Raw genomic sequence first — 51,726 nt, 5'->3', positions numbered from 1 at the left:
AAAGTAAACGAAAAATGCAAGGTTCGTTTTACTCCACATATGATGAGACACTTTTTTGCCACACAAGGACAGATAGCTGGCGTACCCGTTGAGCACATGGCGGCAGCGCTTGGTCATTCTACAAATTATATGACGAATAAATACACACATATCAAGGATGAAGTTGTTAGTAGCGTTACAGAAACGTTCATGCGCAGTATCAAATAATCCCCGACCTACTCCCCGACCAAATATTACTTTTAGTGATTTTTATTGCTTTTTTGGACAAAATAAAAAATCTAAAACGCTCTAATATCAACGTTTTAGGATAACGTGATTGCGTATAAATTTTAAAACATTATAATAGCACTATAGAAAATAAGTAATTAAATGAAAGACAGGAAATGATTATGAAGAGATTCCAAGCCTTTAAAGAAACCTTATCAGCTGAAAGCCTAAAAGCCATCTATGATGAAACCCGCCTTGAAATCGCCAACGACGAGCGTGAGGGAACCGAGGCATTTTCTGCAGCCCTTGCGACACAAATGGCAATCAATCTTATTGAAAAATACCATGAGTGGCTCCATGAAGACCGTCAGTAAATCGAAAAATGGGTTCACTGTCACTCTGCAAAATCCCTATAAGGACCTGACAGTCAAAGAACTTTTGGAAGAAAAATTACACATCCCTCGAAAAACGAGGCATTGGTTACGCACCAAGAAACACGTTTTAGTTAACGGAGAGAGGATTAATTGGCAAAGCCTTGTCAAAAAAGGAGATCAGATTGATCTATCCTTTGATGATGAGGATTATCCCAATAAAACTATCATAATGGGACAAGCAGATCAGGTTGATTGTCTCTATGATGATGACCATTTAATCATTGTCAACAAGCCCGAAGGTATGAAGACCCATGGCAATGAGCCGACAGAACTGGCACTATTGAATCATGTCTCAGCTTATGCTGGGCGCACCTGTTACGTGGTGCATCGTTTAGACATGGAGACTAGCGGAGTTATTCTTTTTGCAAAAACACCTTTTATCCTGCCGATACTTAACCATCTGTTAGAAAAACGTGAGATTCGTAGGGACTATTGGGCTTTGGTTCAGGGAACATTTTCCGCTAAGGAAATGATTTATCGTGATCCCATTGGTCGCCATCGCCATGACCGCAGACAACGTACGGTTGATCCGAAAAACGGTCAAAGGGCTCTGACAAGAGTTAAACCTTTGAAACAGTTTGGTGAGAGGGCTTGCTTAGTGAATTGTTGTCTTGAGACAGGACGCACCCATCAGATCAGGGTGCATTTGGCACATCATGGACACCCTTTGCTCGGTGATCCGCTTTATGCCAAGGGTAAGAAAGAATGTAGCCGTCTGATGCTCCATGCGCACCAATTACAATTTGTACATCCCTTAACTCAACAAACCATTTGTATCAAAGCTACCTCAGATAGTTTTGAAAAAGCATTAAACCAAATAAAGGCCAAGGGGCAATGATCATTTTCCCTTAGCCTTTTTGATTTATCAAATAAATGAATTGCCTAACTCGGACGATCGGGATTCAACCAAGGGCAAATCTCGCTTTCTGACTGGTGTTTTATTGTTTGGTTAAGGTCATGCCCACCATAGGTTTGCTATAGTCAAATGCACTATTTGAAGCCGCCTGCCAAACAATCGGACTAGCCGTATTGCCATTTACCCGAAATCCATAGGCATACTTGACATTAACACCGCCTAGTCCAGCCCCTGGTATCAAAGCACCTATATCGCTACTTGGGTCTGGTGTATAAAGGAAAAGACCATTCCCTTTCTCTTGAACCTTAGTGATTTTAGCCGTTTTCGTTTCATTCGCGCGCCTACCATCTTTAAAATCAAACTTCGTGGTAATAGTACCATCTTTCGCCAAAGTCATACTAACCGAAAAAGCCTCCTTTTGTCCCGTCCATGTTCCTAGTAAGCTTTCTGGAAAAATCGAGGGCCCTTTGACGTGATTTGTTTCATTAGTAACAGTAATGTTTTTAGATCCCGTCTGACTAACTAGATAATGGGCACCAACCTTTTTTAAGGTCATTTTTCCGGTCAATTCTTGACGGATATAGCCCGAAGTTTGTTTGGCAGGGTCTGTTGATTTATCGTAGACAAACTCATAGATCGCTGAAAAATCTAAGAGATAAGATGTCTTGCCAATCTGTGTCATCTTATTTAGGAGAATCGAAGGAATATTCAGACTAGTGGCTTTTCGGGTATCCGTTTGGAATTTTGACTTAATGGATTCTTTCAGCCCCTTGTAAAAATCATTGTTAGCACCCGCTTCAAAAACATTTCCTAAAGTTGTAGAATCCTGACCAGTGTTTAAAAAGCCCATCAATTGATCAAATGCGGACACCAATAGCTGCCCTGCTTTTTCCTCATTTAAAAGGTTACTCACCATAATCTCTAAGTTGGAGCCTTCTGCTACTTCTACTAGAGGATGTTTGCTTGACTTTAGATCGCCATCTGGGAATGTTTTTTTGATATAGGCTTGTGCTGTATCGGTTACTGGGTAATGATCAACTTGGAATTTCCCCTCTCTTAGCGTACCGACACGGTTTTCGTCAAAATAGAGTTCGCCTTCTTTAACATTACTTGTCACTGAAAAATTCTTAAAAGTAACACTTAAATCAAGAACGCTATGCGTCCCATCAAAAGTTTTTTTTACATTAATTTTACGCTCATTATGGTAACCATTAATACTAGCAGTATAGTCTGCGGTGGGTAACCTCTCAAGCTTAACTGAAAAATCTTCCGAATTAGAGACAGTGACTTTTTTATCATTTAAAAGGACGTCTACATTAGGGACATTTGTCCTTATGGTCAATGCCATTGGTTTAATCGCAATCCGGTAGTCAGGAAAAATCCAAAAACGGCGGCCAACTGACTTAACATAAACAGCACTGTCACTGTTTGCTGCCTTGAGATCTTGTCGTTTAATTGCTAAATCACTCTTAGAAAACCTCGTAAAATTAGTGTATTTTGCATCATCATTGGTCATTTGTTCGTTAGTATCCGCCCAGACGAGGTACTCCTTGATATTCTCAAAAACGCTGCCTGATGGTGCCGCCCTGGCTTGAAGGTAGGCATTTATCCGATTCCCTTTTGAATAATGAAAGGCACCAAAAATCAGAAATAATAGGACTAGGCTTCCAAAAATGGTCATCGTAATTTTAAAGCGTCTGTTATGAAAAAGGTTTGCTATCATGGTCTCTTTTCTTTCTATTTCTATGCATTTTCCATTATACCACAAAATGCAAAAGCTTTTTAAAACCATAAAGTTTTGACTTGTCTATCTAAAAGCGGCTTTTTCGATGTTGACATCTAATATAGCTTCTTTGAAATTCCTTGTGAATTCTCGCAATATTTAGATAACTAACAATTTTTAACTGCTCAAGAAAAGGCTTGAATTTTAAAAAGAGCCGTTTTATAATGTTTTTGAAAGCGTTATCAAAATCAAGGAGGTTTCGCATGAAAAACAAAAAGATGACTCTCGGACTCTTGAGCGTTCTAACTGCATTTTTATTCCAAACTGTTAGTTACGCTTGTACTGGTTTTATCATTGGTAAAGACTTAACAACGGATGGTTCAATCATTTACGGTCGAACAGAAGATCTTGAACCAAACCATAATAAAACATTTGTGGTTAGACCTGCCAAGGACAATAAAGCTGGAGACATGTGGAAAGATCAGGCAAACGGCTTTGAGTATCCCCTTCCTGCACATTCTTACAAATATACGGCTGTCCCTGATGTCACTCCAAAAGATGGGGTTTATGATGAAGCAGGATTTAACGAGCACGGAGTGTCCATGTCTGCAACCGTTTCAGCTTCAGCCAATGATGCCATCAAAAAAATCGACCCTTACGTTAAAAATGGCTTAGCTGAATCATCTATGACCAGTGTTATTTTACCAAGTGTCAAAACAGCCCGTGAAGGGATTGAATTGATTGCCAAAATCGTTACCGAAAAAGGAGCGGCTGAAGGCAATATTGTCACACTAGCTGATAAAGACGGTCTTTGGTATATGGAAATTCTCTCTGGTCACCAATATGTTGCCATTAAATTCCCAAATGATAAGTTTGCTGTTTTTCCAAATACCTTCTATCTAGGTCACGTTAATTTGAACGATAAGGAAAATACGATTGCATCAGCTGATGTAGAAAAGGTTGCTAAAAAAGCCAAATCCTACACAGAAGTAAACGGTAAATTCCATATTGCTCAATCTTACAATCCACCACTGAGTGATGCCAATCGCTCACGCTCCTTCTCAGGTATCAAGTCTCTTGACCCAGATTCAAAAGTTACTTATAAAGATAAAAACTACGAATTGCTTCAAAGTACTGACAAGAAATTTAGCTTGGCAGATGCCATGGCATTACAACGTAATCGTTTTGAAGGACTTAATCTCAAACCACTTGACCAAATGGAATTAGATGGTAAAGGCAAGCCAAAATCAAAAAAAGCGGTTAAAGGCTATGCCTATCCAATTTCCAACCCAAACGTTATGGAAGCTCATATTTTCCAACTGAAAAAAGAAATCCCTTCTGAACTAGGGGGCGGTGTTATATGGCTTTCTGTCGGTAGCCCTCGCAATGCACCTTATTTACCATACCTCGGCAATATCAGTAAAACCTATGACGCCTACCAAGAAAAAAGCACTAAATACAATAGTAAATCTTGGTATTGGACAGTTTCTCGTATTAACGATCTTGTAGCTGCTAACCCGAAACAGTTTGGTACCAAGGTCATTGATGAGATAAAACGCTTGGAAAAAACATGGATGTCTGAGCAAGATAAAACCAATAAGGAACTTAGCCAACTCGTTCAAACAAATCCCGTTGCTGCTCAAGAAAAAGCAGACGCACTCTCCATGGCTCGAGCAGAAAAAACCTTTAAACGCTTGAAAGCTATTGAAGCAAAACTTGTTAAGGAAAGCCCTAAAACCAAAAAAACAAGCAAAAAATGAGGACCACATAATCAACTGAATCACATTTAGTCTATTTAAGCCTAAAGGAAATCAGAGAAAGCACCAAGAGCAAGTCTAAACCCGTTTTTGGCTACCATTGTTAAAACATGATGGTTACAACAAAAATGCTTTTCTTCCCCTTTAGCAAAATTTGCTCTAATAAACTCCCATCAGTAACAAGCACCTAAAGCAAATGTATTCTCTATCTTATTTTCTAATCATCAAAAATAAGATCTCGCATTAGCGAGACCTTATTTAGTAGGAGGGGATGAATAAGTTATAGCCGGAACTAGATGATAAAAGCCAAAAAGCAATTACCATATCAAACTAAAAAACTTACTCTATCTAGGATTGTCTCCAGTATAACTAAAAAGACTTAAATAAAACTTAATCCAATAACTCTTCTTTTTTGGAATTGTATCTGCTAAACTAATCAGGGAGGAAAAACAGATGGAATCAATCAAAAATTGGGTCAATATTTGTGTTAAAGATGGGGAACAGATTCTTCTCCTTGATCGTCAACATGATAACTTCTCTGGCTGGATTCAGCCCGGTGGTAAGGTAGAGATTTCCGAATCTTTTTTTGAAGCAGCAGTGCGAGAATTAAAAGAAGAAACAGGCTTAACTGCGTTAAATCTAAAATTAAAAGGCATTTCTGGTTTCACCAATCCTGATAAACCAGAACGCTATGTTTACTACGATTTTCTCTGCGAAGCTTTTGAGGGAGAATTATTGACAGACTCTCGTGAAGGCTTACCAAAATGGCATGCCATCAGTGAGTTAGATTGTCTGGATATGCAAGAAGATATTAGGCAACGACTACCACTTTATTGGCGTAAGGGATCCTTTGAGCGCATCCATCACTGGTCAGAAAGTGAAAAACGTGTCATTAAAACCGTTACCCATTTATATGATTAAGATTTATTTAAGGAAGATGGCATATACTATCCTCATCCTAAACTTTTTCTTTTTCATAAATCTCGTATTTCCTACAATAAGCCATCCTTCGACAAGTTTAAAGGATAATCTCTTATTTCTAGGAACGCCTTAAAAAGGTAGTCTTGCCATTGGTCAAGACTACCTTTTTTAGTTATTTTGAGTCAACGCATACTCAACCAAACCAGTCTGAATACACTCGCTGCACGTCTAAGTTTGACAATTAAAGCTTAGAAACCACCCATCATCCCTGGATCCATTCCTGCTGGCATTGCAGGTGCTGATGATGTTAGTTCTGGTTTGTTAGCAACAACGGCTTCGGTTGTTAAGATAAGACTAGCCACAGAAGCAGCATTTTGAAGAGCTGAACGTGTTACCTTAACAGGATCAATGATTCCTGTAGCAATCATATCCACCCATTCACCAGTTGCCGCATTAAAGCCTATGCCAGTAGGATTATTTTTTAATTTATCAATAATCACTGACCCTTCATAACCAGCATTGAGAGCAATTTGACGCACAGGTTCTTCTAAAGCACGTAAAACAATATTACGACCAGTAGCATCATCACCCTCAAGATCAAGAGCTGCCACTTTTTCAATAACTGCTGTAAGTGCTGTTCCACCACCAGCAACAATCCCTTCTTCAACCGCCGCACGCGTTGCATTTAAGGCATCTTCAATGCGCAGCTTCATTTCTTTAAGAGCTGTTTCAGTTGCTGCACCAACCTTAATGACAGCTACACCACCTGCCAATTTAGCAAGACGTTCTTGTAGTTTCTCACGATCAAATTCAGAAGTTGTTGTGTCAAGTTGTGACTTAATCAAATTCACACGGCTTGAAATCGCTTCTGAATGTCCTGCACCCTCAACGATAACAGTACTGTCTTTATCAACGGTAACTTTAGCTGCTTGACCAAGAGCTGCCATTGTTGCATCTTTCAATTCAAGACCAAGGTCTTCAGTAATGACAGTACCACCTGTCAAGATCGCAATATCTTCAAGCATGGCCTTACGACGATCACCAAATCCTGGCGCTTTTACAGCAACAACGTTAAAGGTACCACGAATTTTATTCAAAACAAGGGTAGGCAACGCTTCACCATCAACGTCATCTGCAATCATCAACAATGGACGATTGGTCTTGAGAACCTCCTCAAGCAATGGCAAAATCTCTTGGATATTTGAAATCTTTTTATCGGTAATCAAGATAAATGGGTTTTCTAAATCAGCCACCATTTTCTCATTGTCTGTTACCATGTATTGCGATAAGTAACCACGGTCAAATTGCATACCTTCAACGACTTCAAGTTCTGTTTCCATACCACGTGACTCTTCGATAGTAATCACACCATCATTGCCAACACGTTCCATAGCTTCAGAGATATACTCACCAACTTTTTCAGAACGAGATGACACCGCAGCAACTTGAGCAATAGCTTCTTTGCCAGAAACAGGTTGTGCAATATCCTTTAGAGCTTCCACTGCTGTAGCGGTTGCTTTTTCAATTCCTCGACGAATCCCAATTGGGTTAGCTCCTGCAGTGACATTTTTGAGACCTTCGCGAACTATAGCCTGAGTCAAGACCGTTGCTGTTGTTGTACCGTCACCAGCAATATCATTGGTTTTAGAAGCAACTTCCGATACCAATTTTGCACCCATATTCTCAAAATGATCTTCTAATTCAATTTCTTTTGCAATGGTAACCCCATCATTTGTAATTAAGGGGGAGCCAAACGCTTTTTCAAGAACAACATTGCGACCTTTAGGACCAAGCGTTACTTTAACAGTGTCTGCCAATATATCAACACCGCGCACCATAGCTGCACGAGCATCTGCTGAAAATTTAATCTCTTTACTCATTATTATGCTACCAAACCCACCTGTAATATTAAAAGCCTTCTGCGTGAGACTAGCCACTAGAAAAACACTCTATTTTAATAATGACAAGACGGGTTTCCCTTTCTAATATTTTTTACTCTACAATCGCTAAGATATCTGCTTCACGAAGAATGACGAAAGTTTCGTCATCATCTTTAACCTCTAAGCCGGCACCAGCTTCAACTAAAACCTTGTCACCAACAGTTACATTTGGCGACACGATGTCTCCTGTAAGTGTACGAATACCTGTTTCACTGACAGCTACAACGGTCCCTAGTTGAGTCGTTTCTTTGTGATTAGCTGCTAAAACAAATCCACCAACGGTTTGTTCTTTTTCAGCTTCAAATTTCAAGACCACACGGTCTCCCAAAGGTTTTAACATAAACACTACCTCCAATAAATAACATTTAAAGTAACATTTAGCACTCAAATACACCGAGTGCTAACTCTGGTTACTATTTTATCACTTGGTCAAAAATAGTCAAGAAAAAGAGTCTATTTTTTTAAATAAACTCTTTAACAAACAATCACAATAGGTCGATTTAAAACACACAAATCTTAAGCAATATGAAAACTTAATTTACCATGAGAAACTCCAATTTTCAAGGTATGACCACTTGTTAAGTCACCTGACAGAATAAGCTCTGATAACTTGTCCTCTACTTCTGTTTGCAAGGTACGACGCAACGGGCGAGCCCCCATCTCCACATCATAGCCAGCTTCGGCTAGCTGTTTTAGAGCTAGAGGTTGGAATTTGAGGGTAATACCTTTCTCCGCAAGAGTAGCCACCAATGGCTGCACCATAATTTTCACCACTTCTCGCATGTTCTCTTGGGTCAGACTATGAAAGACAACTTTTTCATCAATCCGGTTAATAAATTCAGGACGATAGGTCTTTTTCAATTCTTCTAAAATACGTTTTTCCATGGCTTGATGATCATGGTTGATACCTTTGACACCAAAACCAACCGTCTTATCGTCACGCAGGGCTGTTGCCCCAAGGTTGCTGGTCATGATAATAATGGTGTTTGAAAAATCAACTTTACGACCACGACTGTCTGTTAGCATTCCATCATCAAGCACTTGAAGAAGCACATTGAAAATATCCGGATGGGCTTTTTCAACCTCATCAAAAAGGAGGACAGAATAAGGCTTATTTCTCACTTTTTCTGTTAACTCGCCACCCTCATCATAACCGACATAGCCTGGAGGAGCACCATTGAGACGAGAGACCGCAAATTTTTCCATGTATTCTGACATGTCAAAACGAATCAGAGCTGAATCATCATCAAAAAGAACTTCTGCCAATGCTTTGGCTAATTCTGTTTTACCAACACCAGTTGGTCCAAGAAACATGAAAGAACCAATTGGACGCTTACCTGTCCGAATTCCTGACTGATTACGGCGAATTGCTCTTGAAATAGCTGAAACAGCGTTCTCTTGCCCAATCACGCGCCTATGCAATTCTTTTTCTAAATTGAGGTATTTTTTACTATCTGTCTGACTCAATTTTTCTAGCGGAATACCTGACAGTTTGCTCAAAGTTGCCATAATATCCGTTTCGGTCACCGGTGTTGGTTTTCTCATTTGCCCCTTGCTTTCTTTCGCTAAAAGACGTGAGACTTTTTTCGTATCACCATCAAGAAGTGCCTGATCTAAAGGTGTTATCGTTTCTGGATTGGATTTTTTAATCATACTTTGAACCCTAGCACTGGCTTCATCTAATAAATCAATAGCTGAATCGGGTAGATGTTTACTGGTTAAATAGCGGTGTGCCATTTTGACAGTAGTCTGAACAACTTGATCCGAAATAATAACATTATGGTAAGCCTCATAAGAAGTTTTCAAACCTTGTAAGATCTGGTAAGCATCTTCTACATTTGGTTCTTCGATTAACACTTTAGCAAAGCGACGAGAAAGGGCAGCATCTTTTTCAATGTGTTTTTGGTATTCTTCTTGGGTTGTTGCTCCCACCATGTGGAGAGTACCGCGTGACAAGGCAGGTTTTAAAATATTAGCCGCATCTAGCGTGCTATCAATACCACTACCTGACCCCATAATGGTATGCAACTCATCAACAAAGAGAATGATCTTCCCATCAGCTTCGATATCATCAATAATTTGGTTCATGCGCTCTTCAAAATCACCACGAAAACGAGTCCCTGCAACCACACTCATCATGTCTAGTTCCAAAACACGCATCTCTCGAAGTTCGTAAGGAATGGCTCCATTCACAATACGCTGAGCAAGCCCATAAGCAAGAGCTGTTTTACCGACCCCTGCGTCCCCTACCAAAACAGGATTATTCTTGGTCTTACGGCTAAGTACCTGAACCATACGCGACACTTCTTTTTCACGACCAATGACTGGCTCTAAAAGCCCCTGTTTTGCCATTTCTGTCAAATCTCTCGTGAAATCTGACAGATCTCCAGCTGTACTTGGTGGCTTCATCATGTCTGAAAAAGTTCCTTGTGTTTTGATTTTTTTAGGTTTACGCAAGTCATGAATTGCCTTAATGGTTTCCTTACTGTAACCTGCATGTACCTCAATAACCTTCCGTAAATCAGCGAGACGAAGATCCCCCTTACCTGTATCTTTAATCTTGTAACCTGCCATCTCCAATAGACGGCTAGCCATAATATCTGGATTAAGCAAAATAGCAAAAAGCACATGCTCCGAACCAACTTCCGGAGCTTTTGTAACCTGACGAATAGCTTCTGCAAAGGTTAATAGTTCTGTTAACGTTTTCGATTGTGGTTTAAAGTCAACATCAGATCGTTGGTCCTTCGGACTTTTTCCCATCGCTAAAATAGCCGCAGCTTCATATTCCTCCACTGCGATTTTTGCCTCAAACTCACTTAATACCAAGTTTGCCAAAGAATGGTCGACAGCTGCCATAGCTAATAAAATATGCCATGTTTCTAGATGACCACTATCAAAGCGAGCAGCTTGAAATTGTGCCTGCTGAAAAATCTCTTGCATCTTTAATGAATAAGTCGTCATTAATTGCTTCCCTTTCTATCAATTCGTTGTAATAAACGGTAAAGCATGCGCGCACGAATGGTTGGTCCATTAGGTCCCAACACATCATCAGTCGCCATGGCTAAAATAATATTTCCCTCACGCTCTGTCAGTAAGTGTTCATCAAACAGTAATTGAACCGAATCTGTAAATACTTGTTCATTAAGGTGTTCACCAATAGATGCCATTAAATTACCAATCAGATGGTGCTTGTCTGAAAAATGTACCTTGGCAATGCGAATATAGCCTCCACCACCACGCTTGCTTTCCACCTCATAGCCTCTACTTTCTGTAAAGCGGGTTTTAATCACATAGTTAATCTGGCTTGGAACGACTTGAAAAGAGTCTGCTAGCATTGAACGCTTAATTTCTGCAATCCCTGATTGTGCTAATAATTCTTTGATGTATTCTTCAATGCTGTCTGAAGTATTTTTTGTTGGCATGCAGTCACTCCTTTACTCATGAACCCTCTTCAGTTTTTTAGTTTGATTAAATCAAGCATTTTGACTAAAACTGACTATTATTATAACAAATAAAAGACCTTAAAAGCAAATCTTAATCATTAAAAACTTCTCTGCACCTAAAAAGGCAGACACCAATCAAAGCGCCTACCTTTACCTCATGTTATCTCATTAAGATAATTTAGTGATATTGACTGCTTGAGGGCCACGTTGACCTTCTTCGACATCAAATGCCACTTTTTGACCTTCTTCCAATGACTTAAAACCATCAGATTGAATTGCTGAAAAATGCGCAAAAACGTCTTGACCGTTTTCAGTTGAAATAAAACCAAAACCTTTTTCAGCGTTAAACCATTTAACTGTACCTTGTGCCATGTGCATCTCCTTCCTTTCTGTAAAAATTGTAAAAATAGAGAGAAATAAAGATGTTAAAACACAAATACTAACTCATAAACTAATTTACTTGCTTAGTGTAACACGATTTGAAAGCCCTGTCAATCTTAAATATGAAAAGGTTGATCTGGTCTTTTGCTTTTTCGCTGTCCAATCATCCGATAAATCATGACCACTCGTCTAGCGGGCGGTTTATTTGTTTCGCATCTACGGAGCGAAACGGACTGAAAGTCACATAGCAAAAAAGCCTGTTTTTACAGGCTTTTCATTCGGTTTATTCAGGTACTAAAAGGCGGTAGACGGATTTGAACCGACGATCAAGCTTTTGCAGAGCCATGCCTTACCACTTGGCTATACCGCCACGACACAGATTATTTTACCTTAATTCAAGGTATCCGTCAAGATATATTTACAGAACGATTTTTACTTAACCACACACCTTTAATAGCCAATAAAGCTATATTTTGACCCATTTTCTATTTAGAATTAGAGATAAAAACAAAACCTTCTGATAATCTGAGCAGTAATGATGTCTCACTCAGAAAGTAGCTGAATTTTTAAATGTACTTAAAAAGCGATAAAAGAAGCTCGCTGAAAATGATTTAATTAAATTAAATTTTTTGAATACAACATTTGAGTGAAACTCCGGCATTACTATCTTTAGAGGTTATTTAGAATAGTTTTAATTAATAGAATTTATTTCATCACTGAATTGTCAGAAAACAACAGGAAAATCCTAGTAAAATCAAGGCTTTCCGAGTGGACATAATTTTGTATTTCTTTTATAATACAGGTGTAAAAACTTAAATAAGGAGGACAATTACATGTCTTTAATCGGAAAAGAAATAGCTGAATTTTCAGCCAACGCTTATCATAACGGTAAATTTATCAAGGTAACCAGTGAAGATGTCAAAGGAAAATGGTCTATTTTCTGTTTCTACCCAGCAGACTTCTCATTTGTTTGCCCAACAGAACTTGGCGATCTCCAAGAACAGTACGAAACACTAAAATCTCTTGGCGTTGAGGTTTATTCTGTTTCAACAGATACCCACTTTGTTCACAAAGCTTGGCACGATGATTCAGAGGTTGTGGGAACTATTACTTATCCAATGATTGGTGACCCATCGCACGCTATTTCACAAGCCTTTGAAGTTCTTGGCGAAGATGGTCTTGCTCAACGTGGGACATTTATCATTGACCCAGATGGTATCATTCAAATGATGGAAATTAACGCTGGCGGAATTGGCCGTGATGCTAGCACCTTGATTGACAAAATTCACGCTGCCCAATACGTTCGCAAACATCCAGGTGAAGTTTGTCCTGCAAAATGGAAAGAAGGTGCTGAAACACTCACACCAAGTCTTGACTTAGTAGGTAAAATTTAAAAGTCCCTAAGGAGAAACGTTATGGCATTAAGTCCTGATATTAAAGAACAACTTGCACAGTACCTCGCCTTGTTAGAATCTGACCTTGTGTTGCAAGCTCACCTTGGTGATGATGAGCAATCTCAAAAAGTCAAAGACTTTGTTGAGGAAATTGCTGCAATGTCTGAGCGTATTTCTGTTGAAGAAACCGTCTTAGACCGTCAACCAAGCTTCAAGGTTGCTAAAAAAGGTCACGATAGTAGGGTTGTCTTTGCTGGTCTTCCTTTAGGTCACGAATTTACATCCTTTATTCTTGCTCTCTTGCAAGTATCTGGACGCACTCCAAAAGTAGATCAAGATGTCATTGATCGCATTAAAGCCATTGACCGTCCACTGCATTTTGAAACTTATGTCAGCTTAACCTGCCATAACTGTCCAGATGTTGTTCAAGCCTTAAACATTATGTCTGTCTTGAACGACAAGATTTCACATACCATGGTAGAAGGTGGCATGTTCCAAGATGAGGTTAAGACTAAAGGCATTATGTCTGTCCCAACAGTCTTTTTAGACGGGGAAGAATTTACCTCTGGTCGTGCTACTATTGAACAACTCTTAGAACAAATCGCTGGTCCCCTTTCTGAAGAAGCATTTGCTGATAAAGGGCTTTATGATGTTCTAGTTATTGGTGGAGGACCTGCTGGAAATAGCGCTGCTATCTATGCTGCCCGTAAGGGCTTAAAAACTGGGTTACTTGCTGAAACCTTTGGTGGGCAGGTGATGGAAACTGTCGGCATTGAAAACATGATTGGTACCCTGTATACAGAAGGACCAAAATTGATGAGCCAAATTGAAGCCCATACCAAATCTTATGATGTTGATATTATCAAGGCACAACTTGCCACTTCAATTGAGAAAAAAGAAAATATCGAGGTAACCCTTGCCAATGGTGCTGTCTTACAAGCTAAAACAGCCATCTTAGCTCTTGGTGCCAAATGGCGTAACATCAATGTTCCTGGTGAAGACGAGTTCCGCAACAAAGGGGTCACTTACTGCCCTCACTGTGATGGACCTCTCTTTGAAGGAAAAGATGTTGCTGTTATCGGCGGTGGTAACTCTGGTTTAGAAGCTGCCCTTGACTTGGCAGGACTTGCAAAGCACGTTTACGTTTTAGAATTTTTACCAGAACTCAAGGCTGATAAGGTGCTTCAAGACCGTGCAGCTAAAACTGACAACATGACTATTCTCAAAAATGTTGCGACTAAGGATATTGTTGGGGATGACCATGTGACTGGTCTTAACTATACAGACCGTGAAAGTGGTAAAGACAAACACCTTGACCTTGAAGGGATCTTTGTCCAAATCGGACTTGTTCCAAATACTGCTTGGCTCAAAGACAGCGGTGTTAACTTGACAGACCGCGGTGAAATTATCGTTGATAAACATGGTTCAACCAACATTCCTGGTATCTTTGCTGCCGGTGACTGTACGGATTCTGTCTACAAACAAATCATTATTTCAATGGGTTCTGGTGCTACCGCTGCCATCGGTGCTTTTGATTACCTGATTCGTCAATAAAAACCTAATACTAATAATTGTCAAAGAAGCTTAGGGGGTACCCAAGCTTCTTTTTTAGGAAACAGTCACTACTTCTCTATGCCAAACCCTAAAGCCTAATGATGGTCTTCACTATATTGACATGAGAACTTACTTTCATTTAAGACTGCTCTATGCCCAGACTCAATCCAACTCCGAAACAAGCTTTCGTCAACTTACTCAATAGCACTATTGCCAAAAATCGCTTTTTCACATTTAGCAAGTCCTCCTTTAAATCACTCAACCACTGAACCTATCCCATCAATAAAGAGTTTTAATTGATTTTCCTTGCTTTCAAGCATGTTTTTTGGTAAGATAGAGAAGTCGTTTAGGCGACAAATACTCATTCTAGACCAATTGTGGGCTTGTTGCCGCTAGGTTAGCCTGCAAGTCGAAGTTTAGAAGAGGAAAAAACATTTTATATTAAGGAGAAACTACTCATGGCAGTAATTTCAATGAAACAACTTCTTGAAGCTGGTGTTCACTTTGGTCACCAAACGCGTCGCTGGAACCCTAAGATGGCTAAATACATCTTCACAGAGCGTAACGGTATCCACGTTATTGACTTGCAACAAACTGTAAAATTAGCTGACCAAGCTTACGAATTTATCCGTGATGCAGCTGCCAACGATGCTGTTATCTTATTCGTTGGCACTAAAAAACAAGCTGCTGAAGCAGTTGCTGACGAAGCTACTCGTGCGGGTCAATATTTCATCAACCACCGTTGGTTGGGAGGAACCCTTACAAACTGGGGAACAATTCAAAAACGTATCGCTCGTTTGAAAGAAATCAAACGTATGGAAGAAGAAGGAACATTTGACGTTCTTCCTAAGAAAGAAGTTGCACTTCTTAACAAACAACGTGCTCGTCTTGAAAAATTCTTGGGCGGTATCGAAGATATGCCTCGTATCCCAGATGTGATGTACGTTGTTGACCCACATAAAGAACAAATCGCTGTTAAAGAAGCTAAAAAACTTGGTATCCCAGTTGTAGCTATGGTTGATACAAACGCTGATCCAGATGATATCGATGTTATCATCCCAGCTAACGATGACGCTATCCGCGCCGTTAAATTGATCACTGCTAAATTGGCTGACGCTGTTATCGAAGGTCGTCAAGGTGAAGATGCAGACGTTGCTTTTGAAGCTGACACTCAAGCAGAGTCAATCGAAGAAATCGTTGAAGTTGTAGAAGGCGACAACGCTTAATTAGCACAGAGTTCCTAACTCTCGTGACAAACTTCGCTTGTCTTTAACAATCGAAAACCAAACGGGGCAGAAAGCAAACCGCTCTGTCTCGTTTTTTTAAACGAAAACAAACATAATTTGGAGGATACTACACATGGCAGAAATTACAGCTAAGCTTGTAAAAGAATTACGTGAAAAATCTGGTGCCGGCGTTATGGACGCTAAAAAAGCACTTGTTGAAACAGATGGTGACATGGATAAAGCCGTTGAACTTCTTCGTGAAAAAGGAATGGCTAAAGCAGCTAAAAAGGCTGACCGTGTTGCTGCTGAAGGTTTAACTGGCGTTTACGTTCATGGTAACGTTGCTGCTGTTGTTGAAGTTAACGCTGAAACTGACTTCGTTGCTAAAAACGCACAATTCGTTGAATTGGTAAATGCAACTGCTAAAGTAATCGCAGAAGGCAAACCAGCTAACAACGAAGAAGCTCTTGCACTTGTTATGCCTTCTGGTGAAACTCTTGCTGACGCTTACGTTAACGCAACTGCTACCATCGGAGAAAAAATCTCATTCCGTCGTTTTGCTTTGATTGAAAAAACTGACGAGCAACACTTCGGTGCTTACCAACACAACGGTGGTCGTATCGGGGTTATCTCAGTTATCGAAGGTGGCGATGACACGCTTGCTAAACAAGTATCAATGCACATCGCTGCAATGAAACCAACTGTTCTTTCATACACAGAACTTGATGCACAATTCATCAAAGACGAACTTGCACAATTAAACCATGCTATCGAACTCGACAACGAATCACGTGCAATGGTTGACAAACCAGCTCTTCCATTCTTGAAGTACGGTTCAAAAGCTCAATTATCAGACGACGTGATTACTGCTGCTGAAGCAGACATCAAAGCTGAACTTGCTGCTGAAGGCAAACCAGAAAAAATCTGGGACAAAATTATCCCAGGTAAAATGGATCGCTTCATGCTTGACAACACTAAAGTTGACCAAGCTTACACTCTTCTTGCACAAGTTTACATCATGGACGACAGCAAAACTGTTGAAGCTTACCTTGACTCAGTAAACGCTAAAGCCATTGCTTTTGCACGTTTTGAAGTTGGTGAAGGTATCGAGAAAAAAGCTAACGACTTCGAATCAGAAGTTGCTGCTACAATGGCTGCTGCTCTTAACAACTAGTAACCAATTCTCTTTACTAATCTAGAAAAAAACATGACTGCCGTCTATAAACTGCACCTATAGAGCGAGACGGACTTTAAGCCAATAAAATAAAACAAAAAGATAAACTTCATGTTAAAGTTTATCTTTTTGTTTCTCTTTGCTAACCAACATTATAAAATCTTATTGACATCTAAAAAGAAGCTAGCGATTTAAAGCTAGCTTCTTTTTATTTGTACGATAAAGCGTATGTAACAACAAACTTGAAGCCTTACCAAATAATCACACGATCTTTAGGAGCACGCCACATCGCATCACCTTCTTTAATATCAAATTCCTCATGGAAAGCATCAAAATTGGTGAGAATCACATTTGTACGTAATTCCCCTGGTGCATGCACATCAATACTCGCCAACATTTGCATGTATTCTTCACGCGCTTTCATACGCCAAATGGTTGCAAAATTGATAAAGAACTCTCTTGCAGAAAAATCTGCTTCTGACTGTGCTGCTTCTAAAGCGCAAGCGACACCACCAAGATCTGCCACATTTTCTGAAACAGTCAATTTCCCATTGACCTTAGCCCCATGTGATTCTAAACCATCAAACTGAGCCACAATTTTATCTGTCCGCTCTTTAAAAGCTGCATAATCTTCTTGTGTCCACCAGTCTTTCAAACTGCCATACTCATCAAAGGAAGCGCCATTGGTATCAAAAGCATGGGAAATTTCATGTGCAATAACGGCACCAATTCCGCCATAATTAGCTGATGAACTCTGATCTAACGAATAAAAGGGTGCCTGTAAAATAGCTGCTGGAAAAACAATCTGGTTTTGTTGCGGGTCGTAATAAGCATTGACCAAGTGAGCTGGCATGTGCCATTCACTACGATCAACTGGTTTATTCCATTTGCTCCAAGTGTGGGCAATTGCAATTTTTGATAGGTTTTGAACATTCTCAACCAAGGACAGACTTTCATCAACTACTTTTTTTGCATAGGTTTCTGGTAGTTTTTCTGGATAACCAATATGGGGTGTAATGACATTTAACTTAGTAATAGCTTTCTCACGAGTGGCTGGCGCCAACCAATCAGCCGTCTCAAGCCGCGATTGGTAAACCTCAATCATTCGAGCAACTTTGTTTTCCACATCCGCCTTAGCTTCTGGTGAGCACTTTTGACCAGCATACCATAAACCAAGTGCTTGATTAAATGGACCTTGTGCCAAATAAAAGGCTGCTTTTTTCTTGTCCATAGCTTGTGGCGTACCAGAAAGAGCACGCGCATACGTTCCAGACTGAACACGAATATCATCTGTTAAATAAGCATTGTAAGCATTAGCTGCCTCTAAAATCAAGCTTGCCTTTAACAAATCCCAATTTTTCTCAGAATAATAGATCGCTGCAAATTCTGTCCAAAAACGTTCTTCAGGAACAATGACCTTGTCAGGTACTTCGCCTAAAATCTCTTTAAAAATGCTATCCAACGGAAGTTCCGGAGCCAGTTTGGTAAAATCAGCCCAAGCATAAGGATGGTACAATTTAGCGTATTCTGAACTTTCTTCACGAGACAAAACGTAGTTTGCTACTTGCTTATCCAACTCGATAACCTTATCTAAAAGGTCTTTGATGTCGTTTGTTGAAAAACCAAATTGTGGCAAGAGTGTTTCCTGTGACTGACGCCAAATACTACGCAAATCTTTAGCTTTTTCATGCCCTTCTTCATAATAAGTGGTATCAGGTAAAAGAATGCTCGGTGCTTCTGCCCAAAGAACATTTAATTGGGCATTCCTAAAATCTGGTGCCACACCAAACGGGAGACCATTTGGCTTACCTGCTAACTCATAGTCAGCCATTTTAGCAGCAAATTCAGCAAAAGAGCCTAAATCTTTGTATTCTTCAATCAAAGGAAGAACAGGAGCCACACCGACTTCATCACGCTTATCGTAGTCAGCTACTAAGCGATGGAATTTGACAAAATTTTTTAAAATTGCATCATCAGGAATATTTTCTCCAGCTAACCAAGCATCTGTCGTTTTAAGCATTAAATCCTCAATCTCATCTGCCAAATCGGAAAAACCACCCGTACGAGGCTTATCGTCTGGAATCACAGCAGTCTCAGCCCATTTCCCATTAACAGCTTGGTAAAAATCTTCTTGATAAGTTTTCATTCATATCTCCTTTTATTATTTTAGAATCGCAGAACTGTAACACTGGATTCTTTATATAATCTCTTACATTGTATCAAAAATCAAAAAAAGGCTCAATATCAAGTATTCTAGAATCTTACCCAACTCTAAAAAGTTAGATAATTAACTATATAAAGGAGCTCATTCTAGCTTAGATAGGAATAACTCCTTTTTACTTTAAGCCTTTTTTGTTATCGTAAAAATATAATCTCCGATGGTTTGATCAAGCGCATTAGGAACTTGCAGAATTTCCAATAGCCATAATCTAGGATAGTCCACCATGCCATTAGCTATGCTATTTATTGCCCTTACGAGACATGAACACACCTTAATATCATCTTTGCTGGTTTTAGAACCACGATTGCACCATCACTATGCTACCTCACAATAATCAAGTCTTAGAATCGCAATTAGGTTAACCGATAACGTGCAACAAAGCTTTTTGAACACACACCTGTCACAATAGAAAAAGCCTTGCAAAGTAAAATAACCTTGCAAAACTCTTTCTTCTTCTTAACTTTGAGTTTCCCCATCATTAACCGTGTTATTGTAGGCATATATGTACCTACTTGACCTGAATTTCTGCCTTCATCAAACAGACTTAAGTTTATATTATCATATTTAATTCAAGAACACAAGATATTTTATAAAATAAATAGCATTTTAATTAAACTGTAAAAAATTTAACTATTATAAAACAACATTAACGAACTTAGAATTTTCAAATGACATAGAGCATTTAAAAAAATAAATTCCTTTATCACAAGAGAATCAAGATAGAATTTGTCCTAAAAATCGTTTTATAAAGAAGGAATTAATGAACCAATAATCCTTTCTTGACAGAAAGCAACTGACTTTATTACAATAAAGCTATGTTAACCTTTTTAATTCCTAGCGCAAAAGAAATGACAATTCCTCCTAGATCTTACCCACATGTACTTCCACAAAAAAGCCAAGCGATTTTAAACACTATGTCAGAAATGACCGTAGAACAATTAGCCAAAGCCTATCAAATAAAAGAGGAGGCAGCCTTAAAAGAGTATCAACGTTGGCAACAGATGGCAGCGAATCAAAGCTCCGCTTACCCTGCTTACCAACTTTTTAATGGTCTCATGTACCGCCATATTAAACGACATAACCTGTCTGTACAAGAGCGGAACTATCTCTATCAACAAGTTTTTATCAGTTCATCCTTTTATGGTATTATTTCTGCTGATCATAAAATCGCAGAGCACCGCCATGATTTTCACACCAAAATAACTCTTGATGGCACAAGTCTCAAAGCTTACTGGAGATCAGCTTATAATCTCTTCGCACAAGAACATCCACAAGTTATCTCTTTGTTATCAAGTGAATTTGAAGATGTTTTCACCAAAGACCTTCGAAAACTGTGGATAAGTCCCAAATTTATGGAAGAAAAGAAGGGTCAGCTAAAAACCCATTCAACCATCTCTAAAAAAGCTCGTGGCGCTTTCCTAACAGCTTGCATGGAACAAAATTGTCAAACCCTTGACAGCTTGAAATCCCTTGTCTTTCCCGGTTTTTACTACGATTCTAGCTTGTCAACCGACCGTGAATTTGTCTATTTAAAAAAAGAGGATTAGACCTCTTTTTTTTTACAATTTATTCACAAATCCCTAACTTATAAACAACCTGTGGATAACTGTGAGGATAATGTGGGGAAAACCTTTTCTCTGAGACTAAATCACAAGATATCGTCTCAAAAATCCTGTTTTAAGGTCTCATTTTCACAAAAGAGAACTGTTGATAAGTATATCCTTAAATTAAATGATCACGGCTAACTTGTTCAAAAGAATGGTCACCATCATTTAATTTTTCCCAAATCACCACTCGCTCAGCTGCTAAAGATTTTTGAACATCAATAATACGTTGATTACTAGAACCTCGAAACTGCAACATGAGGTTCTTCTTTTTAATATCAAAACGACCATCCACGAGAATATCAATTAAGGACAACATTTCTAGCTTGTCTGGTGTTTCTAATAGCATTTCTTCCCATGTATAACCCGTCCAAGACCAAATATCTTTCTCAGGCAACTCTTGACGAATACGTCTGATTAAGGGAATTAAAATACCAGTATTCAAAAAAGGTTCCCCACCCAAGAGTGTTAACCCTTGAACATAAGGTTGCGCAAGATCGGTCATAATCTGTTCCTCAAGTTCCTGAGTATAGGGGACTCCTGCCTTAAACGACCACGTGGCAGCATTATAACAACCTTTACAGTGAAACAGACAACCCGAAACATAAAGGGAATTACGAACACCTTCCCCATCAACAAAGTTAAAAGCCTTATAATCAATAATACGTCCTTGACTTAATTCTTCGGCCTTCCATTCTTTTGGATTTGGATCATTCCAGCACTTTTCTTTCATTATTTATCGCCTCTTCACAGTTCAATCCAGTATCGTTCTGTCCCTTCACGATTATCTTCCAAAATTCCACCATTGGCTAGAATAACCGCCCGACTCGCTACATTACTTTCATGACAAGTCACTAAAACACTCCTAATATTTTTGGTCATCGCAACACCAAGAGCACATTGGAGCATTTTCTTTGCATAACCTTTTCCTCGCTGGCTCGGTCTAACAGAATAACCAATGTGCCCACCCCTTTGGAGCAAACTATCATTTAAGCGCAAACGAATACTCAAAAATCCTAATGCCTGACCAGTTTTATCAAAAGCCACATACTGAATGGCAGGAACACCTTGCCCAACTAATCCCATCTCCTGAAATTGACAAGCATCTAGCCAATCCTCATAACAAGACTGACTATCTTGTAAATGCCAAAGACCAGCTAGCTCACTCCCCTGCTCTAAAAACTCTCCAATCATCTCTAAAATGGTTTCCTTATCTGTTAAATTTGGTCGTCTTATCTCCATATTAATCCCTAATCCTCAACTCAAACTAACAACTAACTCTCCACAAAATACTTTGGAACAAGTCATTTGATCACAGATTCAATGACTCAATAAACTTGACTATTTGTTGACAGTGTTGACAGTCTTCTTTACAGGCTCTAAAAATACACATAAAGATCGTGTCAAAACCCCTTCTGTATAAAATCGTGTCCCAAAACCTCTAACCTCTAACCTCTAAAGGATGCCTCAGACTTAACTCATCTAATTTTCCAAATGATACGTCTTATCCATAGTCTGAATTGCCATCATTTCACGTTGATGCCCCATTACAAGCTGATAGAAACCGTAACAGTAACCCGTTTTTGTTATTAAGGTTACCATTATCTGAATTAACAAACCATCTTCCAAGTAATAGTGAAACGCCCCTCTTAAAAGTCTATCATCTGTTAAAAATAGTATCTAACAGGATGAATAAAGAAATCAAATAATTTGAACTATAAGTCTCCTGATCAATCTATATTATTTTTTCAACAACATTTTACACTTATTTGACAATTACTTAACACTACTGTAAACCTTTGAATACCCAAACAGCGGTCCAAACTTACTGACGAATCTCTATTTTCCGAGTTGACAAATATTAAGTTATCTAAGGCACATAAGCTTTCTGTGAAATAGCTTCTATCCCCACAAACCCAACAAACAATTAAGCATCGCTAGTCTTATTTTCCTAGTAAGTTATTTACGACTTGACTTATTCTTAGCTTTTTCTAAAAATTGTGCCTTTAATTCTTGCACACGAGATTTTTTATCTGCCTTTTTAGTAGAATGCTTCTCATGAAAACGCTCCACTTGTTGCATACCTTTATAATCTAATTGAAATTTTCCCATTGTTCCTCTCTTTTCTTCTAATCAGTTCGTTTCATCGATGCCAGACGGCTGAAACTAATCACCATTGTGTTTAAAGCCCCTCAAAACAGCTTCATGCAACCTGAATAGCAATAAAAGATTGCCTGTGCATAAAGCAATCTTTTAAGCGCATCATACCGCCATAAAGATGGCTCGTTTCTGACTTATTTTTATAGACCTGGATATTTAATCGTTGATCCGTTCATGTGTTTAACACGTGCAGAAATTTCCTTATGACGACCATTAACCATCGGACGTGCTTGAGGATTTCCCAAATAACCGCAGGTACGTTTCACTACATCAACCGTTTTAGGATCATTGTTCCCACAATTTGGACAAGTAAAACCACGCTCTGTTGGTGTGAAATCACCCTCAAATTGGCACTTGTAACACTTATCAATTGGCGTATTGGTTCCCAAATAACCGACACGGTCATAAGCATAATCCCATACTGCCTCTAACGCTTTTGGATTTTGTTGCAAAACAGGATACTCACAATAATGAATAAAGCCACCTGAAGCTCCGGCTTTCGGATAATCCTTTTCAAAGTCAAGCTTTTCAAAAGGTGTTGGGTTCTTACGCACATCGTAATGGAAAGAATTCGTATAGTATTCTTTATCGGTAATATCCGTCACAATTCCAAATTTTTCCGTATCTAGTCGACAAAAACGATCAGTCAAACTTTCTGATGGTGTTGAATAGACAGAGAAATGATAACCATATTCATCCGACCAGTCCTCACAAGCCTTCTTCATCTCTTTCACAATTGTCAAAGTGAATTCTTTAGCTTCTGCGTTGTTTTCCCATTTTCCACCGTAAAAGACAGAAGCAACTTCATAAAGACCAATATAACCAAGAGAGACCGTTGCACGACGGTTCTTAAAGAGATCATCTACATTGCCCGTTTTTTCTAAACGTTTTCCGAATGCCCCATATTGATAAAGGATCGGAGCATTAGCAGGTGTTGCTTCCTTGACACGCTCTACACGGTAAACCAAGGCATCCTTACTGATTTGCATCCTCTCGTTGAAGAGTTCCCAGAACTTGTCCATATCACCATTTGATTCCATAGCAATACGTGGTAAATTGAGCGTTACTACCCCAAGATTCATCCGACCAGAAGTCACATCCTGACCATTCTCATCTTTCCATCCTTGAAGGAAAGAACGACAGCCCATTGGCGACTTAAATGATCCGGTCAAAGCAATAATCTTATCATAAGATAGCATGTCAGGATACATCCGCTTAGTAGCGCATTCCAAAGCCAGAGTCTTAATATCATAGTTCGGTGAATCTGGTTCTAAATTCAATCCACGTTTAACAGTAAAGATTAATTTGGGGAAGATAGCGGTACGATGCTCACTACCAAGCCCATTAATACGAATGGTCAAAATAGCTTTTTGAATCTCACGCTCAAACCAAGAGGTCCCCAAACCAAAACCTAAAGAGGTAAAAGGCGTTTGACCATTGGAGGTAAAAAGCGTATTAATCTCATATTCCAAGGACTGCATAGCATCGTAAATATCCTTTTGAGTTTTCTCAAAGGCATAATTTTCACGCATGTCCTCAATAACCCATTTTTCGGCATCAGCCATGTGTTTCTTGAAATTAAGTTCTGCATATGGTGCTAAAAATTCATCAATACGATCTGCCGTACAACCGCCATACTGGCTTGAAGCTACATTAGCAATAATTTGTGAAATTTGAGCCGTCGCTGTTTGAATTGATTTAGGGCTTTCAACCTCAGCATTTCCAATTTTGAATCCATTGTCTAACATCCCTTTAAAATCAATTAAACAGCAATTAGTCATCGGCGTATAAGGACTGTAATCTAAGTCATGATAGTGAATATCACCCTTTTGGTGTGCATTGGCAACATGCGAAGGGAGCATTTTCAAACCAATAGATTTTCCAACAATCCCAGCTGTCAAATCACGTTGCGTGTTAAAAACCTCACTATCTTTATTAGCATTTTCATTAACAACGGTTTGATCCTTATTAATCAATTTGTCAATTGAAAAATTAATATCAGTCGCTTGTGAACGCGCAAAATCACGCTGTGTCCGATAATGAATATATTCTTTTGCAATAGCATACTCATTGGCAGCCAATAATTCATGCTCTACAATGTTTTGAATTTCATAAATTTTAATATTATTTGGGAAGCGTTCAATAATTTCAGCAATAACCCGTTCAGAGATTGATTCTAATTTTGCCTCAACAAGTGGTGACATCCGAGTCACTTTCATACTTGCTTTTAACAAGGCACTATAAATTTTAGTGGCATCAAAATTAACAAGACGACCATCTCGTTTAATCACTTTAATATCTGGTTGAACAACAACATTATTTTCTTCTCGTGTTATCATGTCGAATCTCCTTACCCGACTATTATATCATGACAAGAAAAAAAATCAATATGTTGTGTCAAGTTTTTCAACCAGACACAACATATTGATTTTTGTCTTATTTTTTTCGATAAAGGACAAAGCCTTTTACATCAATCTTTTTATCCACTTTATAGCTAGCTGATAAAACTTTCTGAATTATTTTGGAAAGTTTTTTCTTTTTGTTAACAACAATATAGATAGCCTTATTTTCCAAAAGTTCATCTTCTAACGTTTTTTGGTGACTCTTCTTTTGCATGTTAACAAAAGGAGAACTAAATTGAGAAGCTGATTTAGTTTTACTCTCCAAATAGATCTTAGAACTATCATCCCAAACATAAATTGATTGACCTGCTCCCAACTTTTGCTCTAAGTAACTAGCAATATGCGAACGCTCTTGGTTTATGACCATATTATTAACAAAGTGATAAGTAGGATAAGCTACAGCTACTAAAATAAACAAAATTGGCAAATAGAAATGCTTTTTCAAATAGATAAAAACAACTCGACCCAAACCAACTTTTCCATGATGCCTACGATAGCTAATTTTTGTTAACTCCATCTCGTATCTACGCCCAACAGGAAGAGCAGTAAGAATGAGACCGTAGGGTGAAGCAGCTAATAAGTGATAAGGGTAGAAATCATGTGACAACATAGCAACTATTAAATTTCCAAGAAACACTACTACTAGTAACCACTTAATGACTAGGTCAGTTTCTGTTTTAGATCGTTTAATAAAGTAAAATAAACCCGTTAACAAACCAATACCAAAAGCAACTAGCAACTGGACACCGAAGCCAAGAAATAATGGCAACCCACCATCTTTGAAAAAAGTGAACTGATAGATAACAGCCTGCGTCAAGTAGGGTTTCAAAATTTGCAAATTCAAAATGAAGTAGCCTGCTGTATAAAAGACTAAAATCATCCCAAAAATTGCTGCAAGGAACTGGTAAACTCCTCTAGCAAGATGCTTTTGGCTAATATTATAAGCAAAAATAGTAACACAAGCCACCACCCAAAAAATAAGTGTTCTAGGCTCAATTAACATAGCAATAGCCCCGACAAACCCAAAAAGAATAAAGGCTTCATCCTTAACTAATCCTGCAAAATACTTGGTCAGAAACCACACCGAGACTAAAACAAAAGGCATCGCAAGCTGAATCGGATATAAACCACCAAAACCGAAACTGATACTCAAAAGATAATAGCTAACAGAGAAAGCTAAAGCAACGTTTTGGAAACCAGTAAAATAAGCGATGAGCTTGTAAAAGTAAAGACCTGTAATGTAAAAACAAAAGGCCTGAATAAAGACTAACCAAAGTGTTGTTCCCAAATAATAACTCAGAGCAATCAAAACAAAGTAAAGTAAGCCTCCCGTAGTAAACACGTCACTATAAGGAATTTGCCCCTTAGTCAACATCATCCCAATGTATAAATTTTGCGATTGGAGACTATTAGCGACATCTGTCAAAAATGGGGTGGCAATCGTCAAAGCACTAATGATAATACTAAAGAAAAGCAAGTAACATTTATGAAGCGTTGGGACCTTAGTCTCATACTTTGTTGTATGCAAGGTTGTATCATCACTTCCCGACTCTTTCATCTCTTTTAGCATAAATTCTTTGTTTAACTGACTCAATATTCTTCTCCTTGAAATATCGTATCCTTTAAAAACTTTAAAAAAACAAGGTTCAGGGTAGAATAAATGACCATTAAGATCCCCAAAATCTCCTCTTTTCATTTTCAAAGAATATCATACAACAAGTATAACAGAATCTCTTATTTAGTCAATTTACGACAAAGTTTTGCATAAAGTAGTAGCTCTTTAAAACGATGTAATGACTTCGTCTTATAATGATTAAGGAAAGCCTGTTCTTTCTGGTTTAACTCCTTGACAAAAATCACCCCCTCATTAATTTATTCGAAAAAAGAAATAAAAAAATAGCTCCAAGGCTACTTTTTCTGTGGTTCACAATATGAAACAAATCCTTTATTCTTCATCTAAGAAACTATTGAAAACTTCTTCAATCATATCCCACTCAGCATCTGAATCTTCAGGAATAGGTTGCAAGTCACCTTCTGTACCATCTTCGTTTTCTGTAAACGAATAAGCTTGGATCTCAATTTCACCAGACTCATCTTCTTCAGAGCCAGCAGGAACCAAAAGAACATAGTTTTTCCCAAATTCCTCCCGACCATCAATAGTTAATAAAATCTCAAATAGGGTCTCATTCCCTTGCTCATCAACAAGTGTAATAACTTCGTGCTCATGATTATGTGCCATTTTTATCTCCTTAATAATTACGATCTAAATAGTTTTGTAAAATCAATTGCGCAGCTAATTTATCAATAACTTTCTTACGTTTTCCGCGACTAATATCTGCCTGTTCAATCAACATACGTTCCGCCTCAACAGTTGTTAACCGTTCATCTTGATAGTGAATAGGAAGAGCAAATAGAGCCTCTAACCTGTCACCATAAGCTTTGCTTGCCTCAACACGCGGACCACTTGTATTGTTCATATTTTTAGGTAACCCAATAACAAACTGTTCAACTTGGTATTGGCTGACAAGCTCTCTTAGGCGCTCAAAACCAAATATTTCCTTTTCCTCATCAATCTTAATAATTTCAAGTCCTTGTGCAGTAAATCCAAGAGGATCACTAATAGCTACACCAACCGTTTTTGAACCGACATCAAGTCCCATTATTCTCATTTAACGTTTATTCCATTTCCTTGTAAATAATAGCGGACAAGTTCTTCCACAATCTCATCACGTTCATATTTACGAATTTGATTTCGAGCATCATTGTAACGAGGAACATAAGCTGGGTCCCCGCTTAATACATAACCTACAATTTGATTAATTGGATTATAACCTTTTTCATCCAGTGAATGATAAACAGCTGTCAATGTTTCACTAATTTCCTTTTTATCACCATCATCCAATTTAAAACGGACTGTCTCATCTGTAAATCCCATACTTACACCTTCTTTCTAAAATTAAGTGCTATGCTTCATTATAGCCTATTTTCTGATAATAAACAAGAATTTCAAGTTAGAGGACACGAAAAAAAGCTCAAAAAGAGCTTTTACAGGGCAGCACGTAAACGTGCTTCAGTATTCTCAATATTACGAATAGATCGAGGTAAGAAAGCACGAATATCATCTTCTTTATACCCTACTTGAAGCCGTTTGTCATCAATCAGAATCGGACTTTTAAGGATACGAGGATTGTCCTGAATCAAATCAATAACCTCACTAACACTCAATTCATCGATATCACAACTAAGAGCTTTCGCATAACGATTTTTAGAAGAGACGATACTCTCCACACCATTCTCTGTTTTTGATAAAATTGCTAAAATTTCTTCTTTTGTTAAAGGTTCTTTTCCTAAATTCTGTTCTTTATATGGAAGCTTATGAGCGTTTAGCCATGTTTTAGCCTTTTTACAACTCGTACAACTTGAAATCGTATAAATTTTAATCATGCTGTTTTCTCACTTTCTATTTCGTGATAGCTATATTGTAACACAGTTTTTAGCGAAGTAATATAGGTCTTTGGACCTATTTTTTTAAATTTTTAGTGATTTTTGTAGACAAAAAGGGCATTATTAACTTGTTTTTCTGAACAATCATTAACTCAGCCTCCAAAAACATACTTCTTGAACACACTACTTACAACTAAAATTTTCTTTCCAAAATCTCGATCGCTTTATAATTATTCTGAACAAAATGAATATAAATTCAATAATGCTATTATATAAGATTTTGAATAAGTATAGACCACTTCCTCAATCTGACGCAAAAAATAGTCTTTAGGAACAAGTTCATCAAGGGTTTATAAGATATTACTTCCGATTGTAGTCTGAATTTACTTTGTGAAATATCAGCCAATCCTCACAGACATTATATACCAAAAATCCCTTAGAAACTGATTCTAAGGGATTTATCTTAAGTCTGAGAGCCTTTCTCAGACCCTTACTTTAATCTTCAATTTCAATCACATCGTCTAATGCTAAATCAATTTCATCCGTATTTTCCTTTAAAAATTCCGAACTAGTATCTTCTTCTGTCTCTTCGATTAAACCGAATTTAACACGTACTTTACGGTCAATATCATCAAAAATTTCTGGATGATCTGCCAAATAACGCTTGGCGTTTTCAGAACCCTGACCAATCTTCTCACCATTATACGAGAACCAAGCTCCCGCTTTTTGGATAATATCCAAATCAGAGGCAATTTTTACAAGTTCTCCTGTACGAGAGATGCCCTCTCCATACATGATTTCAACTTCTGCCACTTTAAATGGTGGAGCAATTTTGTTCTTAACAACCTTAATTTTAGTTTCTTTACCAATACTACTATCTCTCTGGTCTCCTGTTCCCTTAATTTGGGTTGTTCCACGCACATCCAAACGAACAGAAGCATAGAATTTCAAGGCACGACCACCAGGAGTTGTTTCCGGATTACCAAACATAACCCCAACTTTTTCACGTAATTGATTGATAAAGATAGCAATGGTCTTCGTTTTATTGATAGATGCTGACAATTTGCGCATAGCTTGACTCATCATACGCGCTTGCAGTCCAACGTGACTATCACCAATATCACCATCAATTTCAGCACGTGGAACCAAAGCCGCAACAGAGTCAATAACAACCAAATCAACAGCACCAGAATCAATCAACTTACCAGCAATTTCAAGACCTTGTTCGCCAGAATCTGGTTGTGATAAAAGCAATTCATCAATATCAACGCCAAGTGCTGCCGCATAAGCCGGATCAAGGGCGTGTTCAGCATCAATAAAGGCTGCAATACCACCCTCTTTTTGAGCCTGAGCAACAGCATGAAGTGCTACGGTAGTTTTACCAGAAGACTCTGGTCCGTATATTTCAATAATACGCCCTTTAGGATAGCCACCCGCTCCAAGTGCAATATCTAACGCTAAACTTCCTGAACTCATCACCTGAACCTTTTGTTCAGCACGTTCACCTAAACGCATAACAGCACCCTTACCAAAATCCTTTTCAATATTTCTCAAGGCATCATCAAGTGCTTTGCGACGTTCATCACCAAATTTTTTCGTGATCTCTTCATTTTTTTTCAATCTTTTTGCCAATATCTTCTCCTCTTAATTTAGGGCCAACCTATCACGATAGACCATTAGCGGTTTTACTTTGTAAGAAGCAACCTTTTTGAATATCTACTCCCTAAAGTATATCGCTGTAATTATAACAAATTTTCAGATTTTAATAAAGTTTTACGAACCAAAGAAAAAGCATGTAATACTGCAATGTGTCGTACATCAGAACGACTACGACTACCTATCAAAACCTTTATTGATTCTACCTTATTTTGAATGGCGAGACCAATGAAAACTGTACCTGCGGGGTGTCCCTCCAAAGTATCCGGTCCAGCAACTCCTGTAAGACTCACACCAATATCAGCATTGGTTAAAAGACGCGCTTGAACTGCCATCTGTTCTGCAGTATAAGCACTAACAATACCATGTTCTTTTATTCTAGCCAAAGGGATCTTTAACATTTTTGCTTTCTCTTCCATGCTATAAGTAACAAAACCACCATTAAATACCTGTGAAGCACCTGAAAAATCTGCTAAGGCCGCTTGGAATAGACCTGCTGTCAGACTTTCTGCTGCAGTGATGGTCTTATTATTTTTTTTCAACAACTCAAAAGCCTCTCTTGGCAAAGAATTATCCTCACCATAACCATAAAGAAAATCTGACAGTGGTTGATGTTTTGGGGTTTTTCGAGACAATAACTGCGTTTCTAACCGGTCTAACTTCTTATTGGCTAAAATCTGATTTTCGGCTTTGGTAGACAAACGAAGCGTTACTTCGCCAATCTTAGCATAAGGAGCAATAGTTGGATCTGTCTGATTCTCAATGATATCTGACAAGACTGTTACCAACTGACTTTCTCCAATTCCAAAAAAGCGCAAAACCCTAGAATAGAGTTTCGTATGATACTTCGAAAGAAGGGGCAACAGTTCATTGTTTACCATAGGTTTTAGTTCACTTGGAGGTCCAGGTAAAACAACATACGTCACACCATTAATTGTTATCAAACCTCCAACTGCAAGACCTACTCTATTTTGCAAAGGAACCGATCCTTCAATCAACTGTACCTGACGCTCATTGTTTGGTGTTCTAGACGATTGTTCTCGAACAGCAAAAAAAGCATTCAATTTTTGGTTCGCCTGCTCATCAAAAACCAAGTTTTTTTTGAGATATTTTGCTAAAGTTTGCTTGGTTAGATCATCCTCAGTTGGACCAAGTCCACCACACAATATCACTAAATCACTACGTTGACTTGCAATAGCAAGCACAGAAAGCAGCCGCTCTTCATTGTCACCCACAGACGTTTGAAAATAGACATCAATCCCTAGCTCTGCCATTTTTTCTGATAAAAATTGAGCATTGGTATTCACTATTTGCCCTGTCAAAATCTCAGTTCCTACCGCAATCAGTTCAGCCTTCATTTTCTCACCTACTTATCTATTCGTAATCTAATTTTATTTTATCAAAAAAGTCTTTAATCACGAAAAATTAAGAGGAATAACCTTAAATCATATTTCTGGCATAACGCTCCTATGACATCCATCAACTAATAGATAGATAGATAGATATTTTTAGTGACTCTCTTGGATCATTAGCTATACAAAGTAAACATTATTTGTAAAATCAGTATGCTTAATTTTCTATAGTTAAATTCCTAGGGTTCCATTCCTAATAAAGAGAGGTTTCCCAAATGTTCCGAGATGAACATGTCAACTAAAACAAAACAACAGCCGCTAACAACCTCTTTTAAGGGTTATCTTAACCAAAGAAACTAGAGATAATGTAAAACAAATTTTCATCAGCTTTGAAATAAAATAATTTACTTAAACGCACAATCTTCTTCATGATCGTTAACCAAACCTGAAGCTTGCATGAAAGAATAGACAGTTGTTGGACCTAGAAATTTAAATCCTCGCTTTTTCAAGTCTTTCGCTAATTTAACAGACAAATCATTTGGGGAGAGAATAGGATACTCTTGATTGACAAGGTTGTCAATAGGTTTTCCCCCGATAAAATCCCATAGATAAGCTGAAAAGCTACCAAACTCTTTTTGAATTTTCAACACTGCTGCTGCGTTGTTGATAGTGGCTTCTAGCTTTAACCTGTGACGGATGATAGCAGTATTCTGTAAAGCGTCAGCCATTTCCTCTTGAGTGAAAGCTGCTACTGCGGCAATGTCATAGTTATGAAAAACAGTCTTAAAAGCTTGGCGTTTCTTTAAAACTGTCAGCCAAGAAAGTCCCGATTGATAACTTTCTAGGCAAAGCAACTCAAATAAATCTCTGTCGTCATGGAGTGGTCTTCCCCATTCAAAGTCATGATAATCACAATAAAGTTGATTATTTTCTGGAACCCATGAGCAACGTTTCATGTGAAACACCTAGCCTTTCATTAACATTTTAAGAGCTGATTTAATATATTGTTCCGCTGTTTCAGCCGTCCCTTCAAAGAAACCACGTACTTTTTTCAACTCTGTTGCCTTATAGCCAAGCGCAAGTAAAGCCTCAATAGCCTCATCAAGTTGAGCATTTCCTGCCGTCTTAGTAGACGCTGTTTTCCCAATTTCTCTGGGGGCTTCGACAAACTTGCCCGCTAAATCAAGGATCATCTGCTGGGCTGTTTTCCTGCCAATCTTTGGAAACTTGGTCAAATACTTGATGTCGCTGTTGTCAATGGCATTGACAAGACCCTCATTATCATCCACCGCAACAATGGCTAAGGCTGTCATTGGACCAATTCCTGATACTGAAATCAATTTGAGAAAGACATCTTTTTCATCTTCTGTATGGAAACCAAAAAGGAGATGGGCATCTTCTCGAACCACTTGATGTAGGTAAATGGTAACTACTTGATTGACACTATCTGTAAAGCTATAAGGATTTGCCACATTAATCATATAACCTAAACCATTTGTCTCAACGACAATATATTTTGCAGTAATTTTAGTCAGTTGACCTTTTATATAATCGTACATATCACACCTTTTTCATTTTGGCGGAAACAACCGTGAGGTAAAGACCGGCACAAGCAAACACAATAAACACTAACTGAACGCCTATCTGTCCTGTAAAGTGGCTAATTGAAACTAATAAACTGGCTAGAATGGCTCCTAAGGGTTGTGCCATCGAAACAAATCCTGTATAAGACCCAATTTTAGACTGATCCATCATTTTGGCGCGTAAAACCTGACTGGCTGGCACATTAATCATTTCACCAAAAGTAAAGAGAATCACAGAAAACCAAATGGCATAGAAAGTGGTAAAAGTGAAAGAAAGTAATATTCCTATCGCAAAAATAAGAGAACCTACAATAAGCTGGGGTAACAAGCGCCATTTTTCAGTGCCTTTATTGATAAGTGTCATTAAAAAAACAATCAGAACTGTATTGGTAAAAACCATGAGAGATAACATTTTAGAGCCTGTTATCTGGTAGCCAAACAAAGTTGTTTCCTTAAAATAGAGCTTGAGATGTACAGGAATATAATTATCCATTTGCATCCAAATGCTGCTAAAAAAGACAGATCCTAGAGTAAACAGAACAAAGGCACGGTCTTTAAGCACTTGCCGATAATTTTGAAAACTTGCTAATAGTCCCGAATCATGCTCAAAAGTCTGTGTCAGTGGTTTCGTTTCATCAAAATAATAATAAGCGACGAAAAAACACAACATATTCACAACCAATAAAGCAATCAATAATTCCAAAAAGTAGTGATCATAAAAGAGTCCAGATAAGCCAGCACCGAACATGACAGCAATGTTAATGAACCAATAATTAATCGTATAAACAAAGCGGCGGTTACTAGTGTCTGTTAAATCAATCAACATCGCTTCATAAGCTGGCGCATAAAAGTTAGAAGCAATTTCCACTAATAAAATGCCAAGAAAAGTCAGCCACGGTAGAGTACGGCCAGGAAAATTTGCAAGAACTGTTAAAAACCAACCTATGGTTGTCCCTACAGACCCTATCATGACAACTTTTTTACGACCAATAGCATCAGACAGATGTCCACCATATAAGGTTCCAAAAAAACCTGTCAAGCTGGTCACCATCATCAAAATACCTGTCCAAAAACTTCCGAAGTGAGTAGTATAATACATAGCCATAAAAGGAAAAATACTACTTCCTAAGGTAATCGTAATAAAACGTACCAATTGCCTAAGCTGAATTTGCTTAGGAAGATTTAAAAATTCTTGCATTTTATCCTCTCTAATATTTGCCCAATTCTCTTAGGCTAGTATGATTTTCTTGGATACGGCGAAACATTTTTTCCATGTCTGCTTTGCTAAAATTGATTAAAACAGGTCTTCCATGAGGACAGTTGTAGGGATTTTGACATTGAGCCAGCTGTAAAAGGAGATTCCTTGCTGAATAATCGTCTAAACTGTGGTTAGCTTTAATAGACCGTTTACAACTCATCATGATGGCTAGTTCCGCTCGGTAAGTTTTAACAGAGACTTCATTGGTTAAGAGTAGCATGTCACACATTTCGTAAATACCAGATTCAATCTCTTCTTCCTTCATCCAGATAGGATGCTCTCTCAAAATAAACGTATGATGACCATAAGTCTCTAAATAAATTCCTACATCATTCAGCAGCGACATTTTTTCCTGTAAATTGATAAAATCTGCACCTGAAAATTCAAATAAATAAGGCACTAATAACTGTTGTAAACTACTGTCAACCTCACCAATTTTATCACGATAATACTCATATTTAACACGTTCTTGAGCCGCATGCTGATCAATGATGAAAAGACCATCGTTACCTTGTGCAAATAAATAAGTTCCATGCATTTGACCAAAATAATCTAACTCTGGAAAAACAGACTTTTCTTCATTTTCCAAGCGATTGAGAAGCTGTGAAAGCTTCTGTTTGTTCTTGTAATCAAAGTCTGGATGGTTGTTTTCTATCCCTATATGTTCTGGACGATTTGCATGTTTGACAAAACTGCTAGTCTGTTCACAGTCTACCTGTTTTTTTGCATCAACATCATTAACAAGTCTGTCAACTTCTACCTGAATATTATATTCCTGAGGACTATTTTCAGCTACATCTGTTTCTTTCAAAAAGAAATTATCCTTTTGAGGATCATAAAAAAGACGGCTAGGTTGCAATGGCAAGCTAGTTTGTTCAGATGTGATCATTGATCTCGTACTAGATTTCGCTAAATTTTCAAGCGCATCTGGAATCAAATCTTGTTCTCTAAGACTTTCTGAAATAGCTGTGCTAATTAAAGTCATCAATTCACGCTCTTTAGAAATACGGACCTCTTGTTTAGTAGGATGGACGTTGACATCAGCCAAATAAGGATCAATCTGAATAGCAATGACAACAATTGGAAAACGACCAACCATTAATTTAGAACCATACCCATCTAAAATCGCTCTATTAAGCAAGAAATTTTTGATATAGCGGCCATTAATAAGAATGGTCATATAATTTCGATTTGCCCGTGTCAGTTCTGGTAAGCTAACGTAACCAAATACCTCAAAATCAAGATCAGCATTAGAAATAGCAATCATTTTTTTAGCCGTATTTAAACCATAAATGCCTGCAATAGCTTGACGTAAGTCACCTGTACCAGAAGTCTGTGTTAGTTGTTTACCATCACTAATGAGTGTAAAAGCAACTTCTGGGTGAGCCAAACTCAAACGATTAACCACATCCACAATGTGAGCCAATTCTGCCTGCAAACTTTTCATGTATTTTAAGCGAGCAGGAGTATTATAAAAGAGATTCTCAACCCTTATTTTAGTTCCAACAGGTGTTGAAATAGGCTCAAGAGTCTCAACTTCCCCACCACTAGCAATTAAAATCGATCCGTGGGCTGCCTCTTCTGTTGCCGATTTCATTGTGATTTTACTAATAGAAGCCACCGATGGCAGAGCTTCTCCTCGAAAACCTAATGTTCTTATCCTAAAAAGATCACTTTGGTTTTTTATCTTGCTTGTAGCATGGCGGCGTAAACTTAAAGGCAAATCCTCATGGGACATCCCTTCACCATTATCTGTAATTTGAATCATTTTTAGACCAGATTCTTCAATTTCAATGGTAATCTGGCTACTCTTAGCATCTATCGCATTCTCAACCAATTCCTTGACAACACTTGCTGGTCTTTCAACAACTTCTCCAGCTGCAATTTGGTTGGCGAGAACTTCCGGTAATTCAATAATGTTTGTCATAATTTTGTTTTTAACACTTTCTAAACGTTGATAGAACAAGCTTTCTGATAAGTTTATACCTCTCAACATATCAATTTATGGACTCACAAGCTATTCATAGCTTTTTCATAGTATAAGACAGCCTCTTTTTCTTTATCCTTAGAAAGATGACCATAAGTATAAGTCATACTAATTATTAACATACCCTAAACGATACTGGAGTTCTTTGTAACTGTGATACCAGCATTCAGCAGTAAGCTACGGTGAGCATGTTTAAAAGCGTGAAAGGTAAAACGTTCAATACCTACTTCCCTACTACACCTAGTGTCTAAAGCACTTTGTCTAGTAGAAGCATTAAAATATTTTCTCGTCGGTGTCACAAATACCACTTTCGACACACGCGCACCAATGTCATTGAATAATTGTCGCTGTCTCATTCAGTAGAGTTTTAAACTTCTAATGGTCCTCTGATCAATGCCGATTACTCTATTTCCTGACTATGTTTTGGTGTACTCAAAAACTTTAAATTTTTTATAGGTTTTACTAATAGCTATTGTACCATTTTCTAAATCAAATCGCACCGTTCTAGCGCACAAGCTTCTCCTATCATCTATACCAGTGGCTAGCAAAAACCGATAGAGCACAGTGTCAAAATACAAGTTATAGCGCTTGAGTTGATGAAAACCTAGATGACACTCATAACCCAAGGCAACACGAAAAAGGATTGACGGGGCATGCCAATGAATGGGTGATACCGTATCGGTGATTATCGACTAATACGCGGTATTCAAGACGACAAAATGATTATCCTAGCACTTGAATTTGGACACCGCAAAGAAATTTATAAATGGATTGGCTTCCTTTTTGCAGCGTCTTTTTATTTTGCAGTCTACATGCAGATAGCAAGCTTCTGAGCGAAGCAAGAGGTATATTTGAACATCCTAAAAGGTCAAGTTAATTGCTCTGCTAATGCTATTTTGAATAACTCTGATAGTATTTTTCCTGTATAAACCACATAACTTCTAAACAGTTCTTCTGAGGTATTTAGCCTTAGTGATACCATTCCCACTCTTTGCTTTTATTGTGTAATATATTGTATATCAAAATTTGGAGCATGCCATCAGAAGAGAATTATAAAATTGTATAGCTTATTGAACCTACAAAAACAGCTCACGGCTGTCTCCTCGGTTAATAATTCGATAAAATCATTATACCAAAAAGGAGTTAACTATGAGCACCAAAGAAAAATTAAAAGAACTAAAACCGCTCTTTGCTTTAATGCTTTATTTGAGGAGTAACGCGACAAAGAAAAGAGCTCTGCTAAAGTTTGTGACATATTATAGGGATGGGATGCTAAAAAATAATATTCGCTTTTTAATATAAAAATACAGTCTTATAAGACTAATAAGGCTATCTATATCCTCTAAAACATAACAATTTATTTCGAAACATTTGGTGTCGTTCCCAAAATTAATTAAACAAAATCAAATTAGATGTCAAACCACTAAAAAATGTTGTTTATTCGTTGAATAATGTGTTATAATAACTCCTGTTTGAAAATTAATTTATGGTGAGAAGTATGAAAAAGAAGTTAGTATTGAAGTTAGGGATTATGTTATCGGTCAGTTTTGCGTGTCTTATCCATGATAATGTGAAAGCCATAACAAATGCAGAGTGGAGTCAAAGTTTTGGTAGTTATTATGGTGATGACGACTACACAACACCCCCCCCACAACAGGAGACCCGAAGAAAGTAGGGTTTAGAAATGATTGGGATAAAGCCAGAAGCTTTGGTGTAAAACCAATAAACGCTGGAGATAATAAAATCGAAGTAAAAACAAGTCCGGGAGCTCTTGTAACAGTCTCATTAACAACTGATGGAGCAACTACTAGTATATACGAACTAGTTAGTACAAACTCCTCAATGAGTAGTGGTACTTATACTAACACTTATAAAATCAAACCAACTATTGCAAATTCTTCAGGAATTGCAACATTCGATTTAGCAAACTCAGGAAAATATGATAAACAACAAGATAAAGTTGAAAAAAGCACTGAATCTAATGCGAAAAAAGGAGATACATATCTAGTCACTGCCAGTGTTAATGGATGGACAATAGGCACAGGAAGTTGGACTGTAGGAAAAAGTAAACCTAAAGATCAGCTAGAAAAAGATGAAGAAGAAATGGCAAAGATTTTAGAGCAGTTCGAAAAAGAAGAGCAAGAGCGCGAGGCTCTAGATTTATTCAAAAATACTGCACAACGCGAAGAAAACAAACCATGGTACAAACGCTTAGGTGACAGTATCCAAGACCAATGGTGGAACTTCAAAAGTTGGCGGAGAGGATAGTTTCTCTTCCCTATTACTGCCAAACCTGTTATAGTAAGTCTACAAACCAAAGCAAGAACTCATTGTGTAAAGGACCTGTAAAGGTCTTTTTTTTTGGTCACCTTTTTGTAACCTTTTGAGGAAAATCTAAGGACACTTAAAACCTACACTTTCTCAAGAAAACAGTAATATCAACCCTTAAAAGCTGTCAATGCGCTGTAAAGACTTCCAAACGTAGATCAATAATTTTTGTTATCGTTTCTTTTCATTCTTACGGATTATGATAACACACGTCAACATTAAGCTGGACAAAAACCATGCCTTCACAATAAGCACTAACAAAAGAGCCACTCCCATGAAAGTGACTCTGAATCATAGCTAATGGACAGAAACTACAGTAGCTTTTTCAACTCATATAGTGTTGTCATGGCTTGAAGTGGCGTGAGTTTCATAACATCAACTGCTTCTAGTTGACGAATAATATCTCTTGTCTGGTCATCACTACCAAATAGAGATAATTGCCTATGAGAGGAACTTAGATCAGAACTTGAAACTGTTTTTTCAACTATTTTTTCTGGATGGGATGGTGTTTCTAATGTGGTCAACACCTGACTAGCCCTTTCCAATAGGTCTTTAGGAAGTCCCGCAATTTTAGCAACATGTATCCCATAAGATTTATCTGCTGGACCTTCTGCAATTTTATGAAGAAAGGTCACATCCCCATCTTTTTCCAGTGTTGCCACATGAACATTCACCAGACTTGTCAACCTTTTTGACAGATCTGTCAATTCATGATAGTGGGTCGCAAACATGGTCTTGGCACCAACCCTATCGTGAATATACTCAATAATTGCCTGCGCCAATGCCATCCCGTCATAAGTTGCCGTCCCTCGACCCAATTCATCAAATAAGATTAAGGAATTTTCACTAGCCCTTTTAATGGCATGGTTAGCTTCCATCATTTCCACCATAAAGGTAGACTGCCCTGAAATCAAATCATCAGCGGCACCAATACGGGTAAAAATGGCGTCAAACAAAGGTAAATCAACCGCATCAGCAGCTACAAAAGACCCCATCTGAGCCATAATAACCGTTAAGGCAAGTTGCCTCATATAAGTTGATTTACCGCTCATATTTGGTCCAGTAATTAATTGAATGCTGGTCTGATGATTGAAAAAAATGCTATTAGGAATATACTCTTGTACCCCCATAACCCTCTCAACGACCGCATGCCGACCATTACGAATATCAATAACATGCTCTTTATTAAAGCTTGGTCGGGTATAATGATTGGTTTCTGCAACAACCGCTAAACTTTGTAACACATCAACGGTTGCCAGAGTCTTAGCTAGTTTTTGAAGTCTTGCAATATAAGTTTCCACTTGAGTACGAATACGTATAAAAATATCATATTCGAGACTTGCCGACTCCTCTCTTGCTTCCAACATTTGACCTTCAATTTTAGACAATTCTGCTGTTCCATAGCGTTCTGAATTTTTCAATGTTGCTTTTCTGAAAAAATACTCAGGAACCATAGTCAAATTAGAATTCGTCACATGAAAATAATAGCCATCTTTTCTATTGTAATCAATTTTCAAATTATTAATGCCACTAGCTTTTCTTTCCTTAGCCTCAATATCAGCAATCCAACCAGTTCCTTCTCGCATGACCTTACGATAATGGTCAAGTTTCTCATCAAAACCTGTACGAATGATACTGCCCTCACTAATGGTTGCCGGAGCATCTGGATCAATGGCTGTGCGAATAAGAAATTCAAGTTCAGGTAAGCAGTCAATATCCTTGACAATTTTGTCAACATGAGGGCTATTGAAAGATTCTAGAATAGCTTTGATATAAGGCACTTGCGTTAAAGTACGCCCTAATTGTAACAAGTCCTTTGGATTGGCTTTACCAAAAGAAACGCGACTTGATAAACGCTCAATATCATAAATACCTTTTAAACTGTCACTTAAATCTGTTCGCTCAATAAAAGCATCTAGAAATACTTGAATAATTTCTTGACGTTCTAAAATAGCCTCTCTAGAAACTAGAGGTCTATCAATCCATGCTCGCAATAGGCGCATTCCCATGGCAGTTTTTGTTTCATCCAAGAGCCAATACAAGCTACCATGTTTCTTGCTTGTTCGCGCATTTTCCACTAAATCTAGACTTGATTTGGTCGCATAAGACATCTGTAAGTAGTCCTTAATTTCATAATGAACTAACTTTTGTAAATGGCTAAGCTTTCGCATCTGTGTTCTGTGAACATATTGTAATAACTTGCCTGCCGCAGATAACTCAACAGCTGTCAACTGACTGTCAATGAGAGGACTTCCCTCAAAAACAGTATTTTCATATGAGATCAGTAGATTCATCTGCTTAATCAAAATGGCTTGCTCTTCCTCTGACAAATCAAATCCTAGTAGTACTTCTCTCGCTTTGAGGTTTTGAATTTCACTTCTTACACTTGCAAAATCTATCAAGTCTGTAACACAAAATTCACCTGTAGAAACATCCATATAAGCCAAACCATAATGATTGCCATCAAAATCTACTGCAACCAAAAAATTATTGGTACTATCAGGTGTTAACGAATCCACAACAGTTCCTGGTGTAATGACCTGAACCACTTCACGTTTGACCACACCCACAGCTTGCTTAGGATCTTCCATTTGCTCTGCGATAGCAACCTTATGACCTAACTCAACTAAAACATCAATATATTGTTGGGCAGAATGATGGGGCATACCTGCCATAGGAATAGGATTTTCTGCGTTCTTATTTCGACTTGTCAATCCAATTTCCAAAATTTGTGCAGCCTTAACAGCATCTTCATAAAATAACTCGTAAAAGTCACCCATCCTAAAAAGCAAAAAAGCATCTGGGTAATCTTTTTTGATGTCCAGATACTGCTGCATTCCAGGAGAAATATTAGCTTTTGCCATCTGTTAACTCCTTGTTTAATTGATCTTCTATACTTTTAGTAATATACTGAATCAAATCACTCGCATTTTGCATTTTCTCACGATAATCCTCAATAAGAGGTTGACAATTCAGAATCTCTTCTAGTTCTCTCGCTTTGTTCTCAGACATAACAGCTGCCTGTTCTTTAGCTATTTTTTGAAAAAGCTGCGCATCTTGTTGATAGCGTTTCATTTGGTAAGCTTTTTGTTCAAAATTAGTTAACTGAGACAACTGTTGCTGCACCTCTTTATAAGCCACTATACTGGGATGCCCATGAATAGCGGCAGTCAAGTGACTTAAAGAGTCATGATAAGTTGTCATATGCTTGCTGCTAAATCTTTTTCAAAACGTTTTGCAATGTCTTCGTCTCGGCAAATGACAAGTAAGGTATCTGCACCGGCAATCGTACCTAAAACATCTTCAATAGCATCGTTATCAATGAGGTTAGCCAAAACATCAGCCTCACCTAAGTTAGTATGAAGAACTAACATAAACCCAGCCCGATCAACTTTTAGCACATAGAAACGAACATCAGGACTAAATGGTGACGCAACAGGCTCAGAAAGGCTATAATAAAGCTTACCTTGCTCATCCCTTAATTTTAAAAGACCAATCTCTCTTAAATCACGAGACAGTGTTGCTTGAGTAACCAAAATACCTTCTTTTTGAAGGTAATTTTTAATTTCTTCCTGCGTGCCAATATGATTTGACTGAACGATCCGCTTAATTTGGTTTTGTCGCTCCATTTTATTCATGATATATCACCCCAATTGTATAATTATCCTCTTAAATTATACCAAAAAAACAGTATCATTTCATCTTATCTCTGTCATTTTCTGTGATTTTTTCTTAGAATTAGAGAGAAACGAGCTTGAAAAGTGTTGAGAATTACGTTTATCTATCTTTTTCTAAAATTCTCAAAAAAATAATTTTCGAAGTAAGTTTTTCAACTTAACCATTCCAGTATAATTTATCAATCCTCTTATCGTTTATTTTAAAGAAATGTGTTAAAATAGGGTGACAAACAATTTTTAGGAGACACACTATGGATACTAAAACTCTAATTGCAAGCGAAATTGCTAAAGTTGTTCCAGAATTAGAACAAGATGCCATTTTTAATTTACTGGAAACCCCAAAAAATTCTGACATGGGTGACCTTGCCTTTCCAGTTTTCAGTTTGGCAAAAGTGCTTCGCAAAGCGCCTCAACTGATTGCTAGCGACTTATCTGAAAAAATTGATGCCAGCCAGTTTGAAAAAGTCGTAGCGGTCGGACCTTACATTAATTTCTTCCTTGATAAGGCAAACATCTCATCACAAGTACTTGATCAAGTTATCAAAGCTGGTCCAAACTATGCTCAACAAGACGAAGGCAAGGGGCGTAATGTTGCTATTGATATGTCAAGTCCTAATATTGCAAAACCATTCTCAATTGGACACCTTCGTTCAACTGTTATTGGGGACAGTCTTGCCAACGTTTTCGCAAAAATGGGCTACACCCCTGTTAAAATTAATCATCTTGGTGACTGGGGAAAACAGTTTGGTATGCTCATCGTTGCCTACAAAAAATGGGGCGATGAAGCCGCAGTCCAAGCTCATCCAATTGATGAACTCTTAAAGCTCTATGTGCGTATCAATGCCGAAGCAGAAACGGATCCAACAGTTGATGAAGAAGCCCGTGACTGGTTCCGTAAGCTAGAATCCGGTGACCAAGAAGCTACAGAACTATGGCAATGGTTCCGTGATGAAAGTTTACTTGAATTCAATCGACTGTATGAGCAATTAAATGTGACTTTTGACAGTTACAACGGTGAAGCTTTCTACAATGATAAAATGGATGAGGTTCTTGACTTACTTGACTCTAAAAACTTACTCATTGAATCTAAAGGAGCTCAAGTTGTTAATCTTGAAAAATACGGCATTGAACACCCTGCTTTGATTAAAAAATCAGATGGTGCAACACTATACATCACCCGAGACTTAGCTGCTGCGCTTTATCGCAAACGTACCTACGACTTTGCAAAATCAATCTATGTTGTTGGAAATGAACAAGCTGCCCACTTTAAACAATTAAAAGCAGTCTTAAAAGAAATGGGCTACAATTGGTCTGATGATATGACACACGTTGCCTTTGGTCTTGTTACTAAAGGTGGTGCTAAACTGTCAACACGTAAGGGGAATGTTATTCTTCTTGAACCAACTGTTGCCGAAGCCATTAACCGTGCAGCCTCTCAAATTGAGGCTAAAAATCCAAATCTTACCAACAAAGAGGCTGTTGCCCATGCTGTCGGTGTTGGTGCCATCAAATTCTACGACCTTAAAACAGATCGTATGAATGGTTATGACTTTGACCTTGAAGCCATGGTTTCCTTTGAAGGAGAAACGGGACCTTATGTGCAATACGCTCATGCCCGTATCCAATCAATCCTACGTAAGGCTAACTTTGTGCCATCTGATAACATCACTTACAGCTTAAATGATGCTGAAAGTTGGGAAATTGTCAAACTTATTCAAGATTTCCCGCGCATTATCAGACGTACAGCTGATAACTTTGAGCCATCTATTATGGCAAAATTTGCTATTAGTTTAGCGCAAACCTTTAATAAATATTATGCTCATACCCGTATTCTTGATGAAGATTCGCAACGTGATAGCCGCCTAGCTCTTTGCTTCTCAACCGCTACTGTCCTTAAAGAAGCCCTTCGCTTGCTAGGTGTTGAAGCTCCAAACGAAATGTAATATCTTATAATCATCAACTCCTCCGCTCTTCACTTTGCGAAGGAGTTTTTAGGCTTTCAACAACCTCTTTAATGCTCACTTTGTTTAACGACTATTTCTAACTGCTTATCTTTGATCTCATAAATTTGTGTTGCTACTGCCTTAACTAAATTAATATCATGAGAAACCAAGATAAACGGACGTGAGTAAGTTTTTAAACACATCTCCAAAGCCTCCATGGCTGCAAGATCCAAATAATTTGTCGGCTCATCTAACACCAATAATTGATGATCACTAAGAATAGCAGCTACTAAGGCTAATCGAACCCTTTCACCACCAGACAAAGTAATTATCTTTTGATGAGCCTTTTGGTAAGGAATTCCCATCATTGCAAGATAATTCAAAATAAGAATGCGATCTTGACTAGACTGCTTGCAAACGAAATCAAAAGCTGTCTGCTGCATTTCCAGTTGTGTCTGATCCTGCTTAAAGTAGGTCACATCAAGCTGTTCTGCATAGAAACCTGACAAGTTTTTGGCAACTAAAGCTTCTAAAAAAGTTGATTTTCCAGCCTTATTTCTTCCAATCACAGCTATCTTACTATTGGCTCTTACCGTAAATTCTGGGTAGGAAAATAAAAAGTGACCATCTCGATACAAACATCCTTCTTGCAAATGACAGAGGGTGTAAGGAATTGTTATTTTATCGGTTTTATACTTTAATTTTGCCCAATTTCTTTTCGTTACTTTCTCAGGATGAGCCATCTTTTCTAAGCGGTGAGCCATTGCCTTAGCTGATTTAGCCATATCTTTAGCCTGAGAGTCGTAACTTCCAGCGAAAGCATTTACTTTCCAATCCGATCGTGAGACTGTTTTTTTCTTTTTCATCATTTTATTAGCTCTTTCTTTTTTCTCTTGAATTTGCTTTTCAAGTTGAGCAACCTTACGATGGTAATGATTTAAAGCACTCGCTTGTTTTTGCCTTTTGAGTTCGTTTGCTACTTTGTAAGCATCATAATTTCCCTTATAAACCTTAATTGTTTTGTCCTCGATTGACCATATTTTTTGACACACTTGATTCATTAGATAACGATCATGACTGGCAATAAGAACTGTTCCCCGATAACGGTCTAATTGATGAACCAACCACTGACGATTGGCACGGTCTAAATGTGAACTTGGTTCGTCTAGTATCAGTAACGGTGCTTTTTGCTGAAATGCAGCCTTTAAGTAAGACATCACTGTTTCGCCACCAGATTGCTGATGGCTAATTTTTAATTGAGGTACGTAAACGGCAAGCACATGTAATTTTACTAGCCCTTGATAAGACTGACTGCCATCGATAAGTGTTTTGATAAAACTTGTTTTTCCTGAACCATTATCACCAATAAGAAAAACTTTTTCACCTTGATTGAGCAGTAGAGACTCTACAGACAACAATATTTTATCCCTTATCTCCAATTTATAACGATTGACCGTAAGTATTTCCATAGTGAATTCCCTTTCTATAGCAAGAAAGGTCTGAAAAAGAGTACACAAAAAGCCCTGATTTTCAAACCTCAAAGCAGACACTACACCCCTTACTATGTTTTCAAGGACTAGTGTACGACAATGAGTTATTTGTTAATCATGGCTCTTTCAACCCCTTAATTCTTTTATCGTTTTCATTTTAACAGCTTAGGCTTTTTCTGTAAAGCTTTTTCAATCGGTTTGTCAAAATTTTTACGACGAATTTTAAAATCTGAACTAATGACCTCATCCACATCAATAATGGAAATAAACGCATCTGGATCTAGTTCTGCTAGAATACGTTTGACCTCACGAACTTCCGTAGGATTTAAGGTAACATACATGATATTATAATCATTACCTGAATAAGCGCCTTGACCTTTCAGATAAGTCACGCCACGATTAATTTCTGTCAAAATAGCTTGAGCAGCTGCCTCTGATTGTTTCGTAATGATAATCATACCACGAATCGTGTAACCACCGTTTTGAACCACGCTAATCATCTGACTAAATACAAAACTTGCCACTAAGGTATAAAGCATATGTTTTAAATCCACGTAAGTTAAAGAAGCCGTCAAAACAAGTGCATCGATTAAAAGCAAGGTTTGTCCTAGCTTGGCACCGAATTTCTCTTCTGCAATACGGCCAATAATATCTGTTCCACCCGTAGTTGCCCCGTAGCGAAAAACAATGCCACTACCAATTCCTGAAAACAATCCTGCTACGACAGCCACTAGCATCATATCATTCTCTAAACCAAGTTCCATAGGAACTTTTTGCCACATCCAGATAAAGATTGACATCAAGACTGTTCCATAAATAGTTAAGGCCAAAGAACGCTTTCCAAAAATCTTCGCCCCTAATATAAAAAGGGGAAGATTGAATAAAAGGGATGAATAGGCGGGATTAATGCCAAAATGAGCATGTAAAATCAAAGTTATTCCTGAAACTCCACCTTCAGCCAAGGAATTTGCCATGTTAAAATTAACAAAACCAAAAGTATAAATCGCCACACCTAAGGCAATTAAAAATAATTCCAACAATTTAGTCAGTCTATCATGATGTGTCATTCATATTCCTCACTATTCTTCAACAAATGAGTCTCCTTTTAAAGATAATGCTATTTTGTTTTTTTCTTTCTATGATATTTACTTTTCATTACCACAAATTCTGGGCTATTAATTTCGTCAACATCAAAATAAGAGACGAATGCATTCGGATCAATCTGCTCCAAGAAAGCTTTTAATTCTCTAACATCTGTTCGACCTAAAGCGACATAAATCACCTTTTTCTCCCGTCCAGAATAGGCGCCCTCACCGTGTAAATAAGTAATTCCCCTGCCTAATTCTTCCATGATAAATTTGGAAATCGCTTCTGCACAATCTGAAACAATAATAGTCCCACGAGCAGCGTAGCCACCTTGTTGTACCAAACGAACAATTTGACCATACATAAAACTTGCAATCAGCGCATACATCATTTGCGGCAATGAAATATAGGTCAAAGAGACAATCATAACAAAAATATCAATACCTAAAAGAGCTTGATTTAATTGCAAGCCAAACTTATCTTCAAGAAGTTTAGCAATAATATCTGCTCCGCCTATGGTCCCACCATTACGGAAAACAAGACCACCACCAAGACCACCAATAATCCCAGCCATCAAGGACACTACTAAATTATCATGATTTAAATCCACAACCAAAGGAAACTGTTGAAATAACCAAACAAAAAAGTAAAGAGATAAAATGCCAGTAACCGTGTAAACCATGGCTCTCTTCCCAAAAAATTTAACCCCTAACATCACTAAAGGCATGTTAATGAGGTATCCTGTCAAGGAAGGATCAATGTTAAGCAACGCTTTACCAACCAAGGTTAAACCTGCCAAACCATTGGCTGCAATTCGATTAGCCATATAAAAATAAACAAAAGCAAAGGCATAGATGGCTGCACCAAAAATAATGAAGCAAAAATTCTTGAAATTTAAGCATTTATTAACCGGCATGAGATCTCCTATTTTTATTAATCTTCTTCAACAAAGCGCCCAATAATCCTCACATTTTCAGCAACAGAAACAAAGGCATGTGGATCTGTTTTCAACATCAACCACTTGAATTCTGCATATTCTTCCTGAGTAAGAATAGTAATCAAAACCGCTTTTTGCTCATGTTTATACGTGCCCTCAGCATCATTGATGCTAGTAACCCCACGATGCAAACGCTTATGAATCATGTTAATAACGCACTCTGGATAGCTAGTGATAATGATAGCCTGCATCTTCTTTTGCTTGGTAAAAATAGCATCTGTCACACGACTTGACACAAAAATTGACACTATAGAATAAAGAGCATGCTGCCAACCAAACAAAATACCTGCAAAAACCAAAATAGCAGCATTTACCATTAAAGACAGGCTACCAACATCCTTATCTGTTCGTTTTCTGAGAGTTAGACTAATAATGTCAGTACCGCCACTAGAGATCCGAGATTTAAGTCCTGTTCCAATTCCCATTCCCATCACTAAGCCACCAAAAATAGCATTAATCAAGGGATCGGAAGTTAAAGTTACTTGAGGCATGATCTGAATAAAAAAAGAACTCATACTAACAGTGATAAAGGTAAAAATAGTAAACTGATGACCAATTTTATACCAAGCCAATATCAATAAAGGAATATTAATCAAGTAGAAAGCCAAAGCAACAGGAAAATCGTATCCCAAAATCCGATGACTAAGGGCAGAAAATACCTGTGCCAAGCCTGTGGCACCACTTGAATAGACATGCCCAGGCTGAAAGAAAAAATTAACAGCAATGCTAGACAGTATGCCATAAAGCAGAGAAGCGGAAATCTTCTCTGCATATTTTTCTCTCGAAATACTCCTAAGAGCATGCAATAAGCCGACTTTTTTGGCACCTCTACTAATGAGATATTTAATTTTTTTCTTATAAGTTGTTTTCTTAATCATGATTTTCAATTTGAAGTTTGAGTTCTTCCAACTGTTTTTCAGAAACAAAATTTGGAGCTTGAGTCATTGGGTCAGATGCCTTATTATTTTTAGGGAAGGCAATAACTTCACGAATATTATCTTTTCCAGCAAGCAACATCACCAAGCGGTCAAGACCAAGAGCAAGCCCACCATGTGGAGGAAAACCATATTCCATAGCTTCTAACAAGAAGCCAAATTGTTTATGTGTATCGTCTGCTGTAAAACCAAGAGCTTTAAACATGCGCTCTTGCATCTCTTTTTGATTGATACGAAGGCTACCGCCCCCAAGTTCATAACCGTTGAGAACAATATCATAAGCGACAGCACGAACGTTTGCCAAATCTCCTTCTAATTCATGGGCAGATTCCTTGGTTGGAAGAGTGAACGGATGATGGGCTGACATGTAACGTTTCTCTTCTTCTGACCATTCAAACATTGGCCAATCAACCACCCATAGGAAATTGAACTGAGACTGGTCAATCATATCAAGATCTTTGGCAATACGGTTTCGAAGAGCACCCAAAGTATTATTCACCACCTCAAGTTCATCAGCTATAAATAAGACTAAATCATTTTCAGCAAGTCCTAACTGACCTAACAATTCTGGTTCAATACCTGTCAAGAATTTAGCCACAGGACCAGCTAGATTGCCTTCTGTTACTTTAATCCAGGCTAACCCCTTAGCACCAAACTGTTTCGCAAACTCTGTTAATTTATCAATCTCCTTACGTGAATACTTATCGGCATTTCCTTTAACCACAATGGCCTTGACAGCAGGAGCTTCTGAAAAAACGTTAAAGTCAACTGCCTTGACAGTAGCTGTCAAGTCTTGTAAAAGCATCTCAAAACGTGTATCAGGTTTGTCTGAGCCATAATAATTCATGGCATCATTGTAGGTCATACGTGGAAATGGTAGGGTAACCTCAATGCCTTTTGTTTCTTTCATGACCTTAGCAATCATGCCTTCAACAATATCTTGAATCTCTTGTTCAGAAAGAAAAGATGTCTCCAAGTCAACTTGCGTAAACTCAGGTTGACGATCACCACGTAAGTCCTCATCACGAAAACACTTAACTATTTGATAGTAGCGATCAAAACCAGCATTCATCAACAACTGTTTAGTAATCTGTGGACTTTGTGGCAAAGCATAAAAATGACCTTGGCTGACACGACTAGGTACCAAGTAGTCACGCGCACCTTCAGGAGTTGATTTAGTCAGCATTGGAGTTTCAACGTCAATAAACTCAAGTTCATCTAAATAGTTACGAATAGAATGAGTCACCTTCGCACGTAGCTTGAAGTTTTCTAACATTTCTGGACGACGTAAATCCAAATAACGATAGCGCAAGCGTGTGTCATCACTAACCTCAACTCCATTTTTTATTTCAAAAGGTGTTGTTTTAGCAGCATTTAAAATAGTTAGGGCAGTCACTTTTAATTCAACTGCACCTGTTGCTAATTTATCATTGGCTTGCTGACGGGCTTCAACAACCCCTTCAACCTCAATCACATATTCGTTACGTAAGTGTTCGGCAGTTATCATCAAATCACTTGAAACATCCTCCGGATTAATGACCAATTGCATAATACCCTCACGATCACGCAAATCAATGAAAATGAGACCTCCCAAATCACGACGGCGGTCTACCCAACCTTTCAATGTTATTCTCGTTCCAATGTGCTCCTTGCGAACACGTCCTGCATACATGCTACGTTTCATAAATAAACTCCCTAAAACAAACCAAAAAGTATCAGACATCTGAAAAATCCTTCTGCGCATCAACCCTTTGTTCGTTTCCAAATTCCTTTCACTATTAAAATCATTTAATGCATTCCCACTTATTATAACAAAAAGCACTCAAAAACCCCACCCTATTAGGAAGAGTTTTTGAATATAAGGAAAGAGAAAATATACCATTAACGCGTAGCAAAATGCTTAGAAAAACTAACGAGAACGTGAAACTCCAACTAAGTAATCACTACTTACAAAAATCTTATCATAGACATATAACAGACAAAAGAAATGATTCCAGAGCTCTGAAGTTCCCCAAAAAATAATGTCTCTATAAGTCTCACCTCACATTCAAACTATTTATTTTCACTCTCTGTCTAACACTGACAAGGAAAGCCACCAGTTTTCGAGTTATTCTAGGAATTACGTTTACAAGCTAGTTCTAAAGTATCTAAACCATGAATTTGTCAACCCTAATCCAAGAAACTCGCGGTGAAACTAGTCCCCATTTTTAAATCCCAATTTGTACAATTAAGTTAGACAGAAAAAGCCATCTATGTTAGGCTCAGATAAACACCACATTTGTCTGAAAGGAATAACATAAATGACCTATACCCATCTTACCACAAACGAACTTGTAATGATAGAGGCATATGTTGAGAATGGCATATCGGTTCTCAAAATAGCTCAATCGCTTAAGCGAAGCCGACAAACGATTCATAAGGTTGTAACTTTCCTAAAACAAGGAAAGTCAGCCAATGACTATTATCAGTTCTACAAGGCCAATAAATCTCGCTGTGGACGTCGTCAAGCTATTCTTTCTGATGATGAAAAGACCTTCATCCAAAGTTATCTGAAGCAAGATTGGAGCCTAGATGTGATTAAAGGGACCTTTCC

Annotated in this window: 44 protein-coding genes, 1 tRNA gene and 3 pseudogenes; 15 read left to right on the top strand and 33 right to left on the bottom strand. The window is 38.0% G+C overall.

The features are described from left to right. From H346_RS0105410 to H346_RS0105400, 3 genes are all read left to right on the top strand, one after another. On the top strand, window positions 1-207 hold a 207-nt coding region (locus H346_RS0105410), incomplete at its 5' end, for a site-specific integrase (RefSeq protein WP_027970191.1). A 182-nt stretch (window positions 208-389) separates the two neighbouring features. Beyond that, window positions 390-581, top strand: coding sequence for a hypothetical protein (locus H346_RS10725; protein ID WP_027970190.1), 192 nt, complete (start codon window positions 390-392; stop codon window positions 579-581). After that, window positions 565-1,479 (top strand): RluA family pseudouridine synthase, encoded by a 915-nt coding sequence (locus tag H346_RS0105400; protein WP_027970189.1) that lies wholly within the window; start codon window positions 565-567, stop codon window positions 1,477-1,479. Before H346_RS10725 ends, H346_RS0105400 begins: the two co-directional genes overlap by 17 nt. Before the next feature lie 100 nt (window positions 1,480-1,579). Here the strand turns inward: H346_RS0105400 and H346_RS0105395 are convergent, their stop codons facing one another. Continuing rightward, window positions 1,580-3,178 carry a zinc ribbon domain-containing protein gene (locus H346_RS0105395; protein WP_425262076.1) on the bottom strand — a complete coding sequence of 533 codons (1,599 nt, stop codon included), beginning with the start codon at window positions 3,176-3,178 and terminating at the stop codon, window positions 1,580-1,582. Between the two features lie 305 nt (window positions 3,179-3,483). Between H346_RS0105395 and H346_RS0105390 the strand changes: the two genes are divergently transcribed. Next, window positions 3,484-4,980, top strand: a complete 1,497-nt coding sequence (locus tag H346_RS0105390; RefSeq protein WP_027970187.1) for a C69 family dipeptidase — start codon at window positions 3,484-3,486, stop codon at window positions 4,978-4,980. Between the two features lie 450 nt (window positions 4,981-5,430). Then, complete coding sequence (locus H346_RS0105385) at window positions 5,431-5,898, top strand: 8-oxo-dGTP diphosphatase (RefSeq protein ID WP_027970186.1); 468 nt, start codon at window positions 5,431-5,433, stop codon at window positions 5,896-5,898. 248 nt (window positions 5,899-6,146) lie between these two features. On the opposite strand, the gene groL is transcribed toward H346_RS0105385, so the two are convergent. The 6 genes from groL to H346_RS0105355 all read right to left on the bottom strand — a co-directional run bounded on the left by groL (window position 6,147) and on the right by H346_RS0105355 (window position 12,032). Next, the gene (groL, locus tag H346_RS0105380; RefSeq protein ID WP_027970185.1) at window positions 6,147-7,778 is read right to left on the bottom strand and encodes a chaperonin GroEL; all 1,632 of its coding nucleotides are present in this window, start codon (window positions 7,776-7,778) and stop codon (window positions 6,147-6,149) included. Between the two features lie 112 nt (window positions 7,779-7,890). After that, window positions 7,891-8,178 (bottom strand): co-chaperone GroES, encoded by a 288-nt coding sequence (groES, locus tag H346_RS0105375; protein ID WP_027970184.1) that lies wholly within the window; start codon window positions 8,176-8,178, stop codon window positions 7,891-7,893. A gap of 176 nt (window positions 8,179-8,354) precedes the next feature. Beyond that, window positions 8,355-10,799, bottom strand: a complete 2,445-nt coding sequence (locus H346_RS0105370) for an ATP-dependent Clp protease ATP-binding subunit (protein WP_027970183.1) — start codon at window positions 10,797-10,799, stop codon at window positions 8,355-8,357. After that, window positions 10,799-11,260, bottom strand: a complete 462-nt coding sequence (locus H346_RS0105365; protein WP_027970182.1) for a CtsR family transcriptional regulator — start codon at window positions 11,258-11,260, stop codon at window positions 10,799-10,801. The genes H346_RS0105370 and H346_RS0105365 overlap by 1 nt, the downstream gene beginning before the upstream one ends. 189 nt (window positions 11,261-11,449) lie before the next feature. After that, window positions 11,450-11,653: a cold-shock protein gene (locus tag H346_RS0105360; protein WP_027970181.1), complete on the bottom strand. Its 204-nt coding sequence runs from the start codon at window positions 11,651-11,653 to the stop codon at window positions 11,450-11,452. Between the two features lie 308 nt (window positions 11,654-11,961). Next, a tRNA-Cys gene (locus H346_RS0105355) sits at window positions 11,962-12,032 on the bottom strand. A gap of 463 nt (window positions 12,033-12,495) precedes the next feature. Here H346_RS0105355 and ahpC point away from each other — a divergent pair. The 4 genes from ahpC (at window position 12,496) to tsf (ending at window position 17,010) form a co-directional block, all read left to right on the top strand. After that, window positions 12,496-13,056, top strand: coding sequence for an alkyl hydroperoxide reductase subunit C (gene ahpC / locus H346_RS0105350; RefSeq protein ID WP_027970180.1), 561 nt, complete (start codon window positions 12,496-12,498; stop codon window positions 13,054-13,056). A gap of 21 nt (window positions 13,057-13,077) precedes the next feature. Then, window positions 13,078-14,610, top strand: a complete 1,533-nt coding sequence (gene ahpF / locus H346_RS0105345; protein ID WP_027970179.1) for an alkyl hydroperoxide reductase subunit F — start codon at window positions 13,078-13,080, stop codon at window positions 14,608-14,610. A 458-nt stretch (window positions 14,611-15,068) separates the two neighbouring features. Next, entirely contained in the window at window positions 15,069-15,836 is a 768-nt protein-coding gene (gene rpsB, locus H346_RS0105340; protein WP_027970178.1) for a 30S ribosomal protein S2, read from the top strand. Between the two features lie 133 nt (window positions 15,837-15,969). After that, entirely contained in the window at window positions 15,970-17,010 is a 1,041-nt protein-coding gene (gene tsf, locus H346_RS0105335; RefSeq protein ID WP_027970177.1) for a translation elongation factor Ts, read from the top strand. A gap of 250 nt (window positions 17,011-17,260) precedes the next feature. Here the strand turns inward: tsf and H346_RS0105330 are convergent, their stop codons facing one another. Further along, on the bottom strand, window positions 17,261-19,156 hold the full coding sequence (locus H346_RS0105330; RefSeq protein ID WP_027970176.1) for a M13 family metallopeptidase: 1,896 nt from the start codon (window positions 19,154-19,156) through the stop codon (window positions 17,261-17,263). Between the two features lie 890 nt (window positions 19,157-20,046). Here H346_RS0105330 and yaaA point away from each other — a divergent pair. Further along, window positions 20,047-20,778 (top strand): peroxide stress protein YaaA, encoded by a 732-nt coding sequence (yaaA, locus tag H346_RS0105325; RefSeq protein ID WP_027970175.1) that lies wholly within the window; start codon window positions 20,047-20,049, stop codon window positions 20,776-20,778. A gap of 175 nt (window positions 20,779-20,953) precedes the next feature. Here the strand turns inward: yaaA and nrdG are convergent, their stop codons facing one another. The 16 genes and pseudogenes from nrdG to H346_RS11110 all read right to left on the bottom strand — a co-directional run. Continuing rightward, a complete protein-coding gene (gene nrdG, locus H346_RS0105320) occupies window positions 20,954-21,568 on the bottom strand; it encodes an anaerobic ribonucleoside-triphosphate reductase activating protein (protein ID WP_027970174.1) in 615 nt (204 codons plus the stop codon). A gap of 14 nt (window positions 21,569-21,582) precedes the next feature. Continuing rightward, on the bottom strand, window positions 21,583-22,077 hold the full coding sequence (locus H346_RS0105315) for a GNAT family N-acetyltransferase (protein WP_027970173.1): 495 nt from the start codon (window positions 22,075-22,077) through the stop codon (window positions 21,583-21,585). A gap of 717 nt (window positions 22,078-22,794) precedes the next feature. After that, complete coding sequence (locus H346_RS10640) at window positions 22,795-22,947, bottom strand: hypothetical protein (RefSeq protein ID WP_027970172.1); 153 nt, start codon at window positions 22,945-22,947, stop codon at window positions 22,795-22,797. A gap of 188 nt (window positions 22,948-23,135) precedes the next feature. Beyond that, the gene (gene nrdD / locus H346_RS0105305; protein WP_027970171.1) at window positions 23,136-25,334 is read right to left on the bottom strand and encodes an anaerobic ribonucleoside-triphosphate reductase; all 2,199 of its coding nucleotides are present in this window, start codon (window positions 25,332-25,334) and stop codon (window positions 23,136-23,138) included. Between the two features lie 97 nt (window positions 25,335-25,431). Further along, window positions 25,432-26,991 carry a glycosyltransferase family protein gene (locus H346_RS0105300; RefSeq protein WP_027970170.1) on the bottom strand — a complete coding sequence of 520 codons (1,560 nt, stop codon included), beginning with the start codon at window positions 26,989-26,991 and terminating at the stop codon, window positions 25,432-25,434. Window positions 26,992-27,342: 351 nt separating this feature from the next. Continuing rightward, complete coding sequence (locus tag H346_RS0105290) at window positions 27,343-27,636, bottom strand: DUF1292 domain-containing protein (RefSeq protein WP_027970169.1); 294 nt, start codon at window positions 27,634-27,636, stop codon at window positions 27,343-27,345. Window positions 27,637-27,646: 10 nt separating this feature from the next. Next, window positions 27,647-28,066, bottom strand: coding sequence for a Holliday junction resolvase RuvX (ruvX, locus tag H346_RS0105285; RefSeq protein ID WP_027970168.1), 420 nt, complete (start codon window positions 28,064-28,066; stop codon window positions 27,647-27,649). Further along, on the bottom strand, window positions 28,063-28,332 hold the full coding sequence (locus H346_RS0105280; protein WP_027970167.1) for an IreB family regulatory phosphoprotein: 270 nt from the start codon (window positions 28,330-28,332) through the stop codon (window positions 28,063-28,065). The genes ruvX and H346_RS0105280 overlap by 4 nt, the downstream gene beginning before the upstream one ends. Before the next feature lie 110 nt (window positions 28,333-28,442). Next, entirely contained in the window at window positions 28,443-28,841 is a 399-nt protein-coding gene (spx, locus tag H346_RS0105275) for a transcriptional regulator Spx (RefSeq protein WP_027970166.1), read from the bottom strand. Window positions 28,842-29,336: 495 nt separating this feature from the next. Next, window positions 29,337-30,473, bottom strand: a complete 1,137-nt coding sequence (gene recA / locus H346_RS0105270; protein WP_027970165.1) for a recombinase RecA — start codon at window positions 30,471-30,473, stop codon at window positions 29,337-29,339. A gap of 110 nt (window positions 30,474-30,583) precedes the next feature. Then, complete coding sequence (locus H346_RS0105265) at window positions 30,584-31,855, bottom strand: competence/damage-inducible protein A (protein ID WP_027970164.1); 1,272 nt, start codon at window positions 31,853-31,855, stop codon at window positions 30,584-30,586. Window positions 31,856-32,253: 398 nt separating this feature from the next. Next, window positions 32,254-32,805, bottom strand: coding sequence for a DNA-3-methyladenine glycosylase I (locus H346_RS0105260; protein ID WP_027970163.1), 552 nt, complete (start codon window positions 32,803-32,805; stop codon window positions 32,254-32,256). A gap of 9 nt (window positions 32,806-32,814) precedes the next feature. Next, the gene (gene ruvA / locus H346_RS0105255) at window positions 32,815-33,408 is read right to left on the bottom strand and encodes a Holliday junction branch migration protein RuvA (RefSeq protein WP_027970162.1); all 594 of its coding nucleotides are present in this window, start codon (window positions 33,406-33,408) and stop codon (window positions 32,815-32,817) included. A gap of 1 nt (window position 33,409) precedes the next feature. Further along, complete coding sequence (locus H346_RS0105250; RefSeq protein ID WP_027970161.1) at window positions 33,410-34,630, bottom strand: MDR family MFS transporter; 1,221 nt, start codon at window positions 34,628-34,630, stop codon at window positions 33,410-33,412. Between the two features lie 10 nt (window positions 34,631-34,640). Continuing rightward, entirely contained in the window at window positions 34,641-36,617 is a 1,977-nt protein-coding gene (mutL, locus tag H346_RS0105245) for a DNA mismatch repair endonuclease MutL (protein WP_027970160.1), read from the bottom strand. An 83-nt stretch (window positions 36,618-36,700) separates the two neighbouring features. Continuing rightward, a pseudogene (locus tag H346_RS11110) lies at window positions 36,701-37,273 on the bottom strand (site-specific integrase); the annotation flags it as partial. A 17-nt stretch (window positions 37,274-37,290) separates the two neighbouring features. On the opposite strand from H346_RS11110, the pseudogene H346_RS10840 reads away from it, so the two are divergent. Continuing rightward, window positions 37,291-37,444 (top strand): annotated as a pseudogene (locus tag H346_RS10840) (type II toxin-antitoxin system RelE family toxin); the annotation flags it as partial. Window positions 37,445-37,551: 107 nt separating this feature from the next. Here the strand turns inward: H346_RS10840 and H346_RS10835 are convergent. Then, window positions 37,552-37,665 (bottom strand): annotated as a pseudogene (locus tag H346_RS10835) (type II toxin-antitoxin system RelB family antitoxin); the annotation flags it as partial. A 161-nt stretch (window positions 37,666-37,826) separates the two neighbouring features. Here H346_RS10835 and H346_RS10490 point away from each other — a divergent pair. Together H346_RS10490 and H346_RS10830 are read left to right on the top strand one after the other, a co-directional pair. Beyond that, complete coding sequence (locus tag H346_RS10490; RefSeq protein ID WP_156888854.1) at window positions 37,827-37,979, top strand: transcriptional regulator; 153 nt, start codon at window positions 37,827-37,829, stop codon at window positions 37,977-37,979. Between the two features lie 540 nt (window positions 37,980-38,519). Then, on the top strand, window positions 38,520-38,945 hold the full coding sequence (locus H346_RS10830) for a hypothetical protein (RefSeq protein ID WP_051188359.1): 426 nt from the start codon (window positions 38,520-38,522) through the stop codon (window positions 38,943-38,945). 371 nt (window positions 38,946-39,316) lie between these two features. On the opposite strand, the gene mutS is transcribed toward H346_RS10830, so the two are convergent. The 3 genes from mutS to argR are packed head-to-tail and all read right to left on the bottom strand — an operon-like array spanning window position 39,317 to window position 42,643. Further along, window positions 39,317-41,869 (bottom strand): DNA mismatch repair protein MutS, encoded by a 2,553-nt coding sequence (mutS, locus tag H346_RS0105220; protein ID WP_027970159.1) that lies wholly within the window; start codon window positions 41,867-41,869, stop codon window positions 39,317-39,319. After that, entirely contained in the window at window positions 41,856-42,209 is a 354-nt protein-coding gene (locus tag H346_RS0105215; RefSeq protein WP_027970158.1) for a YlbF family regulator, read from the bottom strand. The genes mutS and H346_RS0105215 overlap by 14 nt, the downstream gene beginning before the upstream one ends. Then, a complete protein-coding gene (argR, locus tag H346_RS0105210) occupies window positions 42,206-42,643 on the bottom strand; it encodes an arginine repressor (protein ID WP_027970157.1) in 438 nt (145 codons plus the stop codon). Before argR ends, H346_RS0105215 begins: the two co-directional genes overlap by 4 nt. Window positions 42,644-42,933: 290 nt before the next feature. Between argR and argS the strand changes: the two genes are divergently transcribed. Continuing rightward, window positions 42,934-44,625: an arginine--tRNA ligase gene (argS, locus tag H346_RS0105205; RefSeq protein WP_027970156.1), complete on the top strand. Its 1,692-nt coding sequence runs from the start codon at window positions 42,934-42,936 to the stop codon at window positions 44,623-44,625. A gap of 68 nt (window positions 44,626-44,693) precedes the next feature. Here the strand turns inward: argS and H346_RS0105200 are convergent, their stop codons facing one another. The 5 genes from H346_RS0105200 to aspS all read right to left on the bottom strand — a co-directional run bounded on the left by H346_RS0105200 (window position 44,694) and on the right by aspS (window position 50,817). After that, on the bottom strand, window positions 44,694-46,094 hold the full coding sequence (locus H346_RS0105200) for an ATP-binding cassette domain-containing protein (RefSeq protein ID WP_027970155.1): 1,401 nt from the start codon (window positions 46,092-46,094) through the stop codon (window positions 44,694-44,696). Window positions 46,095-46,267: 173 nt separating this feature from the next. Continuing rightward, entirely contained in the window at window positions 46,268-47,182 is a 915-nt protein-coding gene (locus H346_RS0105195; RefSeq protein WP_027970154.1) for a YitT family protein, read from the bottom strand. 50 nt (window positions 47,183-47,232) lie between these two features. Next, complete coding sequence (locus H346_RS0105190; RefSeq protein WP_027970153.1) at window positions 47,233-48,117, bottom strand: YitT family protein; 885 nt, start codon at window positions 48,115-48,117, stop codon at window positions 47,233-47,235. A gap of 17 nt (window positions 48,118-48,134) precedes the next feature. Then, window positions 48,135-49,076, bottom strand: a complete 942-nt coding sequence (locus H346_RS0105185) for a YitT family protein (protein WP_027970152.1) — start codon at window positions 49,074-49,076, stop codon at window positions 48,135-48,137. Continuing rightward, window positions 49,069-50,817, bottom strand: coding sequence for an aspartate--tRNA ligase (gene aspS / locus H346_RS0105180; RefSeq protein WP_027970151.1), 1,749 nt, complete (start codon window positions 50,815-50,817; stop codon window positions 49,069-49,071). The genes H346_RS0105185 and aspS overlap by 8 nt, the downstream gene beginning before the upstream one ends. Before the next feature lie 616 nt (window positions 50,818-51,433). Between aspS and H346_RS0105175 the strand changes: the two genes are divergently transcribed. After that, window positions 51,434-51,726, top strand: a 293-nt coding sequence (locus tag H346_RS0105175) for a helix-turn-helix domain-containing protein (RefSeq protein ID WP_027970150.1), incomplete at its 3' end; no start/stop codon positions are given.

Source organism: Streptococcus castoreus DSM 17536 (genome assembly GCF_000425025.1).
GTDB lineage: Bacteria > Bacillota > Bacilli > Lactobacillales > Streptococcaceae > Streptococcus > Streptococcus castoreus.
Note: the sequence above shows the minus strand (reverse complement) of the source record. Positions and strands in the feature narration are given on the sequence as shown.

Bases quoted from the DNA above. Each gene is read 5' to 3' on its own strand.
- tsf (WP_027970177.1), top strand. From the start codon at position 15,970: ATGGCAGAAATTACAGCTAAGCTTGTAAAAGAATTACGTGAAAAATCT.
- groL (WP_027970185.1), bottom strand. From the start codon at position 7,778: ATGAGTAAAGAGATTAAATTTTCAGCAGATGCTCGTGCAGCTATGGTG.
- ruvA (WP_027970162.1), bottom strand. From the start codon at position 33,408: ATGTACGATTATATAAAAGGTCAACTGACTAAAATTACTGCAAAATAT.
- aspS (WP_027970151.1), bottom strand. From the start codon at position 50,817: ATGAAACGTAGCATGTATGCAGGACGTGTTCGCAAGGAGCACATTGGA.
- rpsB (WP_027970178.1), top strand. From the start codon at position 15,069: ATGGCAGTAATTTCAATGAAACAACTTCTTGAAGCTGGTGTTCACTTT.
- H346_RS0105395 (WP_425262076.1), bottom strand. From the start codon at position 3,178: ATGACCATTTTTGGAAGCCTAGTCCTATTATTTCTGATTTTTGGTGCC.
- argS (WP_027970156.1), top strand. From the start codon at position 42,934: ATGGATACTAAAACTCTAATTGCAAGCGAAATTGCTAAAGTTGTTCCA.
- ruvX (WP_027970168.1), bottom strand. From the start codon at position 28,066: ATGAGAATAATGGGACTTGATGTCGGTTCAAAAACGGTTGGTGTAGCT.
- H346_RS0105250 (WP_027970161.1), bottom strand. From the start codon at position 34,630: ATGCAAGAATTTTTAAATCTTCCTAAGCAAATTCAGCTTAGGCAATTG.
- H346_RS0105290 (WP_027970169.1), bottom strand. From the start codon at position 27,636: ATGGCACATAATCATGAGCACGAAGTTATTACACTTGTTGATGAGCAA.
- groES (WP_027970184.1), bottom strand. From the start codon at position 8,178: ATGTTAAAACCTTTGGGAGACCGTGTGGTCTTGAAATTTGAAGCTGAA.
- mutS (WP_027970159.1), bottom strand. From the start codon at position 41,869: ATGGCAAAAGCTAATATTTCTCCTGGAATGCAGCAGTATCTGGACATC.
- H346_RS10725 (WP_027970190.1), top strand. From the start codon at position 390: ATGAAGAGATTCCAAGCCTTTAAAGAAACCTTATCAGCTGAAAGCCTA.
- H346_RS0105215 (WP_027970158.1), bottom strand. From the start codon at position 42,209: ATGACAACTTATCATGACTCTTTAAGTCACTTGACTGCCGCTATTCAT.
- H346_RS0105280 (WP_027970167.1), bottom strand. From the start codon at position 28,332: ATGGGATTTACAGATGAGACAGTCCGTTTTAAATTGGATGATGGTGAT.
- H346_RS0105265 (WP_027970164.1), bottom strand. From the start codon at position 31,855: ATGAAGGCTGAACTGATTGCGGTAGGAACTGAGATTTTGACAGGGCAA.
- H346_RS0105370 (WP_027970183.1), bottom strand. From the start codon at position 10,799: ATGACGACTTATTCATTAAAGATGCAAGAGATTTTTCAGCAGGCACAA.
- H346_RS10640 (WP_027970172.1), bottom strand. From the start codon at position 22,947: ATGGGAAAATTTCAATTAGATTATAAAGGTATGCAACAAGTGGAGCGT.
- mutL (WP_027970160.1), bottom strand. From the start codon at position 36,617: ATGACAAACATTATTGAATTACCGGAAGTTCTCGCCAACCAAATTGCA.
- H346_RS0105330 (WP_027970176.1), bottom strand. From the start codon at position 19,156: ATGAAAACTTATCAAGAAGATTTTTACCAAGCTGTTAATGGGAAATGG.
- H346_RS0105400 (WP_027970189.1), top strand. From the start codon at position 565: ATGAAGACCGTCAGTAAATCGAAAAATGGGTTCACTGTCACTCTGCAA.
- H346_RS10830 (WP_051188359.1), top strand. From the start codon at position 38,520: ATGAGTAGTGGTACTTATACTAACACTTATAAAATCAAACCAACTATT.
- H346_RS0105360 (WP_027970181.1), bottom strand. From the start codon at position 11,653: ATGGCACAAGGTACAGTTAAATGGTTTAACGCTGAAAAAGGTTTTGGT.
- H346_RS0105260 (WP_027970163.1), bottom strand. From the start codon at position 32,805: ATGAAACGTTGCTCATGGGTTCCAGAAAATAATCAACTTTATTGTGAT.
- nrdG (WP_027970174.1), bottom strand. From the start codon at position 21,568: ATGAAAGAAAAGTGCTGGAATGATCCAAATCCAAAAGAATGGAAGGCC.
- H346_RS0105390 (WP_027970187.1), top strand. From the start codon at position 3,484: ATGAAAAACAAAAAGATGACTCTCGGACTCTTGAGCGTTCTAACTGCA.
- yaaA (WP_027970175.1), top strand. From the start codon at position 20,047: ATGTTAACCTTTTTAATTCCTAGCGCAAAAGAAATGACAATTCCTCCT.
- H346_RS0105200 (WP_027970155.1), bottom strand. From the start codon at position 46,094: ATGGAAATACTTACGGTCAATCGTTATAAATTGGAGATAAGGGATAAA.
- H346_RS0105315 (WP_027970173.1), bottom strand. From the start codon at position 22,077: ATGGAGATAAGACGACCAAATTTAACAGATAAGGAAACCATTTTAGAG.
- H346_RS0105185 (WP_027970152.1), bottom strand. From the start codon at position 49,076: ATGATTAAGAAAACAACTTATAAGAAAAAAATTAAATATCTCATTAGT.
- spx (WP_027970166.1), bottom strand. From the start codon at position 28,841: ATGATTAAAATTTATACGATTTCAAGTTGTACGAGTTGTAAAAAGGCT.
- ahpC (WP_027970180.1), top strand. From the start codon at position 12,496: ATGTCTTTAATCGGAAAAGAAATAGCTGAATTTTCAGCCAACGCTTAT.
- H346_RS10490 (WP_156888854.1), top strand. From the start codon at position 37,827: ATGAGCACCAAAGAAAAATTAAAAGAACTAAAACCGCTCTTTGCTTTA.
- argR (WP_027970157.1), bottom strand. From the start codon at position 42,643: ATGAATAAAATGGAGCGACAAAACCAAATTAAGCGGATCGTTCAGTCA.
- H346_RS0105190 (WP_027970153.1), bottom strand. From the start codon at position 48,117: ATGCCGGTTAATAAATGCTTAAATTTCAAGAATTTTTGCTTCATTATT.
- H346_RS0105195 (WP_027970154.1), bottom strand. From the start codon at position 47,182: ATGACACATCATGATAGACTGACTAAATTGTTGGAATTATTTTTAATT.
- ahpF (WP_027970179.1), top strand. From the start codon at position 13,078: ATGGCATTAAGTCCTGATATTAAAGAACAACTTGCACAGTACCTCGCC.
- H346_RS0105365 (WP_027970182.1), bottom strand. From the start codon at position 11,260: ATGCCAACAAAAAATACTTCAGACAGCATTGAAGAATACATCAAAGAA.
- H346_RS0105385 (WP_027970186.1), top strand. From the start codon at position 5,431: ATGGAATCAATCAAAAATTGGGTCAATATTTGTGTTAAAGATGGGGAA.
- nrdD (WP_027970171.1), bottom strand. From the start codon at position 25,334: ATGATAACACGAGAAGAAAATAATGTTGTTGTTCAACCAGATATTAAA.